Genomic DNA, 56,448 nt, shown 5'->3' on the forward strand with positions numbered 1-56,448 from the left:
ACCAGTCTACGTGCTCTTTCCGGCCGGTTCCTTCGGACGCTTCTCGACCGGGCCGCGTCGCACCGATCCCGGCGCGTTCCAGTCCTGCCGCTTCCTGGCCCGCTTCCGCGCGGCCTCGGAGGACTGGAGCTGGTACGGGACCGAGGTGACCATCACGCCCGGGGTGAAGAGCAGCCGGCCCTTGAGCCGCAGGGCGCTCTGGTTGTGCAGCAGGTGCTCGTACCAGTGGCCGACGACGTACTCGGGGATGTAGACCGAGACGGCGTCCCGCGGGCTCTCGCGGCGGATGTTCTTCACGTACTCGATGACCGGCCGGGTGATCTCGCGGTACGGCGAGTCGAGGATCTTGAGCGGTACGTTGATCCCGCGCCGGTCCCACTCCTCCCGCAGCGCCTTGGTCTCGGCCGGGTCGACGTTGACGCTCAGCGCCTCCAGCTCGCTGGCGTGCAGCAGCTTGGCGTATGCGAGGGCGCGCAGCGTCGGCTTGTGCAGCTTGGAGACGAGGACGACGGAACGGACGCGGGAGGGGCGGACGTACTCGTCCGGGCGCTCCTCGGCCGCGGCGATCTCCTCCGCCACCGAGTCGTAGTGCCGCCGGATCGCGGTCATGGTCCCGTAGAAGATCACCATGCCGAGCAGGGCCACCCAGGCGCCGTGCATGAACTTCGTCGCGAGGACGACGACGAGGACGAGGCCGGTGAAGAAGGCGCCGAAGGCGTTGATCGCGCGGGAGCGGATCATGCGGCGGCGCTTGGCCGGGTCCCGTTCGGTCTTCAGGTGCCGGTTCCAGTGCCGGACCATGCCGGTCTGGCTGAGGGTGAAGGAGACGAAGACGCCGACGATGTACAGCTGGATCAGCTTCGTCGAGTCGGCCCCGTAGACCCACACAAGGAGCATGGCGGCGCCGGCGAGGAGCACGATGCCGTTGGAGAAGGTGAGCCGGTCGCCGCGGGTGTGCAGCTGGCGCGGCAGGTACCGGTCCTGCGCGAGGATCGAGCCGAGGAGCGGGAAGCCGTTGTACGCCGTGTTGGCGGCCAGGAAGAGGACGAGCGCCGTGGCCGCGGCGAGGAGTACGAAGAAGAACGTTCCGTCGCCGAAGACGGCCGCGGCGACCTGGGAGATGACCGGGTTCTGAACGTAGCTCTCGCCGACCGGCACGCCGTTCAGCAGCAGGTCCTGGGCGGGCTTCTCGGCCATCCGTACGTCGGTGGCCATCGCCAGGAAGATGATGCCGCAGAACATGGTGACGGCCAGGACGCCCATGAGGAGCAGCGTGGTCGCCGCGTTCTTCGACTTCGGCTTGCGGAAGGCGGGTACGCCGTTGGAGATCGCCTCGACGCCGGTGAGGGCCGCACAGCCGGAGGAGAAGGCCCGCAGCAGCAGGAAGAGCAGCGCGAAGCCGGCCAGGCCCTCCTGCTCGGGCTTGATCTCGAAGTCGGCGGTGGGGGCCTTCATGGTCTCGTCGAGGACGATCCCCTTGTACGCGCCCCAGGCAATCATGATGAAGACGCCGACGACGAAGACATACGTCGGGATGGCGAAGAGGCTGCCCGACTCCTTCATCCCGCGCAGGTTCATCAGCGTCAGCAGCAGGATGACGGCGACCGCGCAGAGGACCTTGTTCTCGACGACGAACGGGATGGCCGAGCCGAGGTTCTCGATTCCGGAGGAGATCGAGACGGCGACGGTCAGGACGTAGTCGACGAGCAGCGTGCTGGCAACGGTCAGTCCGGCCTTCGGGCCGAGGTTGGTGTTGGCGACCTCGTAGTCGCCGCCGCCGCTCGGATAGGCGTGCACGTTCTGCCGGTAGGAGGCGACGACCGTGAACATCAGCACGACGACGGCCAGCGCGATCCACGGGCTGAAGTGGTAGGCCGACAGACCCGCGATCGACAGAACGAGCAGCACCTCACCGGGTGCGTACGCCACCGAGGACAGCGGGTCGGAGGCGAAGACGGGGAGGGCGATGCGCTTCGGGAGCAGGGTCTCCCCGAGCTTGTCGCTGCGCAGAGCCCGTCCGATCAAGATCCGTTTGGGCAGGTCGGTCAGTTTGGACACGGAGAGGATCGTAAGCGTTCGAAAAGCGCCATGCTCACCGCGACCCCCAATCCGCACCGAATCTCCCTGGCGGTACCTCGGATGCGGTCCCGTCAGGCGTTGCCGCATAAGCTCGGATCGGGCAGCTCGGCAGGGCGCTGCCCGCCACGGCCCGGGCCAGTCGGGTGAGGAAAGTTGTGAGCAGGGTGTTTTCGCAGGTCAGTAAGGCGATCAGGAGTGCGGGGTAAGGGGACGTGCACATCGTCATCATGGGCTGCGGGCGAGTGGGAGCCGCTCTCGCGCAGACCCTGGAGCAGCAGGGGCACACCGTCGCGGTCGTCGACCAGGACCCGACGGCTTTCCGCCGCCTGGGCTCCGGTTTCGGCGGGCGCCGTGTCACCGGCGTCGGATTCGACCAGGACACCCTGCGTGAGGCGGGGATCGAGGAGGCCGGCGCCTTCGCGGCCGTGAGCAGCGGCGACAACTCGAACATCATCGCGGCGCGGGTCGCGCGCGAGATGTTCGGCATCGAGAACGTGGCGGCCCGGATCTACGACCCCCGGCGCGCCGAGGTCTACCAGCGGCTCGGCATCCCGACGGTCGCGACGGTCCGCTGGACCGCCGACCAGATGCTGCGGCGGCTGCTGCCGTCCGGCGCGGAGCCGCTGTGGAGCGACCCCAGCGGTGGCGTGCAGCTGGCGGAGGTGCACACCTCCGCGGCGTGGATCGGCCACAAGATCAGCAAGCTGCAGGACGAGACGGGGGTGCGCGTGGCGTTCCTCACCCGGCTGGGCGAGGCGGTCATCCCGTCCTCGCAGACGGTGCTGCAGGAGGGCGACCTCGTGCACGTGATGATGCGTATCGACGAGATCGGCAAGGTCGAGGCGGCCTTCGCCGAGGGTCCTGAGGAGGGCGGTCACTGATGCGTGTCGCTATCGCGGGCGCGGGCGCGGTGGGCCGGTCCATCGCGGGTGAGCTCCTGGAGAACGGTCACGAGATCCTGCTGATCGACAAGGCACCCACCGCCATCTCGGTGGAGCGGGTGCCGCAGGCGGAGTGGCTGCTGGCCGACGCCTGCGAGATCACCTCGCTGGACGAGGCGGCGCTGCAGCGCTGCAACGTGGTCATCGCGGCCACCGGCGACGACAAGGTGAACCTCGTCGTCTCGCTGCTCGCGAAGACCGAGTACGGCGTGCCGCGTGTCGTCGCCCGGGTGAACAACCCGAAGAACGAGTGGCTGTTCAACGAGTCGTGGGGCGTGGACGTCGCCGTCTCGACGCCGCGACTGATGTCGGCCCTGGTGGAGGAGGCGGTGAGCGTCGGCGACCTGGTCCGGTTGCTCCGCTTCAGCCACGGCGACGCGAACCTGGTGGAGCTGACGCTGCCGCCGGAGTCGGCGATCGCGGGCACGGCCGTGGGCGATGTGGCCTGGCCGCAGGACACCTCGCTGGTGACCATCATCCGCGGCTCTCGGGTCCTGACCCCGAGCCCGGAGGAGACCCTGGAGGCCGGCGACGAGCTCCTCTTCGTGGCCGCGCAGGCCCGCGAGGAACAGCTGGAGGACCTCCTGTCGGTCCGCCGCGACGAGGGCGCACCGACGAGCTGACGCAGGTCGTTGTGGGCAGTCGTTCCGCATGCCCCCAGGGCGAAGCCCTAGGGGGAGGAACGGGTGGGCACAACGACCACGCGCGCGCCTTGTCCTGACCGGGACGCGCAGAAGGGCCCAGGACCTTGCTAGGTCCCGGGCCCTTCTCCGTTTCAGGACGGCTTACGCCTCCGGCTGCCGCGCGGCGGCCTTGCGGGCCTTCTCGGCCTCCTCCTCCGCCTCCATCTCGGCGAAGACGTCGATCGGCGGCGGGGCCTTCGCCAGGAAGACCCACGTCAGGTACACCGCGAGCAGGAACGGCGGGATCTTCAGCGCGACCAGGACCCAGCCGAGCTGCGTCGTGTCCGCCCACCAGTACAGCGGGAAGAGGATCGCGCACTTGCCGAGCAGGATCAGGCCCCACGCCCAGCTCGCCTTGGCGTACGCCTTCTTGCGGCCGGGGTTACGGGTCCGCCAGGAGAGGTTCTCCTTGAAGACCGGGCCCAGGATGAGGCCGATCAGCGGCACACCGGCGATCGTGGTGATGATGTACGCGAGGGCCAGGCCCAGCGTGTACAGCATGCCCGGCAGGTAGAAGTCCTTGGCGTTGCCGGTCATCATCGCGAAGACCACACCGAACGCCACGCCGAAGACGCCGCTGAAGGCGTGCTTGACGGTGTCCCGGCGGATCAGCCGGACGGCGACCAGGAGCAGGGAGACCGCCAGCGCCGCGATCGCCGAGATGCGCAGGTCCTTGTTGATCGTGAAGATCGTGACGAAGAGCAGGCCGGGCAGGACCGTCTCGATCATGCCCCGCAGGCCGCCGAAGGCCTCGAAGAGGGCGGCCTCCGTGACCTCCTTCGACGCCTGGTCCTGCTGGGCGCCCAAGCCGTCCCGGGCGTCCCGGGAGTCCTGTGCGTCCTGATCCGTCGGATCCGTCTGATCCGTCGTCGGCTTGTCGAACGACGTCACCGGCTACTCCTGTCCGAGCGGTCGGAGCTCGTATTTGGGGTTGAAGAGGACCCGTCGGCCGTGGCTCATGGAGATCCGGCCGGAGGCGATCAGCTTGCGGCCCGGCTCGATGCCCACGATGGACCGCCGACCGAGCCACACCACGTCCAGCGGGGCCGAGCCGTCGAACAGCTCGGCCTCGAGGGCGGGCACGCCCGCCCGAGGACGCAGCGTGACCGTGCGCAAGGTACCAGTCACCTTGACTATCTGGCGGTCGGAGCAGTCGCAGATGCGCGTGCAGCCCGACGCCTCGGCGTCCTCCCGGAGCTCTTCGGACTCCAGTTCCTCCTGCGAGGTGGACAACCGGTCGAGCATCCGGCGGAAGCGTCCGGCCGGCTTCTCTGTACGGGGTGCGGCACTCATACAGAAAGCGTACCGGCCCCCGCCGACAGCGGAACCGGCCCGGATATGTCCGGCGAGACCGGGGTCGGGATCAGCGCATCAAAGCATCAGTGCATCGGTGCATCAGTGCTCGAAGCGGTAGCCCATGCCCGGCTCGGTCACGAAGTGCCTCGGGTGCGAGGGGTCGGCCTCCAGCTTGCGCCGCAGCTGCGCCATGTACACCCGCAGATAGTTGGTCTCGGTGCCGTACGACGGGCCCCAGACCTCCTGCAGGAGCTGCTTCTGGCTCACCAGGCGCCCGGCGTTGCGGACGAGTACTTCGAGCAGGTGCCACTCGGTGGGGGTGAGGCGGACGTCCCGCCCGTCCCGGTGGACCTTCTTCGCCGCCAGGTCGACCGTGAAGTCCTCCGTCTCGACCGTCACCACGCCGTCGTCCCCGCCGCCGACCGGCTCGGCCCTCCGCACGGCGGCGCGCAGCCGGGCCAGGAGCTCGTCCATCCCGAAGGGCTTGGTGACGTAGTCGTCGGCACCCGCGTCGAGCGCCTCGACCTTCTCGTCGGAGGTCTGGCGTGCCGAGAGCACCAGGATCGGCACGCGGGTCCAGCCGCGCAGCCCCTTGATGACCTCGACACCGTCGAGGTCCGGCAGGCCGAGGTCGAGGACGACCACATCGGGGTGGCGCTCGGCGGCGAGCCGAAGGGCGGTGGCGCCGTCGGGCGCCGCGTCCACCTCGTACTTCCGCGCCTTGAGGTTGATCACCAGCGCGCGGACGATCTGCGGCTCGTCGTCGACGACGAGAACCCGGGTCATCGAAGGCTTCCTTCTCTCTCTGCTGCGTACGGCTTCGTACGTCCGGAAGTACGGGGCATCGGTGGGAACGGCGGCGGATACGGGGAGGACCGTGCGGTCACGACGTGACCCGCGCGGGCAGGTCTGCGGCGGCCGACGACGACGGCGGGTGCCTCGTCACGGCCTTGAGGGTGAGCGTCATCGTCAGTCCGCCGCCGGGGGTGTCCTCCGCGGTGATGGTGCCCCCCATGGCCTCGACGAAGCCCCGGGCGACCGCGAGGCCGAGGCCCACACCGGAGCCGCGCGGGGCGTCCCCGTACCGCTGGAACGGTTCAAAGATCCGCTCCTTGGTCTCGTCCGGTACGCCGGGCCCCCGGTCGACGACCCGGAGCTCGACCCGGTCGCCGAGGGCGCTGGCGGAGACGTTCACCGGCATCCCGTCGGGGCTGTACTTCACGGCGTTCTCGACGATGTTGGCGACGACCCGTTCCAGGAGCCCCTTGTCGACCGACACCATCGGCAGGGTCTCCGGAATGTCCAGCTCCGCGCTCCCGTCGGGCACGCCGCCGAGCGCCATGGGGACGACCTCGTCCAGGTCGATGGGGCGGATCAGCGGGGTGACCGTACCGGTCTGGAGCCGGGACATGTCGAGGAGGTTACCGACCAGGTGGTCGAGCCGGTCGGCGCCGTCCTCGATGCCCGCGAGGAGTTCCGCGCGGTCCTCCTCGGACCAGTCGACGTCGTCGGCGCGCAGGGAGGAGACGGCGGCCTTGATGCCGGCGAGCGGGGTACGCAGGTCATGGCTGACGGCCGCGAGGAGGGAGGTGCGGATCTTGTTGCCCTCGGCCAGCTTGCGGGCCTGCTCCGCCTCGCCGACGAGCCGCTGCCGGTCCAGGGCTACGGCGGCCTGGGCGGCGAAGGCGCCGAGCACGCGCCGGTCCTCGGCGGGCAGGACGCGGCCGGTCAGGGCGAGCGCCAGGTGCTCGCCGACGGGCATGTCCACGTCGGCGTCCTCGGGGCGGGCGGCGGGGTGCTGGCCGACGCTCGCCGCGCGGGTCCACGGCTCGACGTCATTTTCGCGTTCGAGGAGGGCGACCGACTCCATGGAGAAGGTCTCCCGGACCCGTTCGAGCAGGGCCTCCAGGCTGGACTCGCCGCGCAGCACGCTCCCGGCCAGATAGGAGAGCACCTCGGACTCGGCGCGGAGCCGGGCGGCCTGATGGGTGCGCCGGGCGGCGAGGTCGACCACCGAGGCCACGGCCACGGCGACGCCGAAGAAGACGGCGATGGCGACGATGTTCTTGGGGTCGGCGATGGTCACCCGGTGCAGCGGCGGGGTGAAGAACCAGTTGAGCAGGAACGATCCGAAGGCGGCCGACGCCAGCGCCGGCCGGAGCCCGCCGAGCAGCGCCGAGGCCACGGTCAGCGCCAGGAACAGCAGCATGTCGTTGGCAAGGCCCAGATCGGCGTCGATGTGGGTGAGGATGAAGGTGAGCAGGGCCGGGCCGCCGATGCCGACCAGCCAGCCCCAGATGATCCGGGAGCGGCCGAGCCGGGCGCCCCGGGCGACGGGCAGGCCGCGGCCCTTGGCGACCTCCTCGTGGGTGACGATGTGGACGTCGAGGTCGGGGCCGGACTCGCGGGCGACGGTCTGGCCGACGCCCGGCCCGAACATGTACTGCCAGGTCTTGCGCCGGCTGGAGCCGAGGATGATCTGGGTGGCGTTGACGCCCCGCGCGAACTCCAGCAGGCCGGAGGGGATGTCGTCGCCTATGACGTGGTGGAACGTTCCGCCGAGGTCTTCGACCAGGGTCCGCTGGACCGCGAGCTCCTTCGGCGAGGCGGCGGTGAGGCCGTCGCTGCGGGCGATGTAGACGGCGAGCACCTCGCCGCCCGCGCCCTTCTCGGCCAGGCGTGCCGCGCGCCGGATGAGCGTACGGCCCTCGGGGCCGCCGGTCAGGCCGACGACGATCCGCTCGCGGGCCTGCCAGGTGGAGCGGATGCCGTGCTCGCCCCGGTACTGCTGGAGGTACTCGTCGACCCGGTCGGCGGTCCACAGCAGGGCAAGCTCGCGCAGGGCGGTGAGGTTGCCGGGGCGGAAGTAGTTGGCGAGGGAGGCGTCGATCCGGTCCGGTTTGTAGATGTTGCCGTGGGCCATGCGGCGGCGCAGCGCCTGGGGCGACATGTCGACCAGCTCGATCTGGTCCGCCCGGCGCACGACCTCGTCCGGGACGGTCTCCTGCTGGCGCACACCGGTGATCGACTCGACCACGTCGCCCAGCGATTCGAGGTGCTGGATGTTGACGGTGGATATGACGTCGATCCCGGCGGCGAGCAGCTCCTCGACGTCCTGCCAGCGCTTGGAGTTCCGGGAACCCGGCACGTTGGTGTGGGCCAGCTCGTCCACCAGCGCGACGGCGGGCCGGCGGGCCAGGACGGCATCGACGTCCATCTCGGTGAAGGTGGCGCCGCGGTGTTCGAGCGTCCGGCGCGGAACCTGCTCCAGGCCGTGCAGCATCACTTCGGTACGCAGCCGGTCGTGGTGCTCCACGAGGGCGACGACGCAGTCCGTACCGCGCTCGACCCGGCGGTGTCCCTCGGAGAGCATCGCGTACGTCTTGCCGACGCCCGGTGCCGCGCCGAGGTAGATCCGTAGCTTGCCGCGTCCCATGGCATGACCTTACGTCCAGAGAATCGGACATTCCGCACCAGGGGCAGGCCCGACCAGCTGTATTGACGTGATCCTGATGGGCCGGGGTCGCCCGGCCGGCGACGCGGCCGAGGGGATTGGATATTGGATATCGGACGGTGGATATCGGATCCAATATCCACCGTCCGATATCCAATATCCACGGCTTTGCCCCGTCAGTGCTCGATGATCTCGCCGTCGTTCAGTTCCAGCACGCGGTCCGCGAGGCCCAGAAGCTGGGCGTCGTGGGTGGCGACCAGGGCCGTGACGCCCTCGCTGCGGACCACCGCGCGCAGCAGGTGCATCACCGCGAGGCCGGTCTCCGCGTCGAGCTGACCGGTCGGCTCGTCGGCGATCAGCAGGGCCGGCTTGTTGGCGAGGGCCCGGGCGATGGCGACGCGCTGCTGCTGGCCGCCCGAGAGTTCGCCGGGCCGCTGGGCCGCGTGGTCGGCGAGGCCGACCAGGGCGAGGAGGAGGGCGACCCGCTCCTCGCGCTCCTTGGGGTCGGCCTTGCGCAGCCGCAGCGGTACGCCCACGTTCTCCGCGGCGGTCAGGATCGGGATCAGTCCGAAGGACTGGAAGATGAAGCCGACGCGGTCGCGGCGCAGCTCCAGGAGCCCGTTCTCGCCGAGCTCGGCGAGATCGGTCCCGTCGATGGTGATCCGGCCGCCGTCCGGGCTGTCCAGGCCGCCGACCAGGTTGAGCAGGGTGGTCTTGCCGGAACCCGAGCGGCCCTTGAGCGCGACGAGCTCACCGCGGGGGATGTCGAAGGAGACCCCGCGCAGCGCGTGGACGGCCGCCTCCCCCGTACCGTACGAGCGGCGCAGGTCCTCGACGCGGACCATGGGTCCGCCGGCCGGGTCCGCGGCCACCGCCGTGCCGGATCCGGCGGCGCTGCTCTCACTCATGCTCTGCTCCCCCTCTTCGAACGTGTGCGCCCGTCAGTATGTGCCGCTGGGGGCCCGTCCGGCCAGGGTCCGGAACGCACCGATGGGCCGTATTCCGGACAAGAAGTTCGGAATACGGCCCATCGGCCTCGATCAAGAAGCGGAACGGAGCCGGGTCAGCGGACCTCGGTGATCTCCGGTCCGCGCTGGAGCTGGCCCATGCCTCCGGAGAAGCGGGAGCCCTCCTGCTCCTCCTGCTGCACGCCGTCCGGCACCATCTGCGCGTCGTTGGGCAGCTTGAGGACGATCGGGTCGCGCGGCGCCATCGGGGCGTCGCCCCGGAGCACCACGGTGTCCCGGACGATCTGCTCCAGCAGACCGGCGGTCTCGGGCTGCACCGCGCCCTGCCCGGAGATGACTCCGCGCAGGAACCAGCGGGGCCCGTCGACGCCCACGAAACGCACCAGCTGCACACCGCCGGTGCCGTCCGGCAGCTGCACCGGGACCTGCGCCCGCAGCTCCCAGCCCAGCGGCCCCTCGACCTCGTCGATGACACCGCCCTGCTGGGTGATGCCCGAGGCGATCTCCTCGCGGACCTCGCCCCAGATGCCTTCCTTCTTCGGCGCGGCGAAGGCCTGCAGCTGTACGGCGCTGTTCTGCAGCACCACGGTGGCCGCGACGATCGCGTCGCCCGCCACCTCGACCCGCAGCTCCATGCCCTCGACTCCGGGCACGAAGATGCCCCCGAGGTCCACGCGGCCGTCCTCCGGCTTGGAGACCTCGGAGATGTCCCACGGTCCGTCGGGCCGGGGCGCCGGCGGAAGGTTCACCCGACGCGGCGTACCAGCCGTGTCGTCGGTGTCGACCTCGTCGACGACCTGCTCGGCCTCGCCCGCCGCGTCCTCAGCGGTACCGCTCTTCTTGCGACGTCCGAACACGTCACTGTCCTTCCCGGTCGGATACGACCGAAGCGTATCGATTCCCACCCGTTGCGCCGTCCACGGCGGCATGACCGCCGGTGGACCCGAAGCCCCCCTCGGCCCGCGCCGAGCCGGGAAGCTCCGCCACCTCGTGGAAGCGCACCTTCTCGACCTGCTGGACGACCAGTTGGGCAATCCGGTCGAACCGTTCGAACCGCACGCTCTCGCGCGGGTCCAGGTTGACCACGATCACCTTGATCTCTCCACGGTACCCGGCATCCACGGTCCCTGGGGCATTCACAAGGGCGACTCCGCACCGTGCGGCCAGGCCGGAGCGGGGGTGCACGAACGCGGCGTAGCCGTCCGGGAGCGCGATGGAGACGCCGGTGGGCAGCACGGCCCGCTCCCCGGGGGCCAGGACGGCCGCCTCGGTGGTCACGAGATCGGCCCCGGCGTCGCCGGGGTGCTCGTATGCGGGGATCGGTACGTCCGGGTCGAGAAGCCGGATCAGGACGTCGAGAGGGGGGTTGCTCATCAGGGGTTCACCTCGAAGGCGCGGGCGCGCCGGACCTGGTCGGGGTCGGACATGGCGGCCTGGATCTCCTCCGGGCGGCCGTTGTCGATGAAGTGGTCGACCTTGACCTCGATGAAGAGGGCGTCGGCACGGACGGCGACGGGGCCTTCGGGCCCGCCGATCCGGCCGACGGCGGTCGAGTAGATCTTGCGCCCGTGCACGGCGGTGACCTCGGCCTCCAGGTGCAGGACGGTGCCGACGGGGACGGGCCGGGCGAAGTCGGTCTCCAGGCGTCCGGTGACGGCGATGACGCGCAGCAGCCAGTTCAGCGAGCCGAGGGTCTCGTCGAGCGCGGTGGCGAGGACGCCGCCGTGCGCGAGGCCGGGGGCGCCCTGGTGGTCGGAGGTCACGGTGAACTCGGCGGTGACGCTCACGCCCTCGCCGGCCCGTGCCTCCAGGTGCAGCCCGTGGGGCTGCCCGCCGCCGCACCCGAAGCAGTACGCGTAGTGCGCGCCGAGCAGCTCGCCCGGGGCGGGCGCGTCGGGGTGGCGTTCCGGCGGTATGGCGTCGGCCGGCGGGGTGAGGGCGGGAGATGTTGCGGTCACAGGCGCAGACCTTACCCGCGAGGCCAGGGGCGGGTCGCGCCGTGCCAAGCTTGGACGCATGCAGCCTTCCGCCTCCTCCCCCGTTCCGGCAGCCGCACCGGCCGCCGCGCCGCGCTTCGACGAGCGGCTGACGGCTCCCGGCTCCTGGTGGGTCATCACGGCTCTGCTGGGTCTCAGCGGCGGCCTGGTCCTGTTCCCGCTGGGTACGGTCCCGATGCTGGGCGGCGTGATCGCCGCGGGTGCGCTGGCGGCGGTGGCCGTGTCCTCGTACGGCTCGGTGCGGATCCGGGTGGTGGCCGGTTCGCTGGTCGCGGGTGACGCGCGGATCCCGGTCGCGGCGCTGGGGACGCCGGAGGTGCTGGACGCGGAGGAGGCGCGTGCCTGGCGCTCGTACAAGGCCGATCCGCGCGCCTTCATGCTGCTGCGCAGCTATGTGCCGCTCGCGGTCAGGATCGAGGTCGCGGACCCCGGGGACCCGACGCCGTACGTGTACCTGTCCAGCCGTGACCCGGAGGGTCTGGTCGAGGCCGTCGAGGCGGCCCGCGCCGAAGGCCGGTAGCCCCGCGGGGCTACGGTCCTCGCAGCCTAGAAGCCGATCTCCTTGGGGTTCTCGGGCTGCTCCAGCGGGGGCAGCCCTTCCAGGGCGGCCCAGGGCACCTGGCGCGCGCGGAGGTCCTTGCGGACGTGCTCGGCGACCTTCCTGGTGTCGCGGCGGTTCATCAGGGCGCCGACGGCGGCTCCGACCATGAACGGCATCAGGTTGGGCAGGTTGCGCACCATGCGCTTCATGATCTGCTGGCGCAGCTCGCGCTTGAGCTGTCCGCCGAGCGCCGCGTTGACGGTGGTCGGCCTGCCGGGGTCGATGCCCCGCTCCTCCGTCCAGGAGGTCAGATAGGCCGTGGACCGCTGGGTGAGCGTGCCGGGCGGCCTGACGCCGTACACCTCGTGCAGCTCGGCGATGAGCTTGAGCTCGATCGCGGCGACTCCGGTGATCTCCGCCGCGAGTTCGGCGGGCATCGCCGGGGGTACGGGCAGCATCGCCGCGGCTCCGACGCCGGCGCCGACGGTCGAGCTGGCGTTGCAGGCGCCCGCGACGAGTTTGTCGGCGATCTGCTCGGGGCCGAGCCCGGGGAAGTGCTTGCGCAGGGTCGCCAGGTCCCGGACGGGGACGCGCGGGGCGATCTCGATGATCCGGTCGGCGAGAAAGCCGATGCCCGCTCTGGCGCTCTCGCCGCCACGCTTCACGCCGCGTTTGACGGCGTCGATCCGCGCGCGGTCGAGCTTCATACGGTCCAGCTGGACGCGCGCCGGTTCGGCGACGCGTTTGACGACGTTCGCACGGCGCCCGTCACGTGAAGCGCCCTGCTCCTCCGGATCCGGCTTGGCAGCTTCGAGCGAGGCCGAGGGGCCCCGCTCGTCGTCACGTGCGCCGAGGGAGGGCAGGAAGGTGCTCTGCTCGGCATCCGTGGCCTCCTGGGCCACCTCCACCGGGTTCGAGCCGCCCTGATCCGCCTCCGGCCTCCCAGGAAGCCGGAAGCGTCGCTTCCGAGACGGTGTGTCGCCTGCCACGTCGACCGATCTCAGTCGCAGTCGCGGCAGATCGGCTGACCGTTCTTCTCCCGGGCCAGCTGGCTGCGGTGGTGCACGAGGAAGCAGCTCATGCAGGTGAACTCGTCGGCCTGCTTGGGCAGGACTCGAACGGCGAGCTCCTCGTTCGACAGATCGGCGCCGGGCAGCTCCAGGCCTTCTGCGGCCTCGAACTCGTCGACGTCGACCGTCGAGGTCGACTTGTCGTTCCGGCGGGCCTTCAGTTCCTCAAGGCTGTCCGAATCGACGTCGTCGTCGGTCTTGCGTGGGGTGTCGTAATCCGTTGCCATGTCGCTCTCCCCCTCTGGGTGGTTGCGGTGTCTCCAGCGCACGTAACGCGTGAGAGGCCGGACTTGTGCCCGACCCGAGGCGGAGATTTTGCCTCACATCAAGGTCTGTTACTCAATCGACACCCAACCGGCCCTCTCACGAGTGATCGGCTTTGGGTGGCGAACCGGACCGTACACGGTCCTCCTACCGCCCTTCACGGGTGCCACCCCGTGTACTTCCCGTCATCCAGGGCCCCGGAAACCCGGACTTTTCCGGGTTTTCCCATGGATTTCTCGATCACGGAGAGTAGAGCGCCGGATGCACACTCCTGTGATCGATCACACATGAGCGTCTCAGGAACGGGATCCGGAAATTCCGCGCAAAGCGAACGGAACCGGTTGGTACTCGAAGTGTGTCAGATCGGCAGAGTGACACGCATCACGAGACCGCCGCCTTCGCGGGGCTCCGCGATGATACGGCCGCCGTGGGCGCGCGCGACGGAACGGGCGATCGACAGGCCGAGACCGACTCCCTTGTCGCTGCCGGTTCGCTCCGTACGCAGCCGTCTGAACGGCTCGAAGAGGTTGTCGATCTCGTACGCGGGAACCATGGGACCCGTGTTCGAGACGACCAGGACCGCCTGACCGTTCTCGATCTCGGTGGTGACCTCGACCCAGCCTTCCTCGGCCACGTTGTACCGCACGGCGTTCTGGACCAGGTTCAGGGCGATCCGCTCCAGGAGCACGCCGTTGCCCTGGACGACGGCCGGGGCCCGCTCACCGCGGATCTCCACGCCTTTGGCCTCGGCCTCGGCGTGTACCTGGTCGATGGCGCGCGAGGCGACCTCGGCGAGGTCCACGGGCTTGCGCTCGACGATCTGGTTGTCGCTGCGGGCGAGCAGCAGCAGGCCCTCGACCAGCTGCTCGCTGCGCTCGTTGGTGGCGAGCAACGTCTTGCCGAGCTGCTGGAGCTCGACGGGCGCGCCCGGGTCGGAGAGGTGGACCTCCAGGAGCGTGCGGTTGATCGCCAGCGGGGTCCGCAGCTCGTGCGAGGCGTTGGCGACGAACCGCTGCTGGGCGGTGAAGGCGCGCTCCAGGCGCTCGAGCATCTCGTCGAAGGTGTCCGCGAGCTCCTTGAGCTCGTCGTCCGGGCCGTCCAGCTCGATCCGGCGCGCCAGGTCGGATCCGGCCACCTGGCGGGCGGTCCGGGTGATCCGGCCCAGCGGGGAGAGCACCCGGCCGGCCATGGCGTAGCCGAAGGCGAAGGCGATGATGCTCAGGCCGAGCAGGGCGAACAGGGAGCGGCGCAGCAGGTCGTCGAGCGCCCGGTCCCGCTGGTACTGGAGACAGGCGGAGACGGCCTCGTTGAGCTGCTCCCCGGTACCAGTAGCGGGGAGCTGGCACCAGGAGGTGGTCGGCTGGACCTCACCCTTGACGACCTTGAAGGGCAGGTCGGAGCCGCTGTCGCCGAGCGCCTGCGCGGTGAAGAGGTAGATGATCGACAGCAGCAGGACGCCGGCGATCAGGAACATCCCGCCGTACAGCAGCGTGAGCCGTATGCGGATGGTGGGGCGGAGCAGGGGCCTGACCGGGTCGCGGGGGTCCCAGGTCGGCTTCGGGGGCGCCTGTGGGTGCGCCGGGGTCGCTGCCACCGGGTCAGATCCGGTAGCCGGAGCCGGGCACGGTGACGATCACCGGCGGCTCGCCCAGCTTGCGGCGCAGGGTCATCACCGTGACCCGTACGACGTTGGTGAACGGGTCGGTGTTCTCGTCCCAGGCCTTCTCCAGGAGCTGCTCGGCCGAGACGACGGCGCCCTCGCTGCGCATGAGGACCTCCAGGACGGCGAACTCCTTCGGCGCGAGCTGGACCTCCTTGCCCTCGCGGAAGACCTCGCGGCGGTTCGGGTCGAGCTTGATACCGGCGCGCTCCAGGACGGGCGGCAGCGGCACGGTCGTACGGCGGCCCAGCGCACGCACGCGTGCGGTGAGCTCCGTGAAGGCGAAGGGCTTCGGCAGATAGTCGTCGGCGCCCAGCTCCAGGCCCTCGACGCGGTCGCTGACGTCACCTGCGGCGGTGAGCATCAGGACGCGGGTGGGCATGCCGAGCTCCACGATCTTGCGGCAGACGTCGTCGCCGTGGACCAGGGGGAGGTCGCGGTCGAGGACGACCACGTCGTAGTCGTTCACCCCGACCCGCTCCAGGGCGGCGGCGCCGTCGTACACGACGTCGACGGCCATGGCCTCCCGGCGCAGTCCGGTGGCCACCGCATCGGCGAGCAGCTGCTCGTCCTCGACGACGAGTACGCGCACGTCGGTCATTCCTTCCTCTGGGCCCCTGCCCTCAACGCGGACCGGGCGATTCTCAGCACTGACTGTGCGTGTCCATCCTGCCCCGTACGCGCGTAAACCGGCTGTAAGGCGGCCTACGGCAGGGGAGAGCGGGGCGTCGCGAGGGGGTTGGGGGGCGTGTGGAAGCACAGGTGGGGGCAGAGGGGGCGTGCGAAGAATTCACCTGATTCCCGGGCCAGTTGAGGTTTCTTTGAGGAATCCGCTGGGGAGGACGTCTGCACACCCCGTGATCACGCCCTGCTTGTGGCACGTACGTGGCACGCCACATGCCGCTCTGTCCCCCAGAGGTTGCAGCGTGTGATCCACCCACCCTCGGCACACCCCCGTGCCACCGACCCATGACGAGGGGGCGCACCATGGACGCTTTCACCGCAGGACTGCTGCAGCGCATAAGGACCGCGCAGACCGACCTCACACGGGCACGCGAGACGGGCGACGACTTCCTCGCGGAGGTCGAGCAGGCCGAGCTCGACGACCTGCACCGCCTGGCCGCCGAGCACGGCGTGGAGGTCGGCGCCGCCAGCGCCTGACCCCTTGGACGGCGAGAGGCCCCGGTGTCGGCGACACCGGGGCCTCTCCCTGTCCGGGCCCGCTCGGTCGGGCCAGGCGGCTCAGTCGTGCCAGGCCCCGAGCTGCTCCAGCAGCGCCTGGAGGGGCTCGAAGACGCCCGGCGGGGCCGCGATGGCCAGCTCTCCGGAAGGGCGCTCGCCGGGCCGTCCGCCGGTCAGGGCGCCCGCCTCGCGGGCGATCAGGTCCCCGGCGGCGAGGTCCCAGGGGTTGAGGCCGCGCTCGTAGTAGCCGTCGAGCCGGCCGGCGGCGACGTCGCAGAGGTCGATGGCGGCCGATCCGCCGCGCCGGATGTCGCGCAGCCGGGGGATCATCCGCTGGGCCACGTCGGCCTGGTGGGCGCGGCGGGTCTGGACGTAGGCGAAGCCGGTGGAGATCAGCGCCTGGTCCAGCGGGGGCGCGGGGCGGACCGCGAGGCGGCGCTCACCGGCCGCCGTGTCGACGTACGCGCCGCCACCGAGGGCCGCCCGGTACGTCTCGTTCCGCATCGGTGCCTCGACGACGCCGACGACGGTCTCGCCGTCGCGTTCGGCGGCGATGGAGACGGACCAGGTCGGCAGCCCGTAGAGGTAGTTCACCGTCCCGTCGAGCGGGTCGATGACCCAGCGGACGCCGCTGGTGCCGGGGCTCGCGGCGCCCTCCTCGCCGAGGAAGCCGTCGTCCGGGCGGTGCTCGGCGAGGAAGCCGGTGATCAGCTTCTCCGCCGCGATGTCCATCTCGGTGACGACGTCGATGGGGCTGGACTTGGTCTTCGCCACCGTCAGGTCGTCCGGCCGGCCGTCGCGCAGCAGCGCACCGGCCCGGCGCCCGGCCTCCAGGGCGAGGCCGAGCAGTTCGGCGAGCAGCGGGTCGTTCTGTGCGGGGTTCACGGAATCGGTCACCAGGGCTCCTCAGGCGTACGGACTGTCGGCGCCGGCCGCCGCGGGGCGCTCCGCCCGCGCGGGGCAGCAGCCGATCGGGCAGAGGTCGTGGGAGGCACCGAGGGTGCCGAGGGCGCAGCGTTCGACCCGGACGCCGCGCTCGCCCGCCGCGCGCTCCAGGACGAGGTCCCGTACGGCCGCGGCGAACCGGGGGTCGGCCCCGACGGTCGCCGAGCGCCGCACCGGGAGGCCGAGCTCGGCGGCCTTGGCGGTGGCCTCGGTGTCGAGGTCGTACAGGACCTCCATGTGGTCCGAGACGAAGCCGATCGGGACCATCACCGCGGCCGGGACCCCGGCGCCGTGCAGTTCCTCCAGGTGATCGCAGATGTCCGGTTCCAGCCACGGGATGTGCGGGGCGCCGCTGCGGGACTGGTAGACGAGCTTCCAGGGGTGCGCGACGCCGGTCTCCTCGCGGACGGCGTCGACGATCACCCGGGCCACGTCCAGGTGCTGCCGCACATAGGCGCCGCCGTCGCCGTGGTCACCGACGGGCCCGGAGGAGTCGGCGGCCGAGTCCGGGATGGAGTGGGTGGTGAAGGCGAGGTGGGCCTCGGACCGGACGGACCCGTCGAGCTCGGCCAGCGAGGCGAGGACACCCTCGACCATCGGGCGGACGAAGCCGGGGTGGTTGAAGTAGTGCCGGAGCTTGTCGACGCGCGGCAGCGGCAGCCCTTCCGCTTCCAGCTCCGAGAGCGCGTCGGCGAGGTTCTCGCGGTACTGCCGGCAACCGGAGTAGGAGGCGTACGCGCTGGTGGTGAGGACGGCGATGTGGCGCCGGCCGTCGGTGACCATCTCCCGCAGGGTGTCGGTGAGGTACGGCGCCCAGTTCCGGTTTCCCCAGTAGACCGGCAGGTCGAGGCCGGCCCGCGCGAAGTCCTCGCGCAGCGCGCCGAGCAGCGCGCGGTTCTGGTCGTTGATCGGGCTGACGCCGCCGAACAGGAAGTAGTGCTGCCCCACCTCCTTCAGCCGCTCCTTGGGGATGCCTCGGCCGCGCGTCACGTTCTCCAGGAACGGGACCACGTCGTCCGGGCCCTCGGGGCCGCCGAAGGAGAGCAGCAGAAGGGCGTCGTACGGGGCGGGATCGTGCTGATCGGACATGGCACCGATCCTGCCACCAGCCACTGACGGCCGATGGCCCGGCCCGACCGAAAAACTGGCTGCGCCATCCAGTTCAACACCGTAGGCTTTAGATATTAATTACACGTGTTGAGCAGATGCCCGGAGATCCCCTTGCCCAGTCCCTACCGCGCGATCTTCGCGGCACCCGGCACCCGATCCTTCTCGGTCGCCGGGTTCATCGGCCGGATGCCGCTGTCCATGATGGGCATCGGCATCGTCACGATGATCTCCCAGGTCACGGGGCGGTACGGGCTCGCGGGCGCGCTCTCCGCGACCATGGCCATGTCGGCGGCCGTCCTCGGCCCGCAGGTCTCCCGGATGGTCGACCGGTACGGCCAGCGCCGGGTGCTGCGCCCGGTCACCCTCGTCGCGCTCGTCGCGGCGGCCGGACTGCTGCTCTGCGTCCAGCAGAAGGCGCCGGACTGGACGCTCTTCGTCTTCACCGCCGTGATCGGCGTCGTGCCGAGCCTCGGCGCGATGACCCGGGCCCGCTGGGCGGACATCTACCGGGGGGAGGCGCGCCGGCTGCACACCGCGTACTCCTGGGAGTCGATCGTCGACGAGGTCTGCTTCATCTTCGGTCCGATCATCTCGATCGGTCTGTCGACGATCTGGTTCCCCGAGGCGGGGCCGCTGTTCGCCGCCGTCTTCCTGGCGATCGGCGTCTTCTGGCTGACCTCGCTGCGCGCCACCGAGCCCGCACCGCATCCGCACGACGGCCACTCGGGCGGCTCGGCGCTCCGCTCCCCCGGGCTCCAGATCCTCGCGCTCGCCTTCGTCGCCACCGGCGCGATCTTCGGCTCGGTGGACGTGGTGACGGTGGCCTTCGCCGAGGAGCAGGGCCACAAGGCCGCCGCGAGCCTGGTCCTCGCGGTCTACGCGCTTGGCTCCTGCCTGGCCGGCGCCGTGTTCGGGCTGCTCCACCTCAAGGGTGATCCGTCGCGACGGTGGCTGCTGGGTACCTGCGCGATGGCCGTGAGTATGATCCCCCTCCTACTGGCCGGGAACCTGCCGTTGCTGGCCGTGGCGCTCTTTGTCGCGGGCCTCTCCATCGCACCGACGATGGTGACCACGATGGCCCTCGTCGAAGCGCACGTACCGCGCACCAAGCTGACCGAGGGCATGACCTGGACGTCCACCGGGCTCGCCGTCGGTGTGGCGCTGGGCTCCTCGGCCGCCGGCTGGGTGGTCGACGCGTCGGGTGCGGAGGCGGGGTACGTGGTGCCCGTCGTCTCGGGCGCGGTCGCGGTGGCGGTGGGTCTCCTGGGGTATCGCCGGCTGCGCATGCCGGTGCCGACACGGGAGGGGCAGCGTGAGCGGGACCATGAGAGTGAGCACGAGGGAGACGGGCAGCCCGTGGCGTAACTGGGCCGGGAACGTCACCTCCCGTCCCGCGCGGGAGGTGCGCCCCGCCACGGCCGAGGAGCTGGCCGACGCCGTCAGGACGGCGGCCGAGGACGGGCTGCGCGTGAAGACGGTCGGCACCGGGCACTCCTTCACCTCGATCGCCGCCACGGACGGCGTCCTGATCCGCCCGGACCTGCTGACGGGCATCCGGCGGATCGACCGCGAGGCGATGACCGTGACCGTGGAGTCCGGCACTCCGCTCAAGCGGGTCAACGTGGCGCTGGCCCGGGAGGGTCTGTCGCTCACGAACATGGGCGACATCATGGAGCAGACGGTCGCCGGGGCCACCTCCACCGGAACGCACGGCACCGGCCGCGACTCCGCCTCGATCGCCGCGCAGATCCGCGAGCTGGAGCTGGTCACGGCGGACGGGGGGCTGCTGGTCTGCTCGGAGAAGGAGAATCCCGAGGTCTTCGCGGCCGCCCGGATCGGGCTCGGCGCCCTGGGCATCGTCACGGCCATCACCTTCGCCGTGGAGCCGGTCTTCCTGCTCACCGCGCGCGAGGAGCCGATGACCTTCGACCGGGTCACCTCGGAGTTCGACGAACTGCACGCGGAGAACGAACACTTCGAGTTCTACTGGTTCCCCCACACGGACAACTGCAACACCAAGCGCAACAACCGCAGCGCGGGCCCCGCCGCCCCGCCCGGACGGATCGGCGCCTGGGTCGAGGACGAGCTGCTGTCGAACGGCCTCTTCCAGCTGGCCTGTTCCGTCGGCCGCGCGGTGCCGCCGGCCATTCCGTCGATCGCCAAGGTCTCCAGCCGCGCCCTGTCGGCCCGTACGTACACCGACATCCCGTACAAGGTCTTCACCTCGCCGCGCCGGGTGCGCTTCCTGGAGATGGAGTACGCCCTGCCGCGCGAGGCGGCCATCGGGGCCCTGCGCGAGCTGAAGGCGATGGTCGAGCGCTCGCCGCTGAAGGTGAGCTTCCCGGTGGAGGTGCGCACAGCGCCCGCCGACGACATCGCGCTCTCCACGGCATCGGGGCGGGAGACGGCGTACATCGCGGTGCACCTCTACAAGGGGACGCCGCACCGCGCGTACTTCACCGCGGTGGAGCGCATCATGACCGCGCACGGCGGCCGGCCGCACTGGGGCAAGGTGCACACCCGGGACGCGGCGTACTTCTCCGAGGTCTACCCGCGCTTCGCCGAGTTCACGGAGCTGCGCGACCGGCTGGACCCCGACCGGCTCTTCGCCAACGACTATCTGCGGCGGGTGCTGGGCGCCTGACCGTCACTCGGCGGGCGTTTCGGCCTCCGGGGCGCCCGCGCCGCTGGACGGGGTGGCCGTCGGGGGCGGCGTGGGCGTCGGGGTGGTGGGCGTCGGGGTCCCGGTGGGAGGCGGCGTCGGGGTCGGCGTGGGCGTCGGGTCGCCGCCGGTGGAACCGGAGGGCGTGGGGGTGGGATCGGGGGTGGCCCGGCCGGTGCCGGGCGTCGCGCTGTCGGCGGGGGTGGCGCCGCCGTCCCGCTCCTCCTGCTGCCGCTCCCGCGGGGGCGACTCCTCGGTCGGCTGCTCGTTCTTCGCCTCGCCGCCATCCCCCCGGACGACCGAGCCGAAGGTCGTGGTCCCCTTGGTGCCGCTGAAGTCCTGATCGGAGATCAGTTCGTAGCTGGTGATGCCTCCCATGGCGACCAGGAAGACGAGGGCCGCGCCGACGGCGGAGCGCTTCCAGCCCCGGACGCGCGTGCCGTGCGTGGTCGCGTCCCCGAACTCCTCGTCGTACGGGGGCACAGCGGGCCCGCCGACCGTGGTGAGCACCATGGTGCGGTCGGGCGTCTCCTGGCGCGCCGGGGCCTTCGACGGCGGCTCGGCGTGGACGGCGACCTCCCGGATCTGCTCGCCCGTGCGCTTGAAGACGTGCTGGAAGACCGAGCCGCCACAGGTGGCGATGACGCTGATCACGCCGGCGCCCAGGATCGTGCCGTACACGCCGAGGGTGGAGGCGAGTTTGGCCGCCACGACCGCGGCGATCGCGGAGCCCGAGACCTGAGCGATGCTCAGGTCGAGCTTCTTCTTCTCACCGTTCTTCTCCTGCTCCATACCCACAAGGGACAAATGGGCGAAGTGAATAGTTCCGTTTCTGCGGTTTCTGTGAAGAGCGACACGTGCGGCGGGAGTCACGGAGACTCAACTCCCGTACCCCCGGAGAAGTTGGGCGGCGCGCCGGTCCACCCAGGTGGCCCGAATGGAGTACTGTGGCGATCCCTGGGTCCGGGCTCCCTCATGGGTGCCAGGTCACGGGGAGGGGGCCGAAAGTGGCACTCGAACCGGCGGCGCCGCGGCACCGCACGGCGATCCGTTGCGGAGCGTGACAGTCGGTCACTCTGCGTCGCAGATGGGTAACCGTGCCATAACGGCGATCCAGGGTCCAGGCCCGACACGCCGGGTAACTCGGCAATGTTGTGGCAGGCTGCACCCGGGCAGGCCACACTCGACTAGCGGAAGCAGCGACGCACGTGACGTCGGCAGGCACCACCCGGGAGGTCCCCATGCCCGAACTGCGTGTCGTGGCCGTCTCCAACGACGGCACACGACTGGTGCTGAAGGCTGCTGACAGCACGGAGTACACCCTTCCGATCGACGAGCGGCTGCGCGCCGCCGTGCGCAACGACCGCGCGCGGCTCGGTCAGATCGAGATCGAGGTGGAGAGCCACCTCCGCCCCCGCGACATCCAGGCGCGGATACGTGCCGGTGCCTCCGCCGAGGAGGTCGCCCAGCTCGCCGGGATCCCCGTCGACCGCGTACGGCGCTTCGAGGGCCCCGTGCTGGCGGAGCGGGCGTTCATGGCGGAGCGGGCCCGCAAGACGCCGGTGCGCCGGCCCGGCGAGAACACCGGACCGCAGCTCGGCGAGGCGGTGCAGGAGCGGCTGCTGCTGCGCGGCGCCGAGAAGGACACCGTGCAGTGGGACTCCTGGCGCCGCGACGACGGCACGTGGGAAGTCCTGCTCGTCTACCGGGTGGCGGGCGAGGTACACACGGCGAGCTGGACGTACGACCCGCCCCGGCGGCTCGTCCAGGCCGTGGACGACGAGGCGCGCGCGCTGATCGGCGAGACGGACGACACGCTCGCGGCCGCGCCGGAGCCGAGCTTCCCGTTCGTGCCCCGGATCGCCCGGCTGCCGCGCGACCGGCCGCTGGACCGTGCGCTCGACCGTCAGATGGAGCGTCCGGCTCCGGTTCCAGAACCGGAGGACGAACGGGACTCGCTCACCAGCCTGTTGGAGGCGGTGCCGAGCTTCCGCGGCGACATGGTCGTCCCGGACCGGAACACCGAACCGCCCTCGACCGCGCCCGCCGAGGAGCCCGAGGCGGAGGAGCCCCCGGCCCCGGCGGCCTCGGCCGGCGCGGGCTCGGCCTACGCCGACGTCCTGATGCCCCGTGCGGTCTCGGGCCACCGCGACCGCCTGACGGGCACGACGGACCGTCAGGCCGAGGCCGACGGGGTCCGCCCGGGGCGCCGCGCGGCGGTTCCGAGTTGGGACGAGATCGTGTTCGGCACCCGCCGGAAGAAGCAGGACTGACAACACCCTTACGGCGTACGGCATTCGGCATTCGGCATTCGGCATTCGGCATACGAGGAAGGGCCCGCACCCGATGGGTGCGGGCCCTTGCTCGTGCGGGGGCGTGCAGGGCCGGGCCGTTGCGCGGAGCTTGAGCGCCGGCGCTACTCCGGGTCCGGGCCCTTGGCTACCGGGCGGGTGGGGTCGTTGGACCATTCCGACCAGGAGCCAGCGTAGAGGGCGGCCGGGATGCCCGCGATCGCCAGGGCCAGGACCTCGTGGGCACCCGAGACGCCCGACCCGCAGTAGACGCCGACCACGCCCTCTTCCGGGGCGCCGAGCGCGGTGAAGCGGGTCGCCAGCGTCCGCGCCGGGAGGAAGAGGCCGTCCTCGTCCACGTTCTCCGTCGTCGGGGCCGACACCGCGCCCGGGATGTGGCCGCCGACCGGGTCGATCGGCTCCACGTCGCCCCGGTAGCGCTCCGCCGCCCGCGCGTCGAGCAGCAGCCCCGAGCGGGCCAGGGCCGCCGCCCCGTCCGCGTCGAGCAGGCCGACCTCCCCCGCGCGCGGCGCGAAGTCGCCCGGCTCCGGGCTCGGGGTCTCCTCCGACAGCTCGTACCCCGCCGCCGTCCACGCCGCCAGGCCCCCGTCGAGCACCCGTACGTCCGTGTGCCCGGTCCAGCGCAGCAGCCACCAGGCCCGGGCGGCCCCCCAGCCGAGCCCGCCGTCGTAGACGACGACCGGCGTGTCCGCCGAGACACCCGCCCCGCGCATCGCCGCGCCGAAGACCGCCAGGTCCGGCAGCGGGTGCCGGCCGCCCGGGCCGGGCGGAGCGGCCAGTTCCGCGTCCAGGTCGACGTAGACCGCGCCGGGCAGGTGCCCGGCCTCGTACGCGGGCCGTCCGGGCGGGCCGCCGAGCTGCCAACGGACGTCGAGGAGGACCGGGCGCGCCGCCCCGGCCAAGTCGCTCGCGAGATCGCTTGCGGAGATGATGGGCTTCATGGGTGCCATCCTCGCGCAGGTCGCGCCCTACCGGACCACGCCCTGGCGACGGAACGTCGGCGCGGCCGTGGCGCGTACGAAGCCCGTCGGTGCGAGCATCGTGCACGGGGTCGCGCCCGAGACGCGTGTACGGCGGGCGGACGGCGGGCAGTAACCCGCTGCGGTACCCGAGAGCCCCGCTCCCACCCGCCCGTACGGCTTCGTGCGCCCGGGTCCCCCCGCACGGCCACGACGATGGTCCGAGGAGAGAGTGACGATGACCGAGGCGACTCGGCGCACACCCGGTACACCCTGTTGGGTGAGCTTGATGGTGCATGGACTTGACGCGACGCGGGAGTTCTACGGCGCGCTGTTCGGCTGGGAGTTCGTCCCCGGTCCGCAGCAGCTCGGGCCGTACGACCGTGCCCTGCTCGACGGCAAGGAAGTGGCGGGCATCGGCCAGCTGCCGCCCGACCGGCATCTGCCGGTCGCCTGGACCACCTATCTCGCCAGCGACGACGCCGACGAGACCGCGGAGACCATCCGCTGCTGCGGCGGCACGGTCGCCGTCGGCCCGCTCGACGCGGGCGAGGCGGGCCGCATGGTGATCTGCTCGGACCCGGTCGGCGCCGTCTTCGGCGTCTGGCAGGCGGGTCAGCACCTCGGCACGGCGACGGCCGGCGCGCCCGGCACGCCGGTCTGGAACGAGCTCGAGACGTACGAGACCTCGGCGGTCGCCAAGTTCTACCAGACGGTTTTCCGGTACGAGGCCGAGCCGGTCGTCTCCGCCGACTTCGACTACCTGACCCTGCACCTGGACGGCCGCCCCGTCGCGGCCCTGCACGGTGTCGGCAGCGCGCTCCCCCGCGACCAGGGCGCGCACTGGATGACGTACTTCGAGGTCGCCGACACCGACGCGGCCGCACGGCTGGTCACCGAGCTGGGCGGACACGTCCTGCGGCCGCCCAGGGAGGGCACGACGGGCCGGATCGCGCTGGTGGCCGACCCGGAGGGGGCGGTCTTCACCCTCGTCCACTCGGCGACGGCCTGAAAACGACCTCCGAGAGGCCCCCGCCCCCGTCAGCCCCGGTGAGCCACCCCGTCCGCCGCCCCGATCAGTCCCGGCCGCTCCGTGCCAGCGTCCGGCGCAGCCGTGATGCCGTCCCCCGGGTCGCGTCGCCGCCCGGCAGGGCGAGCTTCGTCAGCCGCTCCCGGTCGAAGTACCGCGCGATGGCGCCGTCCGCCCGGTGCTCCTCGATGAACGCGGCGGTCTCGTCGCGCAGCAGCGGGTGGAGCCTGGCCTGCATGCAGAAGCCCACGGCGCGGACGAGCGGGGTCAGCGTCGCCGGACCCGCGCCCGGCACGGCCGGGCCGGAGCCGGTCTCCAGGTCGGGCACGATGTGGTCCACGACGGTGAGCGGCACCCGGTTGCTGTTCTCGTACGGCGTGAGCCGCTCCAGAACCGTGTCCGTGCCCACCCGGGCGATCGGCACGCCGTAGTAGACGGATGCGGTGACCATCGCGGTCGAGAAGCAGCCGACGACAAGGCGCGGCCGGCACCGCTCGTAGAAGGTCTCGGCGAGCAGCGGGCCGTCCAGGACGGTCAGCCGTACGCCGGCCTCATCGGCCGCCTCGTTCAGCGCCGTCGAGTAGCTGGCGGGGGCCGTCGGGTGCGGCTTGAAGATCACCGACGTGTGTCCTGCGGCGGCGGCTCCGCGCAACATCCTGACGTGCAGTTCCTCCTCCTCCTCGGCGCTGAGGATGCCCAGCGCGGCGAGGTACTGGCCCAGGAGAAGGGCGGTGGGCTCGGCCGCGACCGCCTCGGTCAGCATCGGGTCGCCCTCGGCGGCCTCGGCGATCTCCGCGAGGATCCCGCGGAAGGCGTCGTCGGGGACGAGCTCGGGCTCGACGCCGTACTCGGAGAGCAGCAGGGGGCGCAGTCCGGGCACCAGGTCGAGGTGGAGCAGGCGCCTGACCCGGCAGGCGATCGACTGCGGCAGCTCTTCGCGGGTCGGGCCGTAGCTCATCAGGCCGTCGGCGTAGACCTCGACGCCGCTCTCGGCGAAGACGGCGGCGAGCGCCTTGGCGGGGTTGACCTGGATGGACTCGACGATCAGCTCGACGGGGCCGGTGCCCAGCTCCCACGCCGTGCGGAACACCCGCTGCCAGAGCGGGGCCTCCTCCGGGCGCGGTGCCCAGGTGGCGGGGTGGTGCGGGTGGATGGCCTCGTTCCAGTCGATCACCTCGTCGAAGCGGGTGGCGATCCGGTCGTAGCCGGTCATCGTCTCCAGCCGCAGCGCGGTCTCCGGGATCGCGGCGTTGTTCGAGATCAACAGGATCCGCCGGGCGTCGTCGGGGGCGCCGAACTGACCGGCGTCGATCGCCGCCGCGAGGGTGGACGCGCCGTAGAGCGTGGACACCTCGAAGATCTGGGTACGCGGGCCGGCCGTAGGCGTAGGCGCGTTCGCGGTCGTCTCGGTCATGGTCAGGCGGTCCTTCCGGTGGCGCGCAGGCTGCGGAGCAGGGTGCTGCGCGCGGTGTCCATCGTCGCCAGCGTCTCGTCGAGCACCTGCTGCGGCATCCGACGGAGGGCGTCCGTCACGTTCTCCTTGAGTCGCCTGGTCACGGCCGGTTCGTACTGGTCGGCCTTGGCCATGTGGAAGGCGATCATGGCGCAGTACGTACGGACCGCCTTGGGCAGGAAGCGGTCGGCGTCGCGGTCCACGGACACCTCGTCGAGCAGCAGGTCGTACGACGGGATGAAGTCGAGCTGGCGGTTGTCGGTGATCTGGGTGAGCGAGGTGGTGACGCCGCGCCGGTAGAAGACCCCGTGCAGGCTCAGGGCCGCGTACGTGGTGGCCTTCAGGTGGAGGCGCCAGATCCAGAGCCGGTCCTCGGCGGTGCGCAGCTTCGTCTCGAAGCGCGAGCCGCCGTTCTCGAAGAGCCGGCTGCTGTAGATGCCGAAGGGGACGAAGGGGTAGTCCACCATCGTCACCATGCTCGACGGCGCGATGCCGTCGCGCGGGTCCATCGCCGTGTCGCGCTGCTTGGCGGGGGCGTACCGGATGGCGCGCTTCGTGCCGGTCGACAGCACGTGGTCGGTGCGGGCGAAGTCGACGCCGAGGGAGTCCATGCGGTCGACCATGGCGCGCAGGTGGCCGGGGGCGTACCAGTCGTCACCGTCGAGGAAGGTGACGTGGTCGCCGGTGGCCGCGTCCAGTCCGGTGTTGCGCGCCTGGGCCACGCCGAGGTTCGTCTCGTGGCGGATGACGGTGGCGTTCGGGATCCGGCTCTGCCAGCGCTCCAGGACGTACGGCGTCTCGTCCGTCGAGCAGTCGTCGATCAGCAGGAACTCGAAGTCGTCGTCCGCGTTGTTCGCGAGGCTGCGCATGGTGTCGGGGGCGTAGATCCCGACATTGTGGAGCGGGACGATGACGGACAGTTTCGGCACACGGAATCCCAACACTCTGAACAGACATACAGACACACAGACAAGCGAGCGCGCCACGGCTCGGGACAGGGAGCGCGCGGCGCGTTCATATGGACGAACGACGGCCAGACGGGCAGCGTAACCAGCGTCATTTCCCGTCGGACGATCCCGATGTGCACTCCAGGTGAACTCTTGTCGCACTGAGCGGAAACCGGGACCGGAATCCGAGCGCGAGGAGCGCGAGGAACGCCAGGGCGGCGATCGCCGCGCCCGCGCGCAGCCCCGGCGGCCGGAACGTACAGGTGACCGTGGGCGTCGTGGGGTCGATCGGGACGGCCAGGAGGCCGAGGTGGCGCCGGGCCGGGGCCGGGGCCGCGTCGCCGGCCGCGCAGCGCCAGCCCGGGACGCGCGGGACGGCGATGACGGCGGTGCCCGTGCTGCCGGCCGGGAGCCGGGCGCTGAGCGAGTGGCCGGTGACCCGCACGGCCGTGGCACCGGTCTCCGTCAGCCGCCGTACGACGGCGTCGAGTCGGGCCCGGTCGAGGCAGCCGACAGGCCTCGGCGGCAGGGTCGGCCGTGCGGAGCCGCGCAGTTCGATCCGTACCTCACCGGACGCCGGGACGGTGCCGAGCGTGCGCAACGCGCCCTGTACGGCGGGCAGTCGACCGGAGAAGGAGACCGGCGGCTGTCCGTTCAGAGCGGCGGTGCCGGTGAGTTCGGGAGCCCAGAGGCTGAGCCGGGTGTGCGGACGGCAGGTCGCCGTCAGCGTCGTGACCTGCCCTGGCCCGTCGGTGCGGCGGAGCCGCTTCGGCACGTCGTACACCGTGGAGCCGAGCAGCGACTCCTGGTTGGCGAAGACGGATGCGCCGAAGACGGGTTCCGGGGAGGCGGGTTGGCCGGAGGCCGGTGCGCCGCCGGAGGCCTCTGCGCTGCGCGGGCGGACGGTGACGAGCGGTGGGACGGGGGTGCGGGTGGCGGTGATCGTGGCTTCGGGCGGGGTGTCCGTCCTCGGGGGCGCCGCCGGCGTGGAGCGCATGCGCGTACCGACCGAGAAGATCGCGTCGGTCACCGGGTGGTCCAGGGTGACCGGGTGGCGGCCCTTGGCGTAGAAGCCGAAGCCGAGCGCGGAGAGGGTTCGCGCGTACGTCTCCGAGGTGAGGCTGGAGTAGAGCTCGGCGCTCTGGCCGCCGACCAGCAGGGCGTCGTTGCCGCCCGGCACCTCTCCCGGATCCGTACGGTGGTGCGGCCAGGCGTCCTGTTCCGCGACGGCCCGCGCCATGTCCCGCTGCCACGGCCCCACGCGCGGGCTCCAGTGGACCGCGTCGAGCCGCCGCTCCTCGATCCTGGCGCCCGTGATCGCGGCCTCGCCGGCCTGGGCCAGGACCAGCAGGACGACCGCACCAGCCGCCAGGGCCCTGCAGCCGACCGCGCCACGCCGCGCGAGGAGGGCCGCGACGGCGGCGAGCGCCGAGAGGGCCAGAGCGGCGGCGAAGACCGGGTAGGTCCAGTGGTCGAGGACGGCGCTGCGCCGGGCCCCGAAGGCCACGGCGGTGAGGAGGGCGGCGGAGCCGAGGAGGGCGGGCAGCGGGGGCAGTCCGCGGGCGGTGGAGAGCCAGCCGGCGATCACCAGGAGGCCGCAGAGTACGAAGGTCTGGCGGTACGGAATGCCGTTGGGCGAGGTGCCCGCGTGCCAGAGCAGATGGGTGGGCGCCCATTGCAGCGAGAGCGCCACCAGGCAGATCGCGGCCGTCCAGACGGTACGGAGCCGGGGGCGCAGGGTGCTGTTGAACGGGAGCGTCAGGGCGAGCGCGAGCGCCGGGGTACCGATGAAGAGGGCGGGGCTCGCGACCCCCTGGGCGGCCGGCAGCAGCCGCCCGAGCACGTCGGTCCAGGCCACGGCCGAGAACGCCACCTCGGGGGTCGGGTCGGCGACGCGGGTGGCCAGGAAGACCACCAGGACGAGGGGGGCCGCGAGGGAGACACCGAGGAGGACGGCGCGGGAGGCGCGCAGCAGCCCGGCGAGCCGTCGCCCGGCAAGCTGCCGCCTGCCCGTCGACGCGTTCTTCGACGCGTTCTTCGGTGTGTCCTTCGGTGTGTCCGTGAGCAGACGGACCGCCAGGACGACGGCCGCGCCGAGGGTCGCCATGTACGCGGTGTAGAAGTTGGCGTACCAGGCCAGACCGACGACGACGGGCCCGAGGACCGGGTGCCGCCCGGTGCGCGCCCACTCCCCCACCAGACAGAGCAGCGGGAAGGCGACCAGTCCGTCGAGCCACATCGGGACGGTGGCGCCGTAGTCGAGGGTCCAGCCGCAGAGCGCGTAGGCGGCGCCGAGGACGGCGGCCACCTGCCAGGGGCCGCGGCGCAGCCGCAGGAGCAGCACCGCCATGGCGGCCCCGGCGGTGGCGATCTTGGCGGCGGTGACGACGTAGAGGGCGAGTTCGATCCGGTCCGCCGGGAAGACCACGACCAGCAGGGCGAACGGACTGCTCAGGTACGTGCCGTAGTCACCGAGGAAGTTCGATCCGAAGCCCGCGTTCCAGTTGAGGAAGAGGTCGCCGTCGGCGCCGCCGAGCAGGAATTTCCGCCAGTACGCGTGGTACGGCAGGTACTGCTGGCCGAGGTCGACGGTGTTGCGGGTCGTGGGCCCGAACGGATGGCTGCCGGCGAGCAGTCCGCCGAGGCAGAAGACGAGGGAGGTCAGCAGGGCGGCGGCGGCCGCGGCCCGCCCTCTGATGCTGCGCCGGACCCGGGTACGGATCCGTGGGGGGCGGGGCTGAGGGCCCGTCGCGTGCACCGCACCCGGCCGCTCTCCCCTGGTGCGCGCACCCGCGCCCTGGTCGGACACGGTCTCGGCGGCAGGGGGCACGCGTCCTCCAGGTATGTCGCGCGGTGCCCACGCGCGCGTGGACCGACGCTCACCTCACGTTACGTCATCACTCGGTGACGTCATGTCACGAGTGAGGGCCCCATGAGAGCGGGGCAAGGCGTCTCGAATCCGATCAACAGGCGGCGACCCGGCACCTCGTGGATGAACACCACGTGCCGCCGCCACCCCGCCCCGGGGTCGCCACTTCAGCAAGGCCGATCGATGCACACGGCAGTAGTCGCGCTGCGCAATACCATCCGCTTGCACTTATCCAGCGCCTGCAACTATTGTCGAAGCACGCAAAACCCCCCTGCAAACATTCTGGAAGGTGCTTCGCCATGCCCCTCGCGCTCCTGGCCCTCGCCATCGGGGCCTTCGGGATCGGGACCACCGAGTTCGTGATCATGGGTGTGCTGCCCCAGGTCGCCGGCGACTTCGGTGTCTCCATCCCCACGGCCGGCTGGCTGGTGACCGGCTACGCCCTCGGTGTCGTCCTCGGCGCCCCGCTCCTGACGGTGCTCGGTACCAAGGTGTCCCGGAAGAAGATGCTCCTCTTCCTGATGGGCCTCTTCATCGTCGGCAACCTGCTCTCCGCCGTCGCCCCGACCTTCGGGATGATGCTGGTCGGCCGGATCGTGGCCTCCCTCGCCCACGGCGCGTTCTTCGGCATCGGCTCGGTCGTGGCGGCGGACCTGGTCGCCCCGGAGAAGAAGGCATCGGCGATCTCGCTCATGTTCATGGGCCTGACCGTGGCCAACATCGTCGGCGTCCCGCTCGGCACCTACATCGGCCAGGCGGCCGGCTGGCGCGTCACCTTCGCCATCGTCGCCGCGCTGGGCGTGGTCGGCTTCCTCGGCGTGGCCAAGCTCATCCCGGAGATGGGGCGGCCCGAGACGGAGAACGTCCGCACCGAGTTCGCCGCCTTCAAGAACGTCCAGGTCTGGCTGGCCATGGCGATGACCGTCCTCGGGTACGGAGGCGTCTTCGCGGCCATCACGTACATCACCCCGATGATGATCGAGGTCACCGGCTACACCGAAGGCGCCGTGACCTGGCTGCTGGTCCTCTTCGGCCTCGGCATGTTCTTCGGCAACCTGCTCGGCGGAAAGTTCGCGGACCGCCACCTGATGCCCATGCTGTTCGTGTCGCTCGGCGCGCTCTCGCTCGCCCTGCTTGCCTTCACGGCCACCGCGCACAACAAGATCCTCGCCGCGGTCACCCTCACCCTGATCGGCGCGCTCGGCTTCGCGACGGTGCCCCCGCTGCAGAAGTGGGTCCTGGACCAGGCCAAGGAGGCCCCGACCCTCGCCTCGGCCGCCAACATCGGCGCCTTCAACCTCGGCAACGCGCTGGCGGCCTGGCTCGGCGGTGTCGTCATCGCCGCGGGCCTCGGCTTCACCGCCCCCAACTGGGTCGGCGCGCTCCTGTCCGGCACCGCCCTGCTGCTCGCCTTCCTGGCCGCCTTCCTGGACAGGCGCACCCGGGCCGCCGCCCCGTCGGCCGAGGCCGGCCAGATCCCGGCCGCCGCGCCGGTACCGGCCGGGCTGCACTGACCCCCTCGTACTCCCATCCCTCCCCAACCCCCGAAGGACGACAGCACCATGAGCACCACCACCGCCCCGGCCGCCGTCACCCCGCTGAGCACTCAGGACGCCGAGACCCTGCTCTCCGCCGCCCGCCGCGCCGCCGAGCAGGCCGGGGTCACCGTCAGCGTCACCGTCCTGGACGCGGGCGGCCGCCTGCTCGCCTTCCGCCGCGACGACCGCGCCGTCCTGATCTCCGGGGAGACCAGCACCCGCAAGGCGTACACGGCCCTCCAGCTGAACGCTCCCACCGCCGACCTGGTCGACCTGGTGAAGCCGGACGGCCCGTTCCACAGCCTCACCACGGCCCTCGACCGGCCGCTGCTCTTCATCGCCGGCGGCCTGCCGGTGCACCGGGACGGCCGGCTCATCGGCGCCATAGGCGTCGGCGGCGGCGCCCCCGAGCAGGACCACGGCTTCGCCACCGAGGCGGTCGAGGCCCTGGCCGTACAGACGCCCGCCGCCCAGCCCCTCAGGGCGAGCTGACCGGCAGTACGTCCGGGGAGAGAGCCGCCGCCCGAGCCGTCGCCGCCGTCATCCGACGGCGGTGATGGCGTCGGCACAGCACCTCGTAGCCGATCTCGTCCCCGGCGTCCACGTCGCCGACCACCACCTGCGCACCCTCGACGACCATCGCGCCGCCGACGGTGCGCGCGTTGTGCGTCGCCCGGGCCCCGCACCAGCACAGCGCCTCGACCTGGAGCACCTCGACCCGGTCGGCCAGCTCCACGAGCCGCTGGGAGCCGGGGAACAGCTTGGAGCGGAAGTCGGTGGTGATGCCGAAGGCGAAGACGTCGAGTTCGAGGTCGTCCACGACCCGGGCGAGCTGGTCGATCTGATCGGGCGACAGGAACTGCGCCTCGTCCGCGATCACATAGTCGCAGCGGCCGCCCTTGGAGAGATGGGCGACGAGGTACGCGTAGAAGTCGAAGCCCTCCGCCGCCTCCACGGCGTCCGTGACCAGGCCGAGCCGCGAGGAGAGCTTGCCCTCCCCCGCCCGGTCGTCCCGCGTGAAGATCATGCCCTGGAGCCCGCGCGCGGACCGGTTGTGCTCGATCTGAAGAGCGAGGGTGCTCTTTCCGCAGTCCATCGTTCCGGAGAAGAACACCAGCTCGGGCATGGGAGGTCGGGGACCTTTCAGGTCGTGGGTGGGTGAGTCGGTCGTACGGGGGTTCAGGAACGGACTTCGAGGAGCGGCACCAGCTGCTCCGCGGGCGTCATCGACCCGTGCACGGCGACCATCGCCGACTCGTGCGGCTCGTTGACGGAGGCGGTGACGATGACATCGTCGTGGGCCGCGGCGACGACGTCGCCGATCCTCCCGTACACCCGCTCGTCGACCTCGTCGCCGAACCAGCCGAGCCCGATGGCCTCGTCCCGGCTCGCCACCCAGAACTGCTCGCCGAGCACCTCGCGCCAGCAGGTGAGGACATCGGCTTCGGCCCCCGGCACCGCGTAGACGTGCCGGGCGCGGCCCTCGCCGCCGAGCAGGGCGACGCCGGCCCGCAGCTCCCAGTCCTCGTCGAAGTCGATCCGGTGCTGGTCGTCGAAGGGGATGTCGACCATGCCGTGGTCGGCCGTGACGTACAGCGCCGAGCGGGGCGGCAGTTGCTCCGCGAGGCGCTGGACGAGCCGGTCGACGAACATCAGCTGACCGCGCCAGGCGTCGGAGTCGATGCCGAAGCGGTGTCCGGCCCCGTCGAGTTCGCTGTAGTACGTGTAGACCAGCGAGCGGTCGCCGCCGGCGAGCTGCTCGGCGGCGAAGTCCATCCGCTCCTCGCCCGAGAGCCGGCCGTGAAACGTTCCGCCGCTCAGCGCGATCTTGGTGAGCGGGGTGTCCTGGAAGATCGGCGAGGAGACCTGGGCGGTGTGGATGCCGGCCTCGTGGGCGAGCTGGAAGACGGTGGGGTACGGCTGCCAGACCTGCGGCGAGGTCCACGGCTTCCAGCGGAGCTGGTTCATCAGCTGGCCGGTCGCGGGGTTGCGGACGGTGTAGCCGGGCAGCCCGTGCGCGCCGGGGACCCGTCCCGTGCCGACCGAGGCGAGCGAGGTCGCGGTGGTGGCGGGGAAGCCGGCGGTGATCGGGCGGCCGGTGCCGCCGCGGGAGCTGCCGAGCAGGGAGGTGAGGTACGGAGCCTCGTCCGGGTGGGCCTTGATCTGCTCCCAGCCGAGTCCGTCGATCAGGAAGACGCAGTTCCGGTCGGCGGGAGTGAGCTCGGCGATCCGGGCGTCGCATCCGGGGACGCCCTGTCCGGCGACGAGCGTCGGAAGGAGGTCGGCCAGCGAGCCGGTGACGTACTCGGGCACGGGCGCCGTGGCGAGATCGAGCAGGGCGGGATCGTCGGGCCAGCCGGAGGCGACGGCGGTGGGCTGGACCATCAGCGGGTCGCCGCGGTGGCTTCGGAGAGCGACTGGGCGAAGGCGAGGGTCTGGCGCACGGTGTCCGGGCCGTCGCCGGCGTCGCTGACGCGCAGGCTGAGGTCGTCGGCGGTGGCGTTGCCGGTGTAGCCGTGGTCGGCGTCGCAGTTGGGGTCACCGCAGGCGGCGGGCTCCAGGTCGATCCGCGAGACGGCGCCCCAGCCGATGGTGAGGACGACCTCGCGGGGCAGGGTGCCGGGCTTGTACGACTCCGGGTTGGCGACGACCCGGCTGACGACGACGGACGAGATCCGGTCGAGCTTGACCGACTCCGTGGACGTCGTGGCGTACGGGGTCGGCGAGCTGCTGTCGGCGGCCTGCTCGTCGGTGTGGCTGACGATGAAACGGTTGGCCGTCAGGACGAGGACCGTGACGTGGCGACGGACCTCGTTGGAGTCGAACGTGGTCTCCTGGTGCACCAGGTACGACGCGATCGGCTCGCCGCCGACGGCGGCCTCCACCGCCTCGGCCACGAGTGCCGGGTAGTAGCCGCTGCGCTCGATCGCCGCGCGCAGCCCCTGGGTCGTCGTACCGGTCTTCGCCATGGACTCCATCCTAATCCGTCGGAAGGGGCACTCCGGGACGGTCCGGCTGCCCCGTCTAGTAGCTCGGAAGGCTGCGGGGACCGAGGTCCGTGCGCGGCGGGGGCGGGGCGAGGCGGACCGTCGCACCGAGAACCGAGAGGCCGTGCGGGGCGACGACGACGGGCTCCAGGGCGATCGCGACGACCTCGGGATGATCGTCGACGAGCCGGGAGACGCGCAGCAGCAGCTCCTCCAGGGCGGGTGTGTCGACGGGGGCGGAGCCGCGCCAGCCGAAGAGGAGGGGGGCGGTGCGGATGGAACGGACCAGCTCGGCGGCGTCCCGGTCGGTGGCCGGGACGAGCCGGTGGGACATGTCGCCGAGCAGCTCGGAGGCGGCGCCGGCGAGCCCGAAGGAGAGGACGGCGCCGACGCCCGGGTCGATGGCGGAACGGACGACGGTGTCGACGCCGCGCGGCACCATGGCCTGGACGACCGGCTGGAGCTCGACGGGCTTGCCGAGGGTCTCGGTCAGTTCGGCGTAGGCGGTACGGAGTTGTTCCTCGCCCGCGAGATCGAGCCGTACGCCTCCGAGGTCGGGGCGGTGGCGCAGGTGCGGGGCGGTGGTCTTGAGGGCGACGGGGTAGCCGAGCCGGGCGGCGGCCTGGACGGCGGCGTCGGGGGTGGGCGCGGGCAGGGTGGGGAGCACGTCGATCCCGTACCGCCCGAGGAGCTCGCGCGCCGCGACGACGTCGAGGCTCACACCCCGGGCGCCGGCGTCGCCGTCCGCGTCCGTGTCCGTGTCCGTGTCCTTGTCCGCGTTCACGTCGAGCGCGCGCTCGATCTGCGCGGCGGCCCCGCCCTCGTCGATGTCCTCGAACTCGGGCACCCGCCCCGGCTCGGCCACCTGCCGCCGCCACTGCCCGTACCGCACAGCCTCGGCCAACGCCCTGACGGCCCGCTCGGCGGCGGGGTACGCGGGAATGCTGCCGGGGGGCGGGGCGGTGGGGGTGGCGGGTGCGGGCGGGGCGCCAGGCGTGGGTGTGCCGGATGCGGCCGCGTCGGGAGACGCGTCGGGAGACGCGTCGGGAGACGCGTCGGGAGACGCGTCGGTCGTGGGCGTGCGGTTCGCCCCGGAGTCCGGCGATCGGCGGGCGGGCGAGTCCGACGCCGACGGCGTGCGGCCGCCGGCGGCAGCCTCGTCGCCGGCGACGGCTTCCGTCGCGCCGCCTCCGGGTGCGAGTCCCGTGGCGGCCGGGAGGTCGGAGCCGACCGGCGCCCCGCCGCGTACGGGCGTGGGTGCCCCGGCCGCCGGTCCGTGGCCGGTCGTCGGCTCGGCGGCGGCGCTCGCCGCGGCGCCCGAGGTCCCGGCCGCGGCGCCCGCCCCGTCCCGCGGCGGGCGGCGCGACGGCGGTCTCGTGCTTGTGGCCGCCGAGAGGGCCTCCGCCAGGCCGCCCATCTCCACATGGACGACGACCACCGGCTTCGCCGGGAGCGGGGCGGCGGCGACCGCTTCGCGGAGGTGGGCCGCGAGGACCTCGCCGTCGCCGGACTCCACCGCTCCGTTCTCGCCGACCCAGGGGATCGCGGTCACGACGACCGCGTCGCACGCGTCGTTTGCGAGGGCCGCGGCCAGCGCGGCGCGGAAGTCCGCGGGGCTCGCGCCCGTCGTCAGGTCCAGCGGGCGCAGCGGGCGGAGCCCCTCGGTCAGGCAGGAGTCGTACGCGAGCAGCCCGAGCGACTCGGAGTTGCCGAGGATCGCGACGCGCGGCCCGGCCGGCAGCGGCTGGCCCGCGAGGAGCAGCCCGGCGTCGACGAGTTCGGTGACCGTGTCGACGCGGATGACGCCGGCCTGCCGTAGCAGCGCGGAGACCGTGGTGTGCGGGATCCGGGTGACCGGCACCCGGTGCCCCGGCGGCGCGCTCCCGCTGTGCCGCGCGCCCTTGACCACCACGACCGGCTTGACCGCCGCCGTACGCCGGGCAAGGCGGGTGAACTTCCGCGGGTTGCCGATGGACTCCAGGTAAAGCAGGACGACGTCCGTCTCCGGGTCGTCGTACCAGTGCTGGAGGAAGTCGTTGCCCGAGACGTCCGCCCGGTTGCCGGCCGAGATGAAGGAGGAGATACCGGCGCCGTGCCGGTGCAGCCCGGCGAGGAGCGCGATCCCGATCGCGCCGGACTGGGTGAAGAGCCCGATCCGCCCGGCGGCCGGCAGCTGCGGCGCGAGCGAGGCGTTCAGCCGGACCCCGGCCGAGGTGTTGATGATCCCGAACGCGTTGGGCCCGATGATCCGCATCCCGTACGAGCGGGCTTGCCGCACCAGCTCCCGCTGCCGGTCCCGGCCCTCCCCCGAACCCGTCTCCGCGTACCCGGCCGAGAGGACGACGAGCCCGCGCACCCCGTGTTCCCCGCAGTCGGCGACCGCCTCCGGCACCCGCTCGGCGGGGACGGCAAGGATCGCGAGGTCCACCGGTTCGCCGATGTCCCCGAGCGAGCGGAAGGCCGGCACCCCGTCGAGTGTGTCGCCCGGCTCGGGGAGCGCGCGGTTCACCGCGTACGTACGTCCGCTGAAGCCGCCGTCCAGGAGGTTGCGCAGGACCGTGCGGCCGACGCCGCCCGGGGTGCGGCCGGCGCCGACGACGGCGACCGAGCCGGGGGTGAGCAGCCGCTGCACCGAGCGCGCCTCCGCCCGCTGCTCCCGGGCGCGCTGCACGGCGAGCGAGCGGTCGGTGGGCTCCAGGTCGAGGTGGAGCCGTACCGAACCGTCCTCGAAGCTCCGCTTCTGGGTGTATCCGGCGTCCGTGAACACCTTGATCATCTTGGTGTTGGCGGGCAGCACCTCCGCCGCGAACCGCCGGATGTCCCGCTCGCGCGCCACCGCCGCGATGTGTTCGAGCAGCGCGGAGGCCACGCCGCGCCCCTGGTGCGCGTCCTGGACGAGGAAGGCCACCTCGGCCTCGTCGGCGGGCGCGGGGGCGGGCATCCCCCGCTCGTCGATCCGGTCGTAGCGGACGGTGGCGATGAACTCGTCGCCGATCGTCGCCGCGAGGCCCACCCGGTCGACGAAGTCGTGGTGGGTGAAGCGGTGCACGTCCTTGGCGGAGAGCCGCGGGTACGGCGCGAAGAAGCGGTAGTACTTCGACTCGTCGGAGACCTGCTCGTAGAAGCTGACCAGCCGGTCGGCGTCGTCGGCGGTGATGGGGCGGATGCGCGCGGTACCGCCGTCGCGGAGGACCACGTCCGCTTCCCAGTGGTCCGGGTAGTCGTGTTCCGGTTGCTCAGGCCGTTCCGACGCGCTCTGCATGGGGCAAGCGTACGGCCGGGATACGACACGGGCACCGGTCGCGCGGGGCGTGTGCACCATGCAAGGTAAGGAGGACCGATCGGCCCTGCGGAAGGGGCCGAAGGTCGGCACCGAGCACCCTGCGACCCGTGAGAGACTGGTCTAGACAACCCGCTTGAGACTTGAAGGGCAACACCATGGCTGAGCGCCGCGTCAACGTCGGTTGGGCCGAGGGCCTGCACGCCCGCCCCGCCTCCATCTTCGTCCGTGCCGCCACGGCCTCCGGCGTCCCCGTGACGATCGCGAAGGCCGATGGCAACCCGGTGAACGCCGCGTCGATGCTCGCGGTGCTCGGTCTGGGCGCGCAGGGCGGCGAGGAGATCGTGCTCGCTTCGGACGCCGACGGCGCGGAGGCCGCGCTCGACCGTCTGGCGAAGCTGGTTGCCGAGGGGCTCGAGGAGCTCCCCGAGACCGTCTGACGGAATTACGGATTTCCGAAGAAGCCGCACACGCCGACATCACGGCGGGTGCGGCTTCTTCGTTTCACCCGGCCGATTTCACCAGAATTCCGCGCGGCGCAAATCCGCGCAGCACAAAGAAAGCCCGACGAATTCCCGCTCTTTGTATACGGTCCGCTTGTTAATTCCGGCCGCTCGCCGTGTTGACGACGCGTTGCGAAACCCTCACACGTCCCCGCTCCGGGCGCTTCAGCCGGTGCAGCGACAGGGAGCGTTCGGCGTGCAGCGCGGTCAGGGTGCGGGCCCGCTCGGCGTCGCCGCGCGCCACCGCGTCGACGATCGCCCCGTGTTCCGCCCAAGCCTCGACGGGCTGGGCGGGGGCCTCGACCGTGTACGTCCAGGCGATCTTGTGCCGCAGCTGGGTGAGCATGGCGGTGAGCGCCGGGCTGCCCGAGGCCTGCGCCAGGGTCTCGTGGAACCAGCAGCCGAGCGAGCGCAGATCGTCGCCCTGGCCGCGCCTGGCCCGCTCCTGCCCCAGTCTGACCAGGCCGCGCAGCACCTTGAGGTGCGCCTGGGTGCGGCGCTGGGCCGCGCGCGCGGCGCCGAGCGGTTCAAGGAGCGACCGTACGTCGAGGAGGTCGGCCGCCTCCTGTTCGGTGGGCTCGGCCACGTGCGCGCCCGCGTGCCGGCGGGTGATCACGAAGCCCTCGGACTCGAGGGTGCGCAGGGCCTCGCGGACCGGGACGCGGGAGACTCCGTAGCGGCGGGCCAACTGCTCCTCGGTCAGTCGGCTGCCGCGCTCGAAGACCCCCGTGACGATGTCGTCCCGGATCGCCGTGCATACCGCGTGCGCGGGAATGCGCATGGTCGACCTCCGCCTTCATATGCGCGAAACCGGTTCTGCGGCGACTCTATTGCAGCGAGGCGGTATTTCCGACGGCTCCCCCGGAACCATGGATATCTTTTGGCCAGCGAAAAGCCCCGGCTCAGTACGAGCCGGGGCTTTTCTGACGTGCGGTGGGAGACCTCGTCGGTCAGACGTTCACGCCGCGGGCGCGCAGGTAGGCGACCGGGTCGATGTCGGAGCCGTACTCGGCGGTGGTGCGGGCCTCGAAGTGGAGGTGCGGGCCGGTCGAGTTGCCGCTCGAGCCCGAGATGCCTATCTGCTGGCCCGGGGTGACGGACTGGCCGACCGAGACACTGATGGCCGAGAGGTGCGCGAACTGGGTGTACGTGCCGTCGTTCATCCGGATGACGATGTTGTTGCCGTACGCGCCACCCCAGCCGGCCTCGACGACGGTGCCGGAGCCGACGGAGACGACCTTGGTGCCGTAGGAGGCCTGGAAGTCGGCGCCGGAGTGACTGCCGGAGGACCAGAGGGAGCCACCGGCCTTGTAGGCGGTGGTGAGGTGCGAGCCGGCCGCGGGGAGCTGGAAGGAGTTGAGGCGCTTGCGCTCGGCCTCACGGGCGGCGCGCTCCTTGGCCTCGCGGATCTCCTTGGCGCGGGCCTCCGCCTTGCGCTTGGCCTCCGCCTTGGCGCGGGCCTCGGCGATGCGCTTGGCCTCGGCCTCTGCGGCCTCGCGCTCCTGCGCGGCGGCCTGGGCGTCGATCGTCTCGGCGAGGGCGTTGTCGGCGACGACCACCTGGGTCAGGCCGGTGTCCTCCAGGGAGGGAGCCTCGGTGTCGGCGGCGAGCGCCGGGGAGGCGAGGGTGCCGATGACGCCGGTGGTGGCGAGGGTCGCGACGCCGGCGATGCCGGCGATGCCGGCGCTGCGGCGCGCCAGACGGCTCGGACCACGATGCTTCCCGGTGGCACGGGTGAACGCCATGTAGAGGCTGATCCTTTCCTTCCTTCTCGCCTACCGGGTTAGCTGACGGGTTCGGAGCAGGAAGGTCTCCTACGGGCCCCTCCGCACGGATGCGAAGGCGTCCGATTAACCCCAGGGACTTCGTGTGGGTCCCCGGCTCCCCAGGCTCGCGCCTGACGGGGACTCGGCGATGACTGTCCGATGCCGCGGGTGCGGCGGGTGCAACTGGCGAACAGCCGGACCGACGCTATGCGGATCGTCCGTCAATCACCAAAGAGACACGCCCGTTTGTAAGACTTGCCACAGGCCATACACCCGCCCTTCGCTTCAATTCGGACAAACGGAAGGACCCCGACGTATCGCCACGTCGGGGTCCTTCGGCAGAGCGAAACCCAATCAGCCGGTGACGACCGTCACTTCGCCGATGCCGAGGGCGCGCACCGGCTCCAGGATCTCCGAGGCGTCGCCGACGAGGATGGTGACGAGCCGGTCCACGGGGAAGGCGTTGACGACGGCCGCCGTCGCCTCCACCGTGCCGGTCTCGGCGAGCCGCGCGTACAACTGCGCCTGGAAATCGTCCGGGAGGTGCTGCTCGACCTGGTCTGCGAGGGTCCCCGCGACGGAGGCGGCGGTCTCGTACTTGAGCGGTGCCACGCCCACCAGGTTCTGCACGGCCACGTCGCGCTCGGCGTCGGTCAGGCCCCCGGCGGCGAGGGTGCGCAGCACCTTCCACAGGTCGTCAAGTGCCGGGCCGGTGTTGGGGGTGTCGACGGATCCGCTGATGGCGAGCATGGAGGCGCCGTGCCCCGCACCGTCGGAGCGCAGCACCTGGCCGAAGGCCCGGACACCGTAGGTGTAGCCCTTCTCCTCGCGCAGGACGCGGTCCAGGCGGGAGGTGAGCGTGCCGCCGAGGCAGTACGTGCCGAGGACCTGGGCGGGCCAGACGCGGTCGTGCCGGTCGGCGCCGACGCGGCCGATCAGCAGCTGGGTCTGGACGGCGCCCGGGCGGTCCACGATGACCACACGGCCGGTGTCGTCGGCGGTGATCGGCGGTACGGGACGGGGCTCGGCGGTGTCGCCCGTCCAGGCGCCCAGCGTCTCGGCGAGGATCTTGTCCAGGTCCACGTCGGTCAGGTCGCCGACGACCACCGCGGTGGCCGTGGACGGCCGGAGGTGCGCCTGGAAGAAGGCGCGGACGGCGGCGGCGTCGATGGCCTCCACCGTCTCCTCGGTGCCCTGGCGCGGCCGGGACATGCGGGAGTCGGCCGGGAAGAGCTCCTTGGAGAGCTGCTTGGCTGCCCGGCGGGCCGGGTTGGCCATCTCGTGCGGGATCTCGTCGAGCCGGTTGCGCACCAGCCGCTCGACCTCGGTGTCGAGGAACGCCGGCGCGATCAGGGCCTCGGAGAGCAGCCCGAGCGCCTTGGGCAGCCGGGAGACGGGGACCTCGAGGGAGACCCGTACGCCCGGGTGGTCGGCGTGCGCGTCGAGCGTGGCGCCGCAGCGCTCAAGCTCGGCGGCGAACTCCTCGGCGGTGTGCTGGTCGGTGCCCTCGGAGAGGGCACGGGACATGATCGTGGCGACCCCTTCGAGGCCCGCGGGCTCGGCCTCCAACGGTGCGTCGAAGAACAGCTCGACGGCCACGACCTGCTGGCCGGGACGGTGGCAGCGCAGCACGGTCAGGCCGTTGTCCAGGGCTCCGCGGTCCGGGGCGGGGAACGCCCAGGGCTTCGCGGCGCCCGCCTCCGGCTGCGGGTGGAAGGTCATGCTCGTCAAAGACGCGGCAGCGTCGGTCACTGGTCCGCTCCCTCTTCCTCGTCGCTGTCGCTCTGCTCGGTACCGATGGGCTCGTAGACCAGCACCGCGCGGTTGTCCGGACGGAGCCGCTCCGCGGCGACCGCCCGCACCTCCTCGGCGGTGACGTCCAGGACCCGGTTGACGGCGGTCAGGGCGAGCTGCGGGTCGCCGAACAGGACCGCGAAGCGGCACAGTTCGTCGGCACGGCCCGCGACCGTACCGAGCCGGTCCAGCCACTCGCGCTCCAACTGGGCCTGGGCGCGCTCCATCTCCTCGGGCGTCGGGCCCTCGGCCGCGAACCGGGCCAGCTCCTCGTCGACGGCGGTCTCGATCTCGGGCACCTCGACCCCGCCGGAGGTCTTGACGTCCAGCCAGCCCAGCGAGGGCGCGCCGGCGAGCCGCAGCAGCCCGAAACCGGCGGCCACGGCCGTGCGGTCGCGGCGGACCAGGCGGTTGTGGAGCCGGGAGGACTCGCCACCGCCGAGGACGGTCAGGGCGAGGTCGGCGGCGTCGCACGCGCGCGTGCCGTCGTGCGGGAGCCGGTAGGCGGCCATCAGCGCACGGGCCGGGACCTCCTCCTCGACGACCTCGCGCAGCTGCTCCCCGATGGTGTCGGGCAGCGTGCCGTCGCGCGGCGGCAGCTTGCCGTCGTGGGACGGGATGGAGCCGAAGTACTTCTCGATCCAGGCCAGCGTCTGCGCGGAGTCGATGTCGCCGACGACCGAGAGGACCACGTTGTTCGGCGCGTAGTACGTACGGAAGAAGGCCCGCGCGTCCTCCAGCGTCGCCGCGTCCAGGTCGGCCATGGAGCCGATCGGCGTGTGGTGGTACGGGTGGCCCTCCGGGTACGCGAGGGCGGTCAGCTTCTCGAAGGCCGTGCCGTACGGCACGTTGTCGTACCGCTGGCGGCGCTCGTTCTTGACGACGTCCCGCTGGTTCTCCATGGACTCGTCGTCCAGGGCGGCCAGCAGGGAGCCCATGCGGTCCGCCTCCAGCCAGAGCGCGAGCTCCAGCTGGTGGGTGGGCATGGTCTCGAAGTAGTTGGTGCGCTCGAAGCTCGTCGTGCCGTTGAGCGAGCCGCCCGCCCCCTGCACCAGCTCGAAGTGGCCGTTGCCGTGGACCTGCTTCGAGCCCTGGAACATCAGGTGCTCGAAGAGGTGGGCGAGGCCCGTACGGCCGGCGACCTCGTGGCGGGAGCCGACGTCGTACCAGAGGCACACCGCCGCGACCGGGGTCAGGTGGTCCTCGGAGAGCACCACACGCAGGCCGTTGGCCAGCCGGTGCTCGGTCGCTGTCAGGCCGCCTGAGCCGGCCTCTGCCGTGGCCGTGTGACCCATGGGCATGTACGTCCCTTCGATCGCGATATGGAAAAGTCCTGCCACCCTATGCAAGCGCACCGACACCTCGCGAAGTTCCCACAGGATCGCGGCTTCCCTCTTCCGGGTCGCGCGGGCCTCACGGACCGCTCGGACACCGCTCTCGGGGGCCCGTACCCGGGTCGCGGTCGGCGTTGTCGGTGGGACGGTCCACAATGGTCCGCGTCAGATCAACCTTGTTGGTGAAGGAGCCGCAGCCGCGATGGCCCGCCGCAGCACGAAGACACCGCCGCCGGACGACGCGTTCGAGGAGAGGATCCTCGACATCGACGTCGTCGACGAGATGCAGGGCTCCTTCCTCGAGTACGCGTACTCGGTGATCTACTCCCGCGCGCTGCCGGACGCCCGCGACGGCATGAAGCCCGTCCAGCGCCGCATCGTGTACCAGATGAACGAGATGGGGCTGCGCCCCGACCGCGGCTACGTGAAGTGCGCCCGTGTCGTCGGCGAGGTCATGGGCAAGCTGCACCCGCACGGTGACGCGTCGATCTACGACGCCATGGTGCGCATGGCCCAGCCGTTCTCCATGCGGCTCCCGCTGGTCGACGGCCACGGCAACTTCGGTTCGCTCGGCAACGACGACCCGCCGGCCGCCATGCGGTACACCGAGTCCAAGATGGCCGCCGCCGCGCTGATGATGACGGAGTCCATCGACGAGGACACCGTCGACTTCACGCCGAACTACGACGGCCAGGAGCGGGAGCCGGTCGCGCTGCCCGCCGCGTACCCGAACCTGCTGGTCAACGGCGCGTCGGGGATCGCGGTCGGCATGGCGACGAACATGCCCCCGCACAACCTGGGCGAGGTCATCGCGGCCGCCCGGCACCTGATCCGCCACCCGAACGCGGACCTTGAGGCGCTGATGCGCTTCGTGCCCGGCCCCGACCTGCCCACCGGCGGCCGGATCGTCGGCCTGTCCGGCATCAAGGACGCGTACGAGAACGGCCGCGGCACGTTCAAGATCCGCGCCACGACGACGATCGAGAACGTGACGGCCCGCCGCAAGGGCATCGTCGTCACCGAGCTGCCCTTCACGGTCGGCCCCGAGAAGGTCATCTCCAAGATCAAGGACCTGGTCGGCTCCAAGAAGCTCCAGGGCATCGCGGACGTCAAGGACCTGACCGACCGCAACCACGGCCTGCGCCTGGTCATCGAGGTCAAGAACGGCTTCGTGCCGGAGGCGGTCCTGGAGCAGCTCTACAAGCTGACGCCGATGGAGGAGTCCTTCGGCATCAACAACGTGGCGCTGGTCGACGGCCAGCCGCTCACGCTGGGCCTCAAGGAGCTCCTGGAGGTCTACCTCGACCACCGCTTCGACGTGGTGCGCCGGCGCTCGGAGTTCCGCCGGGGCAAGAAGCGCGACCGGCTGCACCTGGTCGAGGGCCTGCTCGTGGCGCTGCTCGACATCGACGAGGTCATCCGGCTCATCCGCTCCAGCGAGAACTCGGCGCAGGCCAAGGAGCGACTGATCGAGCGCTTCTCGCTGAGCGAGGTCCAGACGCAGTACATCCTGGACACCCCGCTGCGCCGGCTCACCAAGTTCGACCGGATCGAGCTGGAGACCGAGCGCGACCGGCTCAACGGCGAGATCGACGAGCTGACCGGGATCCTGGATTCCGACAGCGAGCTGCGCAAGCTGGTCTCGGCGGAACTGGCGGCGGTGGCGAAGAAGTTCGGCACCGACCGGCGCACGGTCCTGCTGGAGTCGGCCGGCGCCCCGGTCGCCGCCGTGTCCCTGGAGGTCGCGGACGACCCGTGCCGGGTGCTGCTGTCCTCGACGGGCCTGCTGGCCCGTACGGTGACGGAGGCGCTCCCGGCCGCCCGGGAGGGCAGGCGGGCGAAGCACGACGCGATCGTCTCGGCGGTCCCGGCGACCCAGCGCGGCGATGTCGGCGCGGTCACCTCGACGGGACGGCTGCTGCGGATCGCGGTGATCGACCTGCCCCAGCTGCCGGACACGGCCGCCGCGCCGAACCTGGCCGGCGGGGCGCCGCTGGCGGAGTTCCTCACCCTGGAGGACGACGAGACGGTGGTCTGCCTGACCACGCTCGACGAGTCCTCGCCGGGTCTGGCGCTCGGCACGCTCCAGGGCGTGGTGAAGCGCGTGGTGCCGGACTATCCGGCGAACAAGGACGAGTTGGAGGTCATCACCCTCAAGGAGGGTGACCGGATCGTCGGCGCGACCGAGCTGCGGACGGGCGAGGAGGACCTGGTCTTCATCACCTCCGACGCCCAGCTGCTGCGCTACCAGGCCGCGCAGGTGCGGCCCCAGGGCCGTCCGGCGGGCGGCATGGCGGGCATCAAGCTGACGGACGGCGCCGAGGTGATCTCGTTCACGGCGGTGGACCCGGCGGCGGACGCGGTGGTCTTCACGGTCGCGGGCTCCACGGGCACGCTGGACGACTCGGCCGCCACGTCGGCGAAGCTGACGCCGTTCGACCAGTACCCGCGCAAGGGGCGGGCGACCGGTGGCGTGCGCTGTCAGCGCTTCCTGAAGGGCGAGGACACGCTGATCCTGGCCTGGGCGGGCGCGACCCCGGCCTACGCCGCACAGCAGAACGGCACGCCTGCGGACCTGCCCGAGGTCGACCCGCGCCGCGACGGCTCCGGCACGCCGCTGCCGAAGCCTGTCGAGGTGGTGGCCGGCCCGGCGAGCTAGCCCTCGTCGGCCTCCGGATCCGACTGCTGTACGTACCGCAGGACGCCCCACATGCTGTGCTCGTCGGGGGCGTCCTGCGGGCCGTTCACCCGGCAGTCGTCCAGCTCCTTGCGCAGCGCTCCGGCGTCGACGCCGGAGCCGATCAGGACGAGCTGGGTGAGCCGGTCCTGCCCGGCCGCCCATGGCTCGGGGTAGAAGCGCAGGAACCTGCCGACGGCATGGACCGTGTAGCGGTTGGCGGGGTCGGCGGCGCCGAAGTCGACGAAGCCCTTGATGCGGTAGAGGCCTTCGGGGCGGGAGTCGAGGAACGCCATGAGCCTGCGCGGGTGGAGCGCGGTCTCCGAGGCCAGGGAGAACGTCTCGTAGGCCGCGTGCGGGTGGTCGCGGGCGTCGTCGTCCCCGTCCCCGTACAGCAGGTCCTCGATCGACATCTGTCCCTCGATCTCCCCCTCGGGCACGACCCGGTCGAAGAGCAGCTCGGGGTCGACCCGGCCGTGCGCGGCGCGGACCACGGCGGCGGGCCCGGCGAGCCGCCCGACGACCTCGTGGACGGCGTCCAGCTCGGTCTCCCCCACCCGGTCGGCCTTGTTGACGACGACGAGGTCGGCGAGGGCGAGGTGGCGGTCGGTCTCGGGGTGCGTGGCCCGCGTCCGCGCGAACTCGGCCGCGTCGACGACCTGGACGAGGCCGCCGTACACGACCCGCTCGTTCTCGCTGGCGAGGACCATCCGCACGAGCTCCTGGGGCTCGGCGAGACCGCTCGCCTCGATGACGATCACGTCGAGTCGGGACTCGGGGCGGGTGAGCACCTCCAGGTACTCGTCGAGCTCGCTCACGTCGACGGCGCAGCACAGGCAGCCGTTGCCGAGCGAGACGGTCGAGCCGACCTGCCCGGCGACGGTCATGGCGTCGATCCCGATGTCACCGAAGTCGTTGACCATGACCCCGATCCGGGTGCCCCGGGCACTGCGCAGCAGGTGGTTGAGCAGCGTCGTCTTCCCCGACCCGAGAAACCCGGAGAGAACGACGACGGGAATCTGCTGGCTGGTCAAGGAACCTCCGGAGACTCGAACCGATCAAAGCCCCCAGAATAGGCACGAGCCCCAGAATCCCCGCACCCGCCGGCGACGCGAAGCTGTCGCTTCCCGGGGCCCGCACCCGCCGACGGCGCGAACCGCCCACAGGCGGACCCGCACCTCTGCCTGGCCACTCGCACGGGGGTGGTGCGGGTGGGAACCCCAGCCCGGCCGGAGGCCGGGCGCACCCCCACCGGCCCGCGGCCGCCCGCACCACCCCCGCACCCACCCGCCGCCGCCCGCCCCAGGGCCCCGCACATTTCCGGTCCCAGCCCCCGCCCCGTACCGTTCCTGCATGAGCCCCGCCCCGCCCACCCCCACGCCGACACCCGCGCGCCGCCGGCGCCCGCGGTTCGGCTGGCCGCGGCGGGTCTTCGCCCAGGTCCTCCTGATGCAGCTGGCCATCGCCGCCGGTGTCACCGTGCTGGCCACCGGCCTCTTCCTCGCGCCGTTGAGCGACCAGCTCGACGACCAGGCCATGCGGCGCGCCCTGGCCATCGCCGAGACCACCTCCTCCCCACAGGTCGCGAGCGCGCTGGGGGCCTCCGGGCCATCCGCCCAGGGGCCGGTGCAGCGGGAGGCGGAGCGGATCCGGCGGGCCACCGGCGCCGAGTACGTCGTGATCATGGACACCCGGGGCGTGCGCTGGTCCCACACCGACCCGGCGCAGATCGGCAAGGTCGTCTCCACGGACCCCAGCGCCGCGCTCTCCGGGCGCGAGGTCATGGAGATCGACAGCGGCACGCTCGGCCGCTCGGCGCGCGGCAAGGCCCCGCTGCGGGACGCGGACGGGACGATCGTCGGGGCGGTCTCCGTCGGCATCGAGTACGACAGCGTCCACGACCGGCTCCTCGGGGCGATCCCCGGGCTCCTCGCGTACGCCGGCGGCGCCCTGGCGGCCGGTGCCCTCGCCGCGTACCTGATCTCCCGCAGGCTCCAGCGGCAGACCCACGACCTGGCGTTCTCCGACATCTCCGCGCTCCTCGCCGAGCGCGAGGCCATGCTCCACGGCATCCGTGAGGGCGTCGTCGCCCTCGACCGCGCCGGACGCGTCCGGCTCATGAACGACGAGGCGCAGCGGCTGCTCGGCATCGGCCCCGAAGCCACCGGAAGCCCCCTGGAGGAGGCGCTCGGCTCCGGTCGTACGGCCGACGTGCTGGCCGGCCGGGTCACGGGCGAGGACCTGGTGACCGTCCGGGGCCACCGCGTGCTCATCGCCAACCGGATGCCGACGGACGACGGTGGCGCCGTCGCCACGCTGCGCGACCGCACCGAGCTGGAGCGGCTCGGCCGCGAGCTGGACTCCACACGGGGACTGATCGACGCCCTGCGCGCCCAGGACCACGAGCACGCCAACCGGCTGCACACGCTCCTGGGGCTGCTTGAGCTGGAGATGCACGACGAGGCGGTCGAGTTCGTCACCGAGGTCGTCGGCGTCCACCGGGCCACCGCCGAGCAGGTCACCGAGAAGATCCACGACCCGCTGCTGGCCGCCCTCCTGGTCGGCAAAGCCACGGTCGCCGCCGAGCGGGGCGTGTCCCTGCGGATCTCGGCCGGCTCGCTGCTCCCCGACCGCGTGGTCGACCCGCGCGAGCTGGTCACGGTCGTCGGCAACCTCGTCGACAACGCCCTGGACGCCGCCGCGGGCACCGTCGACGCGCGCGTGGAGCTCGCCCTGCGGGCCGAGGGCCGTACGGCCGTCCTGCGGGTCTCCGACACCGGGCTCGGCGTCCCGGACGACCGGCGCGAACTCATCTTCACCGAGGGCTGGACCACGAAGGAGCTGCCGTCCCACGGCAAGCGGGGCCTGGGCCTCGCCCTGGTGCGCCGACTCGCCGAGCGTCAGGGCGGCAGCGCCCGGGTCGGCGCGGGCCCGGACGGCGGTGCCGAGTTCACCGTCGTCCTCCCGGAGGCCCTGAACGAGCCGGAGCCGGCCGAGCGTACGGAGCGTTCGGCCGTGGGAGAGCCGCGATGATCGACGTACTGGTCGTGGACGACGACACCCGCGTCGCACGGATCAACGCGGCCTACGTGACGAAGGTGCCCGGCTTCCGGGTCGTCGCCACCGCCCACTCCACGGCGGAGGCGCTCGCCCGGCTGAGCGAGGTCCCGGTCGACCTGATCCTGCTCGACCACTATCTGCCGGACGAGAACGGGCTCGCGGTCGTACGGGAACTGCGCCGCCTCGGCCACCAGACCGACGTGATCATGGTGACGGCGGCGCGCGACGTCGCGACCGTCCAGGCGGCGATGCGTCACGGCGCCCTGCAGTACCTGGTCAAGCCCTTCGCCTTCGCCGGCCTGCGCGCCAAGCTGGAGGCGTACGCGGCCCTGCGCAGCACCCTCGAAAGCGGCGGCGAGGCGGAACAGGCCGAGGTCGACCGCATCTTCGGCGCCCTCTCGGCGAGCGCGGTGGAGCCTGACCTGCCCAAGGGCCACTCCCCCACCACCGCGGAGCTCGTACGGCAGGTCCTGCTGGCCGCCGACGGGGCCTTGTCCGCGCAGGAGATCGCCGAGCGGGCGGGGGTCAGCCGGCAGACCGCGCAGCGCTACCTCAAGCTGCTCGAACGGGCCGGGCGCGTACGGCTGTCGCTGAAGTACGGCGAGACGGGCCGCCCGGAGCACCGCTACGTGTGGGCGAAGGCCACGGGCTGACCGCCTGCGTCACACCGCCCCGGCGCCCGTCAGCGCCCTGACCTCCGTCTCCGCGTGCTTGGCCGCGTCCGGCGGCTCGGAGGACGTGACCGTGCCGATCCAGCCCGCCAGGAAGCCGAGCGGGATGGAGACGAGCCCCGGGTTCTGGAGCGGGAAGACATGGAAGTCGACGCCCGGGAAGAGCGCCTCGGGGCTGCCGGAGACGACCGGCGAGAAGACCACGAGCAGCACGGCGGGGACCAGCCCTCCGTACACCGACCAGACCGCGCCGCGCGTGGTGAAGTTCCGCCAGAACAGCGAGTACAGCAGCACCGGAAGGTTGGCCGAGGCGGCGACCGCGAACGCGAGCCCGACCAGGAACGCCACGTTGAGGTCCCGGGCGAGCAGACCGAGCCCGATCGCGGCCACACCGATCCCCGCCGCGGCGATCCGCGCCACCGTCACCTCGCTGTACGGCTTCGCCCGCGCGCCCCGGCGGCGCAGCGACGCGTACAGGTCGTGGGCGACGGAGGCGGACGAGGCGAGCGTGATCCCGGCGACGACGGCCAGGATGGTGGCGAAGGCGATGGCGGCGACGATCGCGAACAGCACCGTGCCGCCGGTCGAGCCCGCTCCCCCGCCGAGGTCGAGCGCGAGCAGCGGTACGGCGGTGTTCCCGGCGGCGTTGGAGGCGCGGACAGCGTCGGGGCCGATGATCGCGGCGGCGCCGAAGCCGAGGACGATGGTCATGAGGTAGAAGCCGCCGATGAGTCCGATGGACCAGACGACCGAGCGGCGGGCGGCCCGCGCGGTCGGCACGGTGTAGAACCGGGACAGGATGTGCGGCAGGCCCGCGGTGCCCAGGACGAGCGCGAGACCGAGGCTGATGAAGTCCAGGCGCGCCGTCCACTCGCCGCCGTAGCGCAGTCCCGGTGCGAGGAAGTCCCGTCCGTGTCCGCTGCGTTCGGCGGCCGTGGCGAGAAGTTCGTTGAAGTCCCCGTGGAAGCGGAGCAGGACGAGCACGGTGAGGGCGATCGTGCCGGCCATGAGCAGCACGGCCTTGACGATCTGGATCCAGGTGGTGGCCCGCATGCCGCCGAGCGACACGTAGATCACCATCAGGGCGCCGACGCCGATCACGGTCCAGGACCGGGCGGCCTCGCTGGTGCCCCCGAGGAGCAGGGCGACCAAGCTGCCCGCGCCGACCATCTGGGCCACCAGGTAGAGCACCGAGACGGTGACGGAGGAGGTTCCGGCGGCGATCCGGACGGGACGCTCCGCCATCCGGGCCGCGACGACGTCGGCGAGCGTGAACCGGCCGCAGTTGCGGACCAGTTCGGCGACCAGGAGGAGGACGACCAGCCAGGCGACGAGGAAGCCGACGGAGTACAGCATGCCGTCGTAGCCGAAGAGGGCAATCAGACCGGAGATGCCGAGGAAGGAGGCGGCGGACATGTAGTCGCCCGCGATGGCGAAACCGTTCTCCAGAGGCGAGAAGAGCCGTCCTCCGGCGTAGAACTCCTCCGCCGAGCCGCGCCGGTTGCGGCTCACCCAGGTGGTGATCCCGAGGGTCACGGCGACGAAGACGCTGAACAGCAGCAGCGCGAGCATCTGATGGTCGTTGGTCACGGCCGCGCGCCCCGCGTCATCTCGTGCGCCCGCGTCTCGTCGAACACGGTCCAGCGCAGCTCGAGCGCCGCCCGGTCCCGGCGCAGCCGGGCATGCCGGGCGTAGGCCCAGGTCAGCAGGAAGGTGGTGAGGAACTGGCCGAGCCCGGCGAGCATCGCCACGTTCACCATCCCGACGACGGGCCGGGCCATCAGACCGGGCGCCGCCGTCGCCGCGACGACATAGGCGAGGTACCAGAGGAGGAAGGCGAGGGCCGCCGGGATCACGAACCGCCGGTAGCGGCTGCGTACTTCCTGGAACGCCGGGCTGCGCTGGACCTGCAGATAGATGTCGGCCCCGCCGGTGTCCGGCTGCTGCAGAGGTACCGTTCCGGCCGTCGTCGCGGCCGGTCCGGCCTCGGCGGCCGGTGTCTCCGCGTCGACCGACTCGCCCCAGCCGGAGGCGAGTGCGTCGTACCAGGGGTCGTCCATCCGCACCGCGGGGACGCCCGGCCCTTCGTGCTTCTCCACCGGTGAACTCTCCTTGTCAGCGAACCGTTTCGGCCGCGTGCCAAGGATGGACAGAGCGGGAAGATCCAGGACTCTTCTCCCTCTCCGCTTCACCCCATCAGGTGATGGTTTGCCCCGTTGGTGAGACGAGCCCGGACCGATATGCGTACCGGTCGGCCCGGGCCAGGGTCCGCCGGACAGGCCCTAGTGACCTGAGTCAGAGATTCGTCGTTAATCGGGCATGAGTCGTCCGGGTCCGAAGATTCCGCCGTTGTCGGTCACTGATGCCCAGCGGGCTGTGCTGGAGGGCTGGTTGCGTCGCCGCACGACGGCCCAGGCTCTGGCCCAACGCTCGCGGATCGTGCTGGAGTGCGCCGAAGGCCACTCGATCATGGAGGTATCCCGCCGGCTGCGGATCACTCCGGACACGGTCCGCACCTGGCGACGCCGCTTCATCGAGCGGGGACTGGACGGTTTGTGTGACGACCCGCGGCCCGGTGTCCCACGGAAGATCACCGACGCTGATGTCGAGCGGGTGATCGTCAAGACGCTGGAGGAGACCCCGAAGAACGCCACCCACTGGTCGACCAGGTCGATGGCGGTGGCCACAGGCATGTCGCAGTCGACGGTCTCGCGGATCTGGCGGGCGTTCGCACTGGCGCCGCACCGGTCGCAGACGTTCAAACTGTCCACCGACCCGCTGTTCATCGACAAGGTCCGTGACGTCGTCGGCCTCTATCTCGATCCGCCGGAGAAGGCCCTGGTTCTCTGCGTGGACGAGAAGTCGCAGATCCAGGCCCTGGACCGGTCCCAGCCGGTCCTGCCGATGGTGCCCGGCGTTCCCGAACGCCGCAGCCACGACTACGTCCGGGCCGGAACGACCACCCTCTTCGCCGCCCTCGAGGCCGCTACCGGCAAGGTGATCGGCTCCCTCCACGGACGCCACCGGGCGGCGGAGTTCAAGAAGTTCCTGACCAAGCTCGACAAAGAAGTCCCAGCTGATCTGCAGGTGCATCTGATCCTGGACAACTACGCGACCCACAAGACAGCGGACATCAAGCGGTGGCTGCTGGCCCACCCACGGTTCCACCTGCACTTCACGCCGACCAGCGCGTCCTGGCTGAACCTGGTGGAACGGTGGTTCGCCGAGCTCACCCAGAAGAAGCTCAAACGCGGCGTCCACCGCTCCGTCCAAGCCCTCGAACGCGACATCCGGACCTGGCTCGCCGACTGGAACGAGCATCCCAGGCCCTTCGTCTGGACGAAGACCGCAGACGAGATCCTCGACGAAGTCGCCACCTACTGCCGACGAATCTCTGACTCAGGTCACTAGGCGTCGATCCGCGAACGGTCGAGCGTCGCCGCGGAGCTGGTGATGAACTCCTTGCGGGGCGCCACGTCGTTGCCCATGAGCAGGTCGAAGACCTGCTCGGCCGAGTCCAGGTCTCCGATGTTGATCCGGCGCAGGGTCCGGTGGCGCGGGTCCATGGTGGTCTCCGCCAGCTGGTCGGCGTCCATCTCTCCGAGGCCCTTGTAGCGCTGGATGGCGTCCTTGTAGCGGATGCCCTTGCGCTGGTACTCGAGCAGGGTCTGGCGCAGCTCGTTGTCCGAGTACGTGTAGACGTACTTGTCCTGGCCCTTCTTGGGCTGGACGAGCTCGATCCGGTGCAGCGGCGGCACGGCGGCGAAGACCCGGCCGGCCTCGACCATGGGGCGCATGTAGCGCTGGAAGAGGGTCAGCAGCAGGCAGCGGATGTGCGCGCCGTCGACGTCGGCGTCGACGAGGAGGACGATCTTGCCGTAGCGGGCCGCGTCGATGTCGAAGGTCCGGCCCGAGCCGGCTCCTATGACCTGGATGATCGCCCCGCACTCGGCGTTCTTGAGCATGTCCGAGACCGAGGACTTCTGGACGTTGAGGATCTTGCCGCGGATCGGCAGCAGGGCCTGGAACTCGCTGTTGCGGGCGAGCTTGGCGGTGCCGAGCGCGGAGTCTCCCTCGACGATGAAGAGCTCGCTGCGCTCGACGTCGTCGCTGCGGCAGTCGGCGAGCTTGGCCGGCAGGGAGGAGGACTCCAGCGCGGTCTTCCGGCGCTGCGCGTCCTTGTGCTGGCGGGCGGCGATACGGGTCCTGGCGGCCGCCACGGCCTTCTCCAGGACGGCCCGGGCCTGGGCCTTGGCGTCACGCTTGGTGGACGTCAGGAAGGCCTTCAGCTCCTTGGCGATCACGTTGGCGACGATCCGGCGGGCCGCCGAGGTGCCGAGCACCTCCTTGGTCTGCCCCTCGAACTGCGGCTCGGCGAGCCGGACCGTCACGACGGCCGTGAGCCCCTCCAGGGCGTCGTCCTTGACGATGTCGTCCTCGGCGACCCGCAGCATCTTGGCGGAGCGCAGGACCTCGTTGACCGTCTTGGTGATGGCCTGCTCGAAGCCCGAGACATGGGTGCCGCCCTTGGGGGTGGCGATGATGTTGACGAAGGACTTGACCGTGGCGTCGTAGCCGGTCCCCCAGCGCAGGGCCACGTCGACGCCCAGCTCACGGGTGACCTCGGTGGGCGTCATGTGCCCGCGGTCGTCGAGGACCGGGACGGTCTCCTTGAAGGTGCCCTGGCCGGTCAGCCGCAGCACGTCGCAGACGGCCTTGTCCTGGGCCAGGAACTCGCAGAACTCGCTGATGCCGCCGTCGAAGCGGAACATCTCCTCGCTCTTGCCCACGCCCGCCAGGTCCCGCTCGTCGCGAACCACGATGGTCAGGCCGGGCACCAGGAAGGCGGTCTGCCGCGCGCGCTGGTGCAGGCTCTCCAGGGCGAGCTTGGCGTCCTTGAGGAAGATCTGCCGGTCCGCCCAGTACCGCACGCGGGTGCCGGTGCGGGTCTTGGGGACGCGCTTGCCCTTCAGCAGGCCGTTGGCCGGGTCGAAGGGGCTGTCGGGGCCCTGCTCGGTGAAGATCCCGGGGACGCCGCGGCGGAAGCTGATCGCGTGGGTGGCCCCGTTCCGGTCGACCTCGACGTCGAGCCGGGCCGAGAGCGCGTTCACCACGGACGCGCCGACGCCGTGCAGACCGCCGGAGGCCGCGTACGAGCCGCCGCCGAACTTTCCGCCCGCGTGCAGCTTGGTCATGACGACCTCGACACCGGAGAGCCCGGTCTTGGGCTCGACGTCGACCGGGATGCCCCGGCCGTTGTCGCGCACCTCGACGGAGCCGTCCTCGTGGAGGATCACGTCGATGTGGTCGCAGTAGCCACCGAGAGCCTCGTCGACGGAGTTGTCGATGATCTCCCAGAGGCAGTGCATCAGGCCGCGGCTGTCGGTGGACCCGATGTACATTCCGGGGCGCTTGCGGACCGCTTCGAGCCCTTCGAGTACGAGCAGGTGCCGCGCGGTGTAGTTGGAACCGTCACGGTCTGCGGTCAGCAGCGCACTGGACGGCACGGACGTTTCGGCGGTCACGCGGTTCGCTCCTCGCTGAATTTGAAAACTGGCCCGGTGGGGTAAGGCCCGGCGTCGGTCACCGGTCAGAGGGTACCGATGCCTGGTAGAGCCGTTGTCACGCCACCCTCCTGATTTCTCATGCTAGTGCAGAGTCGCATGGGTGTTCGATCCCTCGAAGGGGTGACGCGAACATCACGTTCCCTTCCAGGCATGAACCATTTAGGCTCCGGGCACGTCCTCATGAACAACCGGCAACCCAGCCGGGAGGACGAAACCGAGACAAGCAATGCGAAATCCGTAGAGCGAAGCAATACGGCTCATTCGCCGCCAACCGGCAGCAGCAGCCACCTCGGGAAGAAGTTTCGAGGAAAAGCCACGAGCGGGAACGTTTTCGGCCTGGTTGGATGTTGACCCTGGTACGACAGCTCGTCGAGCTAGAGAAGAGGCGACGTGACTACTGTTCTGACCCCCGCGAGCCCCCTGACGGCCGCTGACCGCTGCGACCGCTGCGGCGCCCAGGCGTACCTGCGCGTCGTCCTGACCAGCGGTGGTGACTTGCTCTTCTGCGCCCATCACGGTCGCAAGTTCGAGCCGGAACTCAAGAAGATCGCCGCGGAAATACAGGATGAGACGGACCGGCTCACCGACGTGCCGGCCAAGGCAGTAGACGAGGACCGCTGACGCCTCGCATCACGACGAGCCATGGGCCGGTCGCTGACCGGACGACGGGCGGCCACCCCCGTGTTCAGGGGGTGGCCGCCCGTTCTCGCGCCCTCTCGTGCGCGTGCGAGAAGGCTCAGAAGTTCGCCGGCAGCACCGTCGAGACGCGGGTGTAGACGCCCGGGTTCTCGGGCTGCCCGCAGCCGCTGCCCCAGGACACCAGGCCGACGAGCCGTCCCTGGGCCACCA

The 56,448-nt window shown here is 71.5% G+C and carries 50 protein-coding genes and 1 riboswitch (1 of these 51 only partly in view); of the genes, 17 read left to right on the top strand and 33 right to left on the bottom strand.

The features are described from left to right. Positions 1 to 6: 6 nt before the first annotated feature. Positions 7 to 2,058, bottom strand: coding sequence for an APC family permease (locus Q5762_RS18905; protein WP_315893326.1), 2,052 nt, complete (start codon positions 2,056 to 2,058; stop codon positions 7 to 9). 233 nt (positions 2,059 to 2,291) lie between these two features. Between Q5762_RS18905 and Q5762_RS18910 the strand changes: the two genes are divergently transcribed. Then, on the top strand, positions 2,292 to 2,960 hold the full coding sequence (locus Q5762_RS18910; RefSeq protein WP_315893327.1) for a TrkA family potassium uptake protein: 669 nt from the start codon (positions 2,292 to 2,294) through the stop codon (positions 2,958 to 2,960). After that, entirely contained in the window at positions 2,960 to 3,643 is a 684-nt protein-coding gene (locus Q5762_RS18915; RefSeq protein ID WP_315893328.1) for a TrkA family potassium uptake protein, read from the top strand. Before Q5762_RS18910 ends, Q5762_RS18915 begins: the two co-directional genes overlap by 1 nt. A 162-nt stretch (positions 3,644 to 3,805) precedes the next feature. On the opposite strand, the gene Q5762_RS18920 is transcribed toward Q5762_RS18915, so the two are convergent. The 8 genes from Q5762_RS18920 to Q5762_RS18955 form a co-directional block, all read right to left on the bottom strand. Beyond that, a complete protein-coding gene (locus Q5762_RS18920; RefSeq protein ID WP_315893329.1) occupies positions 3,806 to 4,594 on the bottom strand; it encodes a DUF3159 domain-containing protein in 789 nt (262 codons plus the stop codon). Between the two features lie 3 nt (positions 4,595 to 4,597). Further along, a complete protein-coding gene (locus Q5762_RS18925; protein ID WP_315893330.1) occupies positions 4,598 to 4,996 on the bottom strand; it encodes an OB-fold nucleic acid binding domain-containing protein in 399 nt (132 codons plus the stop codon). Positions 4,997 to 5,098: 102 nt separating this feature from the next. After that, on the bottom strand, positions 5,099 to 5,785 hold the full coding sequence (locus Q5762_RS18930) for a response regulator (protein WP_315893331.1): 687 nt from the start codon (positions 5,783 to 5,785) through the stop codon (positions 5,099 to 5,101). A gap of 97 nt (positions 5,786 to 5,882) precedes the next feature. Continuing rightward, positions 5,883 to 8,435 (bottom strand): sensor histidine kinase KdpD, encoded by a 2,553-nt coding sequence (locus Q5762_RS18935; protein ID WP_315893332.1) that lies wholly within the window; start codon positions 8,433 to 8,435, stop codon positions 5,883 to 5,885. A 194-nt stretch (positions 8,436 to 8,629) separates the two neighbouring features. Then, the gene (locus Q5762_RS18940; protein ID WP_315893333.1) at positions 8,630 to 9,361 is read right to left on the bottom strand and encodes an ABC transporter ATP-binding protein; all 732 of its coding nucleotides are present in this window, start codon (positions 9,359 to 9,361) and stop codon (positions 8,630 to 8,632) included. Positions 9,362 to 9,516: 155 nt separating this feature from the next. After that, complete coding sequence (locus tag Q5762_RS18945) at positions 9,517 to 10,278, bottom strand: DUF3710 domain-containing protein (RefSeq protein ID WP_315893334.1); 762 nt, start codon at positions 10,276 to 10,278, stop codon at positions 9,517 to 9,519. Between the two features lies 1 nt (position 10,279). After that, positions 10,280 to 10,795, bottom strand: a complete 516-nt coding sequence (gene dut, locus Q5762_RS18950; RefSeq protein ID WP_315893335.1) for a dUTP diphosphatase — start codon at positions 10,793 to 10,795, stop codon at positions 10,280 to 10,282. Next, the gene (locus tag Q5762_RS18955) at positions 10,795 to 11,379 is read right to left on the bottom strand and encodes a PaaI family thioesterase (RefSeq protein WP_315893336.1); all 585 of its coding nucleotides are present in this window, start codon (positions 11,377 to 11,379) and stop codon (positions 10,795 to 10,797) included. The genes dut and Q5762_RS18955 overlap by 1 nt, the downstream gene beginning before the upstream one ends. Positions 11,380 to 11,437: 58 nt before the next feature. On the opposite strand from Q5762_RS18955, the gene Q5762_RS18960 reads away from it, so the two are divergent. Beyond that, positions 11,438 to 11,938: a DUF3093 domain-containing protein gene (locus Q5762_RS18960; RefSeq protein WP_315893337.1), complete on the top strand. Its 501-nt coding sequence runs from the start codon at positions 11,438 to 11,440 to the stop codon at positions 11,936 to 11,938. A 26-nt stretch (positions 11,939 to 11,964) separates the two neighbouring features. Here the strand turns inward: Q5762_RS18960 and Q5762_RS18965 are convergent, their stop codons facing one another. The 4 genes from Q5762_RS18965 to Q5762_RS18980 form a co-directional block, all read right to left on the bottom strand. Then, complete coding sequence (locus Q5762_RS18965) at positions 11,965 to 12,948, bottom strand: hypothetical protein (RefSeq protein WP_315893338.1); 984 nt, start codon at positions 12,946 to 12,948, stop codon at positions 11,965 to 11,967. 11 nt (positions 12,949 to 12,959) lie between these two features. Further along, positions 12,960 to 13,256, bottom strand: a complete 297-nt coding sequence (locus tag Q5762_RS18970) for a DUF4193 domain-containing protein (protein ID WP_003955561.1) — start codon at positions 13,254 to 13,256, stop codon at positions 12,960 to 12,962. Positions 13,257 to 13,651: 395 nt separating this feature from the next. Next, positions 13,652 to 14,887, bottom strand: coding sequence for a HAMP domain-containing sensor histidine kinase (locus Q5762_RS18975; RefSeq protein ID WP_315893339.1), 1,236 nt, complete (start codon positions 14,885 to 14,887; stop codon positions 13,652 to 13,654). Between the two features lie 4 nt (positions 14,888 to 14,891). Continuing rightward, the gene (locus tag Q5762_RS18980) at positions 14,892 to 15,545 is read right to left on the bottom strand and encodes a response regulator transcription factor (RefSeq protein WP_315893449.1); all 654 of its coding nucleotides are present in this window, start codon (positions 15,543 to 15,545) and stop codon (positions 14,892 to 14,894) included. 395 nt (positions 15,546 to 15,940) lie between these two features. On the opposite strand from Q5762_RS18980, the gene Q5762_RS18985 reads away from it, so the two are divergent. Further along, positions 15,941 to 16,114: a hypothetical protein gene (locus Q5762_RS18985; protein ID WP_315893340.1), complete on the top strand. Its 174-nt coding sequence runs from the start codon at positions 15,941 to 15,943 to the stop codon at positions 16,112 to 16,114. Between the two features lie 81 nt (positions 16,115 to 16,195). Here the strand turns inward: Q5762_RS18985 and Q5762_RS18990 are convergent, their stop codons facing one another. After that, positions 16,196 to 17,032 carry an inositol monophosphatase family protein gene (locus Q5762_RS18990; protein ID WP_315893341.1) on the bottom strand — a complete coding sequence of 279 codons (837 nt, stop codon included), beginning with the start codon at positions 17,030 to 17,032 and terminating at the stop codon, positions 16,196 to 16,198. A gap of 9 nt (positions 17,033 to 17,041) precedes the next feature. Continuing rightward, complete coding sequence (locus tag Q5762_RS18995) at positions 17,042 to 18,169, bottom strand: ferrochelatase (protein ID WP_315893342.1); 1,128 nt, start codon at positions 18,167 to 18,169, stop codon at positions 17,042 to 17,044. A gap of 132 nt (positions 18,170 to 18,301) precedes the next feature. Between Q5762_RS18995 and Q5762_RS19000 the strand changes: the two genes are divergently transcribed. Together Q5762_RS19000 and Q5762_RS19005 are read left to right on the top strand one after the other, a co-directional pair. Then, a complete protein-coding gene (locus tag Q5762_RS19000; protein WP_315893343.1) occupies positions 18,302 to 19,555 on the top strand; it encodes an MFS transporter in 1,254 nt (417 codons plus the stop codon). Beyond that, positions 19,521 to 20,834 (top strand): D-arabinono-1,4-lactone oxidase, encoded by a 1,314-nt coding sequence (locus Q5762_RS19005; RefSeq protein WP_399495204.1) that lies wholly within the window; start codon positions 19,521 to 19,523, stop codon positions 20,832 to 20,834. Before Q5762_RS19000 ends, Q5762_RS19005 begins: the two co-directional genes overlap by 35 nt. A 3-nt stretch (positions 20,835 to 20,837) precedes the next feature. Here the strand turns inward: Q5762_RS19005 and Q5762_RS19010 are convergent, their stop codons facing one another. Beyond that, complete coding sequence (locus tag Q5762_RS19010; RefSeq protein WP_315893345.1) at positions 20,838 to 21,644, bottom strand: hypothetical protein; 807 nt, start codon at positions 21,642 to 21,644, stop codon at positions 20,838 to 20,840. Between the two features lie 416 nt (positions 21,645 to 22,060). Between Q5762_RS19010 and sepH the strand changes: the two genes are divergently transcribed. Next, on the top strand, positions 22,061 to 23,125 hold the full coding sequence (sepH, locus tag Q5762_RS19015; protein ID WP_315893346.1) for a septation protein SepH: 1,065 nt from the start codon (positions 22,061 to 22,063) through the stop codon (positions 23,123 to 23,125). A gap of 143 nt (positions 23,126 to 23,268) precedes the next feature. On the opposite strand, the gene Q5762_RS19020 is transcribed toward sepH, so the two are convergent. Then, positions 23,269 to 24,105, bottom strand: a complete 837-nt coding sequence (locus Q5762_RS19020) for a sulfurtransferase (protein WP_315893347.1) — start codon at positions 24,103 to 24,105, stop codon at positions 23,269 to 23,271. Between Q5762_RS19020 and Q5762_RS19025 the strand changes: the two genes are divergently transcribed. Continuing rightward, complete coding sequence (locus Q5762_RS19025) at positions 24,104 to 24,259, top strand: hypothetical protein (protein ID WP_315893348.1); 156 nt, start codon at positions 24,104 to 24,106, stop codon at positions 24,257 to 24,259. The genes Q5762_RS19020 and Q5762_RS19025 overlap by 2 nt on opposite strands. 102 nt (positions 24,260 to 24,361) lie before the next feature. Then, entirely contained in the window at positions 24,362 to 25,135 is a 774-nt protein-coding gene (locus Q5762_RS19030; RefSeq protein ID WP_315893349.1) for a VOC family protein, read from the top strand. Between the two features lie 64 nt (positions 25,136 to 25,199). Here Q5762_RS19030 and Q5762_RS19035 read toward each other — a convergent pair whose 3' ends face one another. From Q5762_RS19035 to Q5762_RS19045, 3 genes are all read right to left on the bottom strand, one after another. Further along, complete coding sequence (locus tag Q5762_RS19035) at positions 25,200 to 26,567, bottom strand: polysialyltransferase family glycosyltransferase (protein WP_315893350.1); 1,368 nt, start codon at positions 26,565 to 26,567, stop codon at positions 25,200 to 25,202. Between the two features lie 2 nt (positions 26,568 to 26,569). Further along, positions 26,570 to 27,535 (bottom strand): glycosyltransferase family 2 protein, encoded by a 966-nt coding sequence (locus Q5762_RS19040; protein WP_315893351.1) that lies wholly within the window; start codon positions 27,533 to 27,535, stop codon positions 26,570 to 26,572. 127 nt (positions 27,536 to 27,662) lie between these two features. Then, positions 27,663 to 30,383 (bottom strand): YfhO family protein, encoded by a 2,721-nt coding sequence (locus tag Q5762_RS19045; protein ID WP_315893352.1) that lies wholly within the window; start codon positions 30,381 to 30,383, stop codon positions 27,663 to 27,665. Positions 30,384 to 30,721: 338 nt separating this feature from the next. On the opposite strand from Q5762_RS19045, the gene Q5762_RS19050 reads away from it, so the two are divergent. Beyond that, positions 30,722 to 31,936, top strand: coding sequence for an MFS transporter (locus Q5762_RS19050; protein ID WP_315893353.1), 1,215 nt, complete (start codon positions 30,722 to 30,724; stop codon positions 31,934 to 31,936). A 48-nt stretch (positions 31,937 to 31,984) separates the two neighbouring features. After that, positions 31,985 to 32,452, top strand: a complete 468-nt coding sequence (locus Q5762_RS19055) for a heme-binding protein (RefSeq protein ID WP_315893354.1) — start codon at positions 31,985 to 31,987, stop codon at positions 32,450 to 32,452. Here Q5762_RS19055 and Q5762_RS19060 read toward each other — a convergent pair. Genes Q5762_RS19060 through Q5762_RS19075 form a run of 4 tightly spaced genes read right to left on the bottom strand, consistent with a single transcriptional unit; the run spans position 32,439 to position 38,209 of the window. Further along, positions 32,439 to 33,086: a thymidine kinase gene (locus tag Q5762_RS19060; protein WP_315893355.1), complete on the bottom strand. Its 648-nt coding sequence runs from the start codon at positions 33,084 to 33,086 to the stop codon at positions 32,439 to 32,441. The two genes, Q5762_RS19055 and Q5762_RS19060, sit on opposite strands and share 14 nt — an antisense overlap. Positions 33,087 to 33,139: 53 nt before the next feature. Next, positions 33,140 to 34,345 (bottom strand): alkaline phosphatase family protein, encoded by a 1,206-nt coding sequence (locus tag Q5762_RS19065; RefSeq protein ID WP_315893356.1) that lies wholly within the window; start codon positions 34,343 to 34,345, stop codon positions 33,140 to 33,142. After that, positions 34,345 to 34,929, bottom strand: coding sequence for a DUF5998 family protein (locus Q5762_RS19070; RefSeq protein ID WP_315893357.1), 585 nt, complete (start codon positions 34,927 to 34,929; stop codon positions 34,345 to 34,347). Before Q5762_RS19070 ends, Q5762_RS19065 begins: the two co-directional genes overlap by 1 nt. A 55-nt stretch (positions 34,930 to 34,984) precedes the next feature. Further along, on the bottom strand, positions 34,985 to 38,209 hold the full coding sequence (locus Q5762_RS19075) for a GNAT family N-acetyltransferase (protein ID WP_315893358.1): 3,225 nt from the start codon (positions 38,207 to 38,209) through the stop codon (positions 34,985 to 34,987). Between the two features lie 176 nt (positions 38,210 to 38,385). Here Q5762_RS19075 and Q5762_RS19080 point away from each other — a divergent pair, with 176 nt between their 5' ends. After that, positions 38,386 to 38,667, top strand: coding sequence for an HPr family phosphocarrier protein (locus Q5762_RS19080; RefSeq protein WP_030118648.1), 282 nt, complete (start codon positions 38,386 to 38,388; stop codon positions 38,665 to 38,667). A 160-nt stretch (positions 38,668 to 38,827) separates the two neighbouring features. On the opposite strand, the gene Q5762_RS19085 is transcribed toward Q5762_RS19080, so the two are convergent. The 4 genes from Q5762_RS19085 to Q5762_RS19100 form a co-directional block, all read right to left on the bottom strand. Beyond that, positions 38,828 to 39,511, bottom strand: coding sequence for a GntR family transcriptional regulator (locus Q5762_RS19085; protein ID WP_315893359.1), 684 nt, complete (start codon positions 39,509 to 39,511; stop codon positions 38,828 to 38,830). 169 nt (positions 39,512 to 39,680) lie between these two features. Then, positions 39,681 to 40,475 (bottom strand): M23 family metallopeptidase, encoded by a 795-nt coding sequence (locus Q5762_RS19090; RefSeq protein ID WP_315893360.1) that lies wholly within the window; start codon positions 40,473 to 40,475, stop codon positions 39,681 to 39,683. A gap of 12 nt (positions 40,476 to 40,487) precedes the next feature. Beyond that, positions 40,488 to 40,654, bottom strand: a riboswitch (cyclic di-AMP (ydaO/yuaA leader). 196 nt (positions 40,655 to 40,850) lie between these two features. Continuing rightward, positions 40,851 to 42,218, bottom strand: coding sequence for a pitrilysin family protein (locus Q5762_RS19095; protein ID WP_315893450.1), 1,368 nt, complete (start codon positions 42,216 to 42,218; stop codon positions 40,851 to 40,853). Between the two features lie 26 nt (positions 42,219 to 42,244). Then, a complete protein-coding gene (locus Q5762_RS19100) occupies positions 42,245 to 43,591 on the bottom strand; it encodes a pitrilysin family protein (RefSeq protein WP_315893361.1) in 1,347 nt (448 codons plus the stop codon). A gap of 235 nt (positions 43,592 to 43,826) precedes the next feature. Here Q5762_RS19100 and Q5762_RS19105 point away from each other — a divergent pair, with 235 nt between their 5' ends. Further along, positions 43,827 to 46,283 carry a DNA topoisomerase IV subunit A gene (locus Q5762_RS19105; protein WP_315893362.1) on the top strand — a complete coding sequence of 819 codons (2,457 nt, stop codon included), beginning with the start codon at positions 43,827 to 43,829 and terminating at the stop codon, positions 46,281 to 46,283. Here Q5762_RS19105 and Q5762_RS19110 read toward each other — a convergent pair. Continuing rightward, entirely contained in the window at positions 46,280 to 47,335 is a 1,056-nt protein-coding gene (locus Q5762_RS19110) for a GTP-binding protein (protein WP_315893363.1), read from the bottom strand. The two genes, Q5762_RS19105 and Q5762_RS19110, sit on opposite strands and share 4 nt — an antisense overlap. Positions 47,336 to 47,654: 319 nt before the next feature. Here Q5762_RS19110 and Q5762_RS19115 point away from each other — a divergent pair, with 319 nt between their 5' ends. Beyond that, positions 47,655 to 49,334 carry a sensor histidine kinase gene (locus Q5762_RS19115; RefSeq protein WP_315893364.1) on the top strand — a complete coding sequence of 560 codons (1,680 nt, stop codon included), beginning with the start codon at positions 47,655 to 47,657 and terminating at the stop codon, positions 49,332 to 49,334. Then, positions 49,331 to 50,014 carry a response regulator gene (locus Q5762_RS19120; RefSeq protein ID WP_315893365.1) on the top strand — a complete coding sequence of 228 codons (684 nt, stop codon included), beginning with the start codon at positions 49,331 to 49,333 and terminating at the stop codon, positions 50,012 to 50,014. Before Q5762_RS19115 ends, Q5762_RS19120 begins: the two co-directional genes overlap by 4 nt. A gap of 9 nt (positions 50,015 to 50,023) precedes the next feature. On the opposite strand, the gene Q5762_RS19125 is transcribed toward Q5762_RS19120, so the two are convergent. Further along, on the bottom strand, positions 50,024 to 51,622 hold the full coding sequence (locus tag Q5762_RS19125; RefSeq protein WP_315893366.1) for a cation acetate symporter: 1,599 nt from the start codon (positions 51,620 to 51,622) through the stop codon (positions 50,024 to 50,026). Then, positions 51,619 to 52,131: a DUF485 domain-containing protein gene (locus tag Q5762_RS19130; RefSeq protein WP_399495205.1), complete on the bottom strand. Its 513-nt coding sequence runs from the start codon at positions 52,129 to 52,131 to the stop codon at positions 51,619 to 51,621. The genes Q5762_RS19125 and Q5762_RS19130 overlap by 4 nt, the downstream gene beginning before the upstream one ends. Before the next feature lie 220 nt (positions 52,132 to 52,351). Between Q5762_RS19130 and Q5762_RS19135 the strand changes: the two genes are divergently transcribed. Then, the gene (locus Q5762_RS19135) at positions 52,352 to 53,443 is read left to right on the top strand and encodes an IS630 family transposase (protein WP_315893367.1); all 1,092 of its coding nucleotides are present in this window, start codon (positions 52,352 to 52,354) and stop codon (positions 53,441 to 53,443) included. Here Q5762_RS19135 and Q5762_RS19140 read toward each other — a convergent pair. Further along, the gene (locus Q5762_RS19140) at positions 53,440 to 55,557 is read right to left on the bottom strand and encodes a DNA topoisomerase IV subunit B (protein WP_315893368.1); all 2,118 of its coding nucleotides are present in this window, start codon (positions 55,555 to 55,557) and stop codon (positions 53,440 to 53,442) included. The genes Q5762_RS19135 and Q5762_RS19140 overlap by 4 nt on opposite strands. A gap of 432 nt (positions 55,558 to 55,989) precedes the next feature. Here Q5762_RS19140 and Q5762_RS19145 point away from each other — a divergent pair, with 432 nt between their 5' ends. Next, the gene (locus Q5762_RS19145; RefSeq protein WP_137992866.1) at positions 55,990 to 56,220 is read left to right on the top strand and encodes a hypothetical protein; all 231 of its coding nucleotides are present in this window, start codon (positions 55,990 to 55,992) and stop codon (positions 56,218 to 56,220) included. Positions 56,221 to 56,335: 115 nt separating this feature from the next. Here the strand turns inward: Q5762_RS19145 and Q5762_RS19150 are convergent, their stop codons facing one another. Then, a protein-coding gene (locus Q5762_RS19150) for a serine protease (protein WP_315893369.1) crosses the window boundary here: on the bottom strand, positions 56,336 to 56,448 show its 3' end. 706 nt of this gene lie beyond the right edge of the window; only the last 113 of its 819 coding nucleotides appear in the window; its start codon lies beyond the right edge, outside the window; it ends in the stop codon at positions 56,336 to 56,338.

Origin of the sequence: Streptomyces sp. P9(2023), assembly GCF_032436795.1 — a bacterium.
Classification (GTDB): Bacteria; Actinomycetota; Actinomycetes; order Streptomycetales; family Streptomycetaceae; genus Streptomyces.

What these genes read in the sequence shown, in the direction of transcription:
- Q5762_RS19080 (WP_030118648.1), top strand. Translation starts at nt 38,386, where the DNA reads ATGGCTGAGCGCCGCGTCAACGTCGGTTGGGCCGAGGGCCTGCACGCC.
- Q5762_RS19030 (WP_315893349.1), top strand. Translation starts at nt 24,362, where the DNA reads ATGACCGAGGCGACTCGGCGCACACCCGGTACACCCTGTTGGGTGAGC.
- Q5762_RS19120 (WP_315893365.1), top strand. Translation starts at nt 49,331, where the DNA reads ATGATCGACGTACTGGTCGTGGACGACGACACCCGCGTCGCACGGATC.
- Q5762_RS18915 (WP_315893328.1), top strand. Translation starts at nt 2,960, where the DNA reads ATGCGTGTCGCTATCGCGGGCGCGGGCGCGGTGGGCCGGTCCATCGCG.
- Q5762_RS19075 (WP_315893358.1), bottom strand. Translation starts at nt 38,209, where the DNA reads ATGCAGAGCGCGTCGGAACGGCCTGAGCAACCGGAACACGACTACCCG.
- Q5762_RS18925 (WP_315893330.1), bottom strand. Translation starts at nt 4,996, where the DNA reads ATGAGTGCCGCACCCCGTACAGAGAAGCCGGCCGGACGCTTCCGCCGG.
- Q5762_RS18940 (WP_315893333.1), bottom strand. Translation starts at nt 9,361, where the DNA reads ATGAGTGAGAGCAGCGCCGCCGGATCCGGCACGGCGGTGGCCGCGGAC.
- Q5762_RS19025 (WP_315893348.1), top strand. Translation starts at nt 24,104, where the DNA reads ATGGGTGCCATCCTCGCGCAGGTCGCGCCCTACCGGACCACGCCCTGG.
- dut (WP_315893335.1), bottom strand. Translation starts at nt 10,795, where the DNA reads ATGAGCAACCCCCCTCTCGACGTCCTGATCCGGCTTCTCGACCCGGAC.
- Q5762_RS19035 (WP_315893350.1), bottom strand. Translation starts at nt 26,567, where the DNA reads ATGACCGAGACGACCGCGAACGCGCCTACGCCTACGGCCGGCCCGCGT.
- Q5762_RS19095 (WP_315893450.1), bottom strand. Translation starts at nt 42,218, where the DNA reads ATGACCTTCCACCCGCAGCCGGAGGCGGGCGCCGCGAAGCCCTGGGCG.
- Q5762_RS19090 (WP_315893360.1), bottom strand. Translation starts at nt 40,475, where the DNA reads ATGGCGTTCACCCGTGCCACCGGGAAGCATCGTGGTCCGAGCCGTCTG.
- Q5762_RS19065 (WP_315893356.1), bottom strand. Translation starts at nt 34,345, where the DNA reads ATGGTCCAGCCCACCGCCGTCGCCTCCGGCTGGCCCGACGATCCCGCC.
- Q5762_RS19020 (WP_315893347.1), bottom strand. Translation starts at nt 24,105, where the DNA reads ATGAAGCCCATCATCTCCGCAAGCGATCTCGCGAGCGACTTGGCCGGG.
- Q5762_RS19010 (WP_315893345.1), bottom strand. Translation starts at nt 21,644, where the DNA reads ATGGAGCAGGAGAAGAACGGTGAGAAGAAGAAGCTCGACCTGAGCATC.
- Q5762_RS19085 (WP_315893359.1), bottom strand. Translation starts at nt 39,511, where the DNA reads ATGCGCATTCCCGCGCACGCGGTATGCACGGCGATCCGGGACGACATC.
- Q5762_RS19115 (WP_315893364.1), top strand. Translation starts at nt 47,655, where the DNA reads ATGAGCCCCGCCCCGCCCACCCCCACGCCGACACCCGCGCGCCGCCGG.
- Q5762_RS19070 (WP_315893357.1), bottom strand. Translation starts at nt 34,929, where the DNA reads ATGGCGAAGACCGGTACGACGACCCAGGGGCTGCGCGCGGCGATCGAG.
- Q5762_RS19105 (WP_315893362.1), top strand. Translation starts at nt 43,827, where the DNA reads ATGGCCCGCCGCAGCACGAAGACACCGCCGCCGGACGACGCGTTCGAG.
- Q5762_RS19055 (WP_315893354.1), top strand. Translation starts at nt 31,985, where the DNA reads ATGAGCACCACCACCGCCCCGGCCGCCGTCACCCCGCTGAGCACTCAG.
- Q5762_RS18960 (WP_315893337.1), top strand. Translation starts at nt 11,438, where the DNA reads ATGCAGCCTTCCGCCTCCTCCCCCGTTCCGGCAGCCGCACCGGCCGCC.
- Q5762_RS18970 (WP_003955561.1), bottom strand. Translation starts at nt 13,256, where the DNA reads ATGGCAACGGATTACGACACCCCACGCAAGACCGACGACGACGTCGAT.
- Q5762_RS19060 (WP_315893355.1), bottom strand. Translation starts at nt 33,086, where the DNA reads ATGCCCGAGCTGGTGTTCTTCTCCGGAACGATGGACTGCGGAAAGAGC.
- Q5762_RS18985 (WP_315893340.1), top strand. Translation starts at nt 15,941, where the DNA reads ATGGACGCTTTCACCGCAGGACTGCTGCAGCGCATAAGGACCGCGCAG.
- Q5762_RS19050 (WP_315893353.1), top strand. Translation starts at nt 30,722, where the DNA reads ATGCCCCTCGCGCTCCTGGCCCTCGCCATCGGGGCCTTCGGGATCGGG.
- Q5762_RS18930 (WP_315893331.1), bottom strand. Translation starts at nt 5,785, where the DNA reads ATGACCCGGGTTCTCGTCGTCGACGACGAGCCGCAGATCGTCCGCGCG.
- Q5762_RS18935 (WP_315893332.1), bottom strand. Translation starts at nt 8,435, where the DNA reads ATGGGACGCGGCAAGCTACGGATCTACCTCGGCGCGGCACCGGGCGTC.
- Q5762_RS19100 (WP_315893361.1), bottom strand. Translation starts at nt 43,591, where the DNA reads ATGCCCATGGGTCACACGGCCACGGCAGAGGCCGGCTCAGGCGGCCTG.
- Q5762_RS19135 (WP_315893367.1), top strand. Translation starts at nt 52,352, where the DNA reads ATGAGTCGTCCGGGTCCGAAGATTCCGCCGTTGTCGGTCACTGATGCC.
- Q5762_RS18995 (WP_315893342.1), bottom strand. Translation starts at nt 18,169, where the DNA reads ATGTCCGATCAGCACGATCCCGCCCCGTACGACGCCCTTCTGCTGCTC.